The organism is Microcoleus harperi Pol14_C6 (assembly GCF_036701295.1).
In the GTDB taxonomy this organism is placed as follows: domain Bacteria; phylum Cyanobacteriota; class Cyanobacteriia; order Cyanobacteriales; family Microcoleaceae; genus Microcoleus.
In genome coordinates, this window is record NZ_JAUBQN010000002.1 from 1 (window position 1) to 57,671 (window position 57,671).

Annotated in this window: 46 protein-coding genes, 1 tRNA gene, 1 pseudogene and 1 CRISPR repeat array (1 of these 49 running past the window's edge); of the genes and pseudogenes, 20 read left to right on the forward strand and 28 right to left on the reverse strand. The window is 45.2% G+C overall.

All coding sequences use genetic code 11. The features are described from left to right. Positions 1-275: 275 nt before the first annotated feature. Together QUA27_RS01680 and ccmS are read left to right on the forward strand one after the other, a co-directional pair. Positions 276-2,072, forward strand: a complete 1,797-nt coding sequence (locus tag QUA27_RS01680) for an ABC transporter ATP-binding protein (protein WP_333065936.1) — start codon at positions 276-278, stop codon at positions 2,070-2,072. 169 nt (positions 2,073-2,241) lie between these two features. Further along, the gene (ccmS, locus tag QUA27_RS01685; RefSeq protein WP_333065937.1) at positions 2,242-2,673 is read left to right on the forward strand and encodes a beta-carboxysome assembly chaperone CcmS; all 432 of its coding nucleotides are present in this window, start codon (positions 2,242-2,244) and stop codon (positions 2,671-2,673) included. Positions 2,674-2,981: 308 nt separating this feature from the next. Here ccmS and QUA27_RS01690 read toward each other — a convergent pair whose 3' ends face one another. The 3 genes from QUA27_RS01690 to QUA27_RS01700 all read right to left on the reverse strand — a co-directional run bounded on the left by QUA27_RS01690 (position 2,982) and on the right by QUA27_RS01700 (position 5,438). Then, positions 2,982-3,917, reverse strand: a complete 936-nt coding sequence (locus QUA27_RS01690) for a spermidine synthase (RefSeq protein WP_333065938.1) — start codon at positions 3,915-3,917, stop codon at positions 2,982-2,984. 186 nt (positions 3,918-4,103) lie between these two features. Further along, positions 4,104-4,703, reverse strand: a complete 600-nt coding sequence (locus QUA27_RS01695) for an adenylate/guanylate cyclase domain-containing protein (RefSeq protein WP_333065939.1) — start codon at positions 4,701-4,703, stop codon at positions 4,104-4,106. A 6-nt stretch (positions 4,704-4,709) separates the two neighbouring features. After that, complete coding sequence (locus tag QUA27_RS01700) at positions 4,710-5,438, reverse strand: response regulator (protein WP_333065941.1); 729 nt, start codon at positions 5,436-5,438, stop codon at positions 4,710-4,712. Positions 5,439-5,763: 325 nt separating this feature from the next. Here QUA27_RS01700 and QUA27_RS01705 point away from each other — a divergent pair, with 325 nt between their 5' ends. Then, positions 5,764-6,123 (forward strand): hypothetical protein, encoded by a 360-nt coding sequence (locus QUA27_RS01705; protein WP_333065942.1) that lies wholly within the window; start codon positions 5,764-5,766, stop codon positions 6,121-6,123. 33 nt (positions 6,124-6,156) lie between these two features. Here QUA27_RS01705 and QUA27_RS01710 read toward each other — a convergent pair whose 3' ends face one another. The 5 genes from QUA27_RS01710 to QUA27_RS01730 all read right to left on the reverse strand — a co-directional run bounded on the left by QUA27_RS01710 (position 6,157) and on the right by QUA27_RS01730 (position 10,108). Further along, positions 6,157-6,306: a hypothetical protein gene (locus QUA27_RS01710; protein WP_333065944.1), complete on the reverse strand. Its 150-nt coding sequence runs from the start codon at positions 6,304-6,306 to the stop codon at positions 6,157-6,159. 73 nt (positions 6,307-6,379) lie between these two features. Further along, entirely contained in the window at positions 6,380-7,288 is a 909-nt protein-coding gene (locus tag QUA27_RS01715; protein ID WP_333065946.1) for an ABC transporter substrate-binding protein, read from the reverse strand. 319 nt (positions 7,289-7,607) lie between these two features. After that, positions 7,608-8,393 carry an ABC transporter ATP-binding protein gene (locus QUA27_RS01720; RefSeq protein WP_333065947.1) on the reverse strand — a complete coding sequence of 262 codons (786 nt, stop codon included), beginning with the start codon at positions 8,391-8,393 and terminating at the stop codon, positions 7,608-7,610. 119 nt (positions 8,394-8,512) lie between these two features. Beyond that, a complete protein-coding gene (locus QUA27_RS01725) occupies positions 8,513-9,505 on the reverse strand; it encodes a FecCD family ABC transporter permease (protein WP_333065949.1) in 993 nt (330 codons plus the stop codon). A 48-nt stretch (positions 9,506-9,553) separates the two neighbouring features. Continuing rightward, positions 9,554-10,108, reverse strand: coding sequence for a class I SAM-dependent methyltransferase (locus QUA27_RS01730; RefSeq protein ID WP_333065950.1), 555 nt, complete (start codon positions 10,106-10,108; stop codon positions 9,554-9,556). A gap of 155 nt (positions 10,109-10,263) precedes the next feature. On the opposite strand from QUA27_RS01730, the gene QUA27_RS01735 reads away from it, so the two are divergent. The 3 genes from QUA27_RS01735 to QUA27_RS01745 all read left to right on the forward strand — a co-directional run bounded on the left by QUA27_RS01735 (position 10,264) and on the right by QUA27_RS01745 (position 12,655). After that, complete coding sequence (locus QUA27_RS01735) at positions 10,264-10,710, forward strand: SufE family protein (protein ID WP_333065951.1); 447 nt, start codon at positions 10,264-10,266, stop codon at positions 10,708-10,710. A gap of 14 nt (positions 10,711-10,724) precedes the next feature. Then, on the forward strand, positions 10,725-11,630 hold the full coding sequence (locus QUA27_RS01740; RefSeq protein ID WP_333065952.1) for an alpha/beta fold hydrolase: 906 nt from the start codon (positions 10,725-10,727) through the stop codon (positions 11,628-11,630). Between the two features lie 68 nt (positions 11,631-11,698). Beyond that, positions 11,699-12,655: a DUF6282 family protein gene (locus QUA27_RS01745; RefSeq protein WP_333065954.1), complete on the forward strand. Its 957-nt coding sequence runs from the start codon at positions 11,699-11,701 to the stop codon at positions 12,653-12,655. Between the two features lie 85 nt (positions 12,656-12,740). Here QUA27_RS01745 and QUA27_RS01750 read toward each other — a convergent pair whose 3' ends face one another. The 4 genes from QUA27_RS01750 to QUA27_RS01765 all read right to left on the reverse strand — a co-directional run bounded on the left by QUA27_RS01750 (position 12,741) and on the right by QUA27_RS01765 (position 18,689). After that, complete coding sequence (locus tag QUA27_RS01750; protein ID WP_333065956.1) at positions 12,741-15,596, reverse strand: right-handed parallel beta-helix repeat-containing protein; 2,856 nt, start codon at positions 15,594-15,596, stop codon at positions 12,741-12,743. A 190-nt stretch (positions 15,597-15,786) separates the two neighbouring features. Further along, the gene (locus QUA27_RS01755; RefSeq protein WP_333065957.1) at positions 15,787-16,962 is read right to left on the reverse strand and encodes a D-alanine--D-alanine ligase family protein; all 1,176 of its coding nucleotides are present in this window, start codon (positions 16,960-16,962) and stop codon (positions 15,787-15,789) included. Positions 16,963-16,984: 22 nt separating this feature from the next. After that, complete coding sequence (locus QUA27_RS01760) at positions 16,985-18,046, reverse strand: DMT family transporter (protein WP_333065958.1); 1,062 nt, start codon at positions 18,044-18,046, stop codon at positions 16,985-16,987. Positions 18,047-18,188: 142 nt separating this feature from the next. Further along, positions 18,189-18,689 (reverse strand): acyl-CoA thioesterase, encoded by a 501-nt coding sequence (locus tag QUA27_RS01765; protein WP_333065959.1) that lies wholly within the window; start codon positions 18,687-18,689, stop codon positions 18,189-18,191. Between the two features lie 141 nt (positions 18,690-18,830). Between QUA27_RS01765 and QUA27_RS01770 the strand changes: the two genes are divergently transcribed. Next, positions 18,831-19,682, forward strand: a complete 852-nt coding sequence (locus tag QUA27_RS01770) for a universal stress protein (RefSeq protein WP_333065961.1) — start codon at positions 18,831-18,833, stop codon at positions 19,680-19,682. Between the two features lie 120 nt (positions 19,683-19,802). Here the strand turns inward: QUA27_RS01770 and psbM are convergent, their stop codons facing one another. From psbM to QUA27_RS01800, 6 genes are all read right to left on the reverse strand, one after another. Further along, positions 19,803-19,916 carry a photosystem II reaction center protein PsbM gene (psbM, locus tag QUA27_RS01775; RefSeq protein WP_015177760.1) on the reverse strand — a complete coding sequence of 38 codons (114 nt, stop codon included), beginning with the start codon at positions 19,914-19,916 and terminating at the stop codon, positions 19,803-19,805. A 295-nt stretch (positions 19,917-20,211) separates the two neighbouring features. Further along, positions 20,212-20,508, reverse strand: coding sequence for a 2Fe-2S iron-sulfur cluster-binding protein (locus QUA27_RS01780; protein ID WP_333065962.1), 297 nt, complete (start codon positions 20,506-20,508; stop codon positions 20,212-20,214). Between the two features lie 148 nt (positions 20,509-20,656). Then, complete coding sequence (locus QUA27_RS01785) at positions 20,657-22,549, reverse strand: TolC family protein (protein ID WP_333065963.1); 1,893 nt, start codon at positions 22,547-22,549, stop codon at positions 20,657-20,659. A 141-nt stretch (positions 22,550-22,690) separates the two neighbouring features. Continuing rightward, the gene (locus QUA27_RS01790; protein ID WP_333065965.1) at positions 22,691-24,076 is read right to left on the reverse strand and encodes a TIGR03279 family radical SAM protein; all 1,386 of its coding nucleotides are present in this window, start codon (positions 24,074-24,076) and stop codon (positions 22,691-22,693) included. Positions 24,077-24,256: 180 nt separating this feature from the next. Continuing rightward, a complete protein-coding gene (locus QUA27_RS01795) occupies positions 24,257-25,024 on the reverse strand; it encodes a class I SAM-dependent methyltransferase (protein WP_333065967.1) in 768 nt (255 codons plus the stop codon). Positions 25,025-25,089: 65 nt separating this feature from the next. Next, positions 25,090-25,428 (reverse strand): hypothetical protein, encoded by a 339-nt coding sequence (locus QUA27_RS01800; protein ID WP_333065969.1) that lies wholly within the window; start codon positions 25,426-25,428, stop codon positions 25,090-25,092. A 202-nt stretch (positions 25,429-25,630) separates the two neighbouring features. Here QUA27_RS01800 and QUA27_RS01805 point away from each other — a divergent pair, with 202 nt between their 5' ends. Further along, positions 25,631-25,753 carry a hypothetical protein gene (locus QUA27_RS01805; RefSeq protein WP_333065971.1) on the forward strand — a complete coding sequence of 41 codons (123 nt, stop codon included), beginning with the start codon at positions 25,631-25,633 and terminating at the stop codon, positions 25,751-25,753. Positions 25,754-25,794: 41 nt separating this feature from the next. On the opposite strand, the gene QUA27_RS01810 is transcribed toward QUA27_RS01805, so the two are convergent. The 7 genes from QUA27_RS01810 to QUA27_RS01840 form a co-directional block, all read right to left on the reverse strand. After that, complete coding sequence (locus QUA27_RS01810) at positions 25,795-28,353, reverse strand: sigma 54-interacting transcriptional regulator (RefSeq protein WP_333065972.1); 2,559 nt, start codon at positions 28,351-28,353, stop codon at positions 25,795-25,797. Between the two features lie 161 nt (positions 28,354-28,514). Next, complete coding sequence (locus QUA27_RS01815) at positions 28,515-29,162, reverse strand: GNAT family N-acetyltransferase (RefSeq protein WP_333065974.1); 648 nt, start codon at positions 29,160-29,162, stop codon at positions 28,515-28,517. Between the two features lie 129 nt (positions 29,163-29,291). Further along, positions 29,292-30,269: an MBL fold metallo-hydrolase gene (locus tag QUA27_RS01820; RefSeq protein ID WP_333065976.1), complete on the reverse strand. Its 978-nt coding sequence runs from the start codon at positions 30,267-30,269 to the stop codon at positions 29,292-29,294. 89 nt (positions 30,270-30,358) lie between these two features. Further along, entirely contained in the window at positions 30,359-31,522 is a 1,164-nt protein-coding gene (locus QUA27_RS01825) for a leucine-rich repeat domain-containing protein (RefSeq protein ID WP_333065977.1), read from the reverse strand. Positions 31,523-31,525: 3 nt separating this feature from the next. Then, a complete protein-coding gene (locus QUA27_RS01830) occupies positions 31,526-32,935 on the reverse strand; it encodes an SDR family NAD(P)-dependent oxidoreductase (RefSeq protein WP_333065978.1) in 1,410 nt (469 codons plus the stop codon). Positions 32,936-32,958: 23 nt separating this feature from the next. Further along, positions 32,959-33,033 (reverse strand) — tRNA-Ala (locus QUA27_RS01835). Positions 33,034-33,790: 757 nt separating this feature from the next. Beyond that, on the reverse strand, positions 33,791-33,937 hold the full coding sequence (locus QUA27_RS01840) for a P-loop NTPase family protein (RefSeq protein ID WP_333065980.1): 147 nt from the start codon (positions 33,935-33,937) through the stop codon (positions 33,791-33,793). A gap of 223 nt (positions 33,938-34,160) precedes the next feature. Here QUA27_RS01840 and QUA27_RS01845 point away from each other — a divergent pair, with 223 nt between their 5' ends. After that, positions 34,161-34,508 (forward strand): hypothetical protein, encoded by a 348-nt coding sequence (locus QUA27_RS01845; protein ID WP_333065982.1) that lies wholly within the window; start codon positions 34,161-34,163, stop codon positions 34,506-34,508. Here QUA27_RS01845 and QUA27_RS01850 read toward each other — a convergent pair. After that, positions 34,505-35,407 (reverse strand): undecaprenyl-diphosphate phosphatase, encoded by a 903-nt coding sequence (locus QUA27_RS01850; protein ID WP_333065984.1) that lies wholly within the window; start codon positions 35,405-35,407, stop codon positions 34,505-34,507. The genes QUA27_RS01845 and QUA27_RS01850 overlap by 4 nt on opposite strands. Before the next feature lie 321 nt (positions 35,408-35,728). Between QUA27_RS01850 and QUA27_RS01855 the strand changes: the two genes are divergently transcribed. From QUA27_RS01855 to QUA27_RS01865, 3 genes are all read left to right on the forward strand, one after another. Further along, complete coding sequence (locus tag QUA27_RS01855) at positions 35,729-36,340, forward strand: thylakoid membrane photosystem I accumulation factor (RefSeq protein WP_333065985.1); 612 nt, start codon at positions 35,729-35,731, stop codon at positions 36,338-36,340. A gap of 106 nt (positions 36,341-36,446) precedes the next feature. Further along, positions 36,447-37,376 carry a trypsin-like serine protease gene (locus tag QUA27_RS01860; RefSeq protein WP_333065986.1) on the forward strand — a complete coding sequence of 310 codons (930 nt, stop codon included), beginning with the start codon at positions 36,447-36,449 and terminating at the stop codon, positions 37,374-37,376. 232 nt (positions 37,377-37,608) lie between these two features. Continuing rightward, a CRISPR array of direct repeats spans positions 37,609-44,326; the repeat unit is 37 nt; unit sequence GTTTCAATCCCTGATAGGGTTTTAGGCATTTTCCGGC. A 355-nt stretch (positions 44,327-44,681) separates the two neighbouring features. Beyond that, entirely contained in the window at positions 44,682-45,743 is a 1,062-nt protein-coding gene (locus QUA27_RS01865) for a mannose-1-phosphate guanylyltransferase (protein WP_333065987.1), read from the forward strand. Between the two features lie 114 nt (positions 45,744-45,857). Here QUA27_RS01865 and QUA27_RS01870 read toward each other — a convergent pair. Then, a pseudogene (locus tag QUA27_RS01870) lies at positions 45,858-46,442 on the reverse strand (Uma2 family endonuclease). 315 nt (positions 46,443-46,757) lie between these two features. Between QUA27_RS01870 and QUA27_RS01875 the strand changes: the two are divergent. The 5 genes from QUA27_RS01875 (at position 46,758) to QUA27_RS01895 (ending at position 51,660) form a co-directional block, all read left to right on the forward strand. After that, complete coding sequence (locus QUA27_RS01875; protein ID WP_333065988.1) at positions 46,758-48,410, forward strand: ABC1 kinase family protein; 1,653 nt, start codon at positions 46,758-46,760, stop codon at positions 48,408-48,410. A 296-nt stretch (positions 48,411-48,706) separates the two neighbouring features. Continuing rightward, entirely contained in the window at positions 48,707-48,913 is a 207-nt protein-coding gene (locus tag QUA27_RS01880; protein WP_333065990.1) for a hypothetical protein, read from the forward strand. A gap of 242 nt (positions 48,914-49,155) precedes the next feature. After that, positions 49,156-50,091, forward strand: coding sequence for a UV DNA damage repair endonuclease UvsE (gene uvsE, locus QUA27_RS01885; RefSeq protein ID WP_333065991.1), 936 nt, complete (start codon positions 49,156-49,158; stop codon positions 50,089-50,091). Positions 50,092-50,451: 360 nt separating this feature from the next. Further along, positions 50,452-51,123, forward strand: coding sequence for an SOS response-associated peptidase (locus QUA27_RS01890; protein WP_333065992.1), 672 nt, complete (start codon positions 50,452-50,454; stop codon positions 51,121-51,123). A 150-nt stretch (positions 51,124-51,273) separates the two neighbouring features. Further along, the gene (locus QUA27_RS01895; protein WP_333065994.1) at positions 51,274-51,660 is read left to right on the forward strand and encodes a VOC family protein; all 387 of its coding nucleotides are present in this window, start codon (positions 51,274-51,276) and stop codon (positions 51,658-51,660) included. A gap of 113 nt (positions 51,661-51,773) precedes the next feature. On the opposite strand, the gene QUA27_RS01900 is transcribed toward QUA27_RS01895, so the two are convergent. Continuing rightward, positions 51,774-52,391 carry a CP12 domain-containing protein gene (locus QUA27_RS01900; protein WP_333065995.1) on the reverse strand — a complete coding sequence of 206 codons (618 nt, stop codon included), beginning with the start codon at positions 52,389-52,391 and terminating at the stop codon, positions 51,774-51,776. Positions 52,392-52,881: 490 nt separating this feature from the next. Between QUA27_RS01900 and glpX the strand changes: the two genes are divergently transcribed. The 3 genes from glpX to QUA27_RS01915 all read left to right on the forward strand — a co-directional run. Further along, on the forward strand, positions 52,882-53,919 hold the full coding sequence (gene glpX / locus QUA27_RS01905) for a class II fructose-bisphosphatase (protein WP_333065996.1): 1,038 nt from the start codon (positions 52,882-52,884) through the stop codon (positions 53,917-53,919). Positions 53,920-54,064: 145 nt separating this feature from the next. Continuing rightward, positions 54,065-55,357 (forward strand): glutamyl-tRNA reductase, encoded by a 1,293-nt coding sequence (locus QUA27_RS01910; protein WP_333065998.1) that lies wholly within the window; start codon positions 54,065-54,067, stop codon positions 55,355-55,357. Between the two features lie 296 nt (positions 55,358-55,653). Then, positions 55,654-57,671 carry the 5' portion of a UPF0182 family protein gene (locus QUA27_RS01915; RefSeq protein ID WP_333066000.1) on the forward strand. The gene runs 1,006 nt beyond the window's last position, so 2,018 of the gene's 3,024 nt are visible here — the first part of the coding sequence; its start codon is at positions 55,654-55,656; its stop codon lies beyond the right edge, outside the window.

Genomic DNA, 57,671 nt, shown 5'->3' on the forward strand with positions numbered 1-57,671 from the left:
GAACAAATCATTTCGCTATCTTCTTACAATTTCATTCTTGAGGCTTTATTCTATGCAGCTTCATATTAAATTGGTATTACAAGCCAATTTAACCAGTAATTGACGTTCAGGTTGAGACGCAAATAGTTGGTGCAGTCGCTAAAATAAAGCGAGTGTTAACGTTTAAAGCCTAGGAACGGGGCATTTGAGAATTAAAAATTAAACAAGGGTAAGGTGCGCGCCCAGCACCCTACTAATTTCTAATTCTCGGCCCTATTTCCCATCCCCCATGCCCTATGAATGATTCTCAAGCATCACCAAATACATCAAAACCTGTCCATCCCCTAAAGCGGCTGCTGAAGTACGGGCGCCGCTACCGCCTGAAAGCTTGGCTGGCAAGTATCTGTTCGCTGCTGAATAAATTCTTCGATTTAGCGCCGCCAGCATTAATCGGTATTGCCGTTGATGTGGTGGTGAAACAGCAAGATTCTATCCTCGCTCAGTGGGGCATAAAAGATGTCTTTTGGCAACTGGCAATTATCACTCTTTTGAGCGCGATTGTTTGGACGTTGGAATCTCTTTTTGAATATGCCTATGATTATTTGTGGCGCAATTTGGCTCAGGATATTGAACACGATTTGCGTCTGGAAGCTTACAGCCATTTGCAGGAATTAGAATTAGCTTATTTTGAAGAACGCAGCACGGGCGGTTTGATTTCTATTCTCAACGATGATATCAATCAACTCGAACGTTTTTTGGACGACGGCGCTAATGAGGTGATTCAGGTAATGACAACGGTTGTTGTGATTGGTGCGGCTTTTTTTGCTGCTTCTCCTGGTGTTGCTGGGCTGTCCATGCTGCCGATACCTTTTATTATTTGGGGTTCGATCGCCTTTCAAAATCGCCTCGCTCCTCTGTATGCTGATGTGCGGGAAAAGGTGAGTTTTCTGAACGGGCAACTGTCGAATAATTTGATGGGAATTACTACTATTAAAAGTTTTACTTCCGAAGATTATGAAATTGGGCGCATCGAAGCACAAAGCCAAGCTTACCGCGAAAGCAACCGACGGGCGATCGTACTTTCGGCAGCTTTTATTCCGCTGATTCGGGTTGTGATTTTCTTGGGGTTTATTGCAACACTATTTCTGGGCGGTTTGGAGGTTGTGGCGGGCCGGTTGTCTGTGGGAACTTACAGCGTTTTGGTGTTTTTGACCCAGCGATTGCTGTGGCCGCTGACTCGCCTGGGAGATACTCTGGATCAATACCAGCGCGCTATGGCTTCTACTAATCGGGTAATGAATTTGTTGGATACTCCGATCGCAATTCACACGGGTGATATTCGGCGGCCAGTTAGTTCGATTAAGGGTGAGTTGGAATTTAAAAATGTTACTTTTTCTTACAATCAAAGAAAGCCGATTTTGCAGTATTTTTCCTTGACTCTGCCGGCTGGAAAAACTACTGCGATTGTTGGGGCTACTGGTTCGGGAAAAAGTACGCTGGTGAAGCTAATTTTGAGGCTGTACGAGGTACAGTACGGCAATATTTATCTCGACGGTATAGAATTAAATAACCTGAATTTAAAAGATTTGCGGAGAGCGATCGGATTGGTGAGTCAAGATGTGTTTTTGTTTCACGGTACGGTTGCCGAAAATATTGCTTACGGCAGTTTTGAGGCAACTAATCGAGAGATAGTAAATGCTGCTAAAATTGCCGAAGCGCACGAGTTTATCGCCCAATTGCCGGACGGTTACAACACTATTGTAGGGGAGCGCGGTCAAAAATTGTCGGGGGGGCAGCGGCAGCGAATTGCAATTGCACGGGCTGTTTTGAAGAATCCGCCGATTTTGATTCTTGACGAAGCTACTTCAGCGGTGGATAACGAGACTGAGGCGGCCATTCAGCGATCGCTCGAACGAATTACCAAAAATCGCACTACAATTGCGATCGCCCACCGTCTTTCTACTGTCCGCAATGCCGATTGCATTTGTGTCATGGAAGAAGGGCTAGTGGTAGAATCGGGGCAGCACGAACAACTGATCGAACAGGACGGAATTTATGCGGCGCTCTGGCGCGTGCAATCTGGTATAAGATAGAAACGCAGCGGTTTTGGGTAATTGGGAATTGCTAATTGGGAATTGGGGATGGGGCATTGGGCATGGGTAACTAATGACAACAGTCAACTGCCAACTGCCAACTGCCAACTGCCAACTGACTACTGACTGCTGACTGTAAAATATTAGTTTATACAAACAAGAAGAGAAAATGTTTCTATTTGATAGCCCTGAATCCAAACCCAACGAAAATAGCTGGAGCCGCAAATTAGATAAATTTGTGAAAGCTAATCAAAATGAATTGGCTGCTTTGGCTTGGGGGCTATTTCTGGAAAGGGGAGAGGAAAGCGAGGAGATTTTGGCAATTGATGTTGCTGAAAGTGCGCGTTTTGTGTATTGTAAGAAAGAAGCGGTTGAGGAGTTGAACCGTCAAGTGAGAAGTCATATTCAAGAAGTTGTAGGTGTGTTGAATGCTCACAAGCCTGAGACAGAAGTGGCGATTTTGGCAATCGGCGAAGGTCAAATTAAGTTAATTTTTTTTGAACCTAAGCCTGAACCTCCTGTTTGTTTTGAGGAAGCTGCAACCGATGTGGATACATTGTTGGCTAAGCTGGAACAGCAGATGGGTGAATATATGAAATAGGAGTTATATCAAATCCGGTGGTATCGGAATTGATATTACCTACAGTCAGGAGAGGACGCCGTGCGGTTTCCCTACAATTAATCGGGCGATGGTTATATCTCTTATCGAGGAAGATTGATTATGTTGAGGTAGGGACACGGCCTTGCCGTTTCCTCAGTTTTCCTATTGTCGATGGTTATATCCGAGATCGCACTCTGAGGGTAATTTCATTCAACAGTCTCTTTCAATCCCTCGGTGAGATCAACTGCGTATCAGCAACAGGCAAAATGCCTGTTCCACAAAGAGTAAACCCGGACTTATTATAGATATCAGAATAACCAGCAATCAAAATAACCAGCGGGCGGCGAATCATCATGAAAAATTTGAGCTTTGTCTAAAGTAGGTACCGCCTCTGCCAATTCTCTACCTACTTTTACCTCAAGCGCCCTGTCTGTTAATGGAAATGAAAATTGATGGCTATCTTGCAAATATTTTGCCTTAGCCACAATCTCATCTTTATCCAAAATCTGGCTGTTGCTACCAATCAAAATACTATTACTTTCCTGGCAAACACAGACGCACACCTGAGAAAACACACTTTGAAAAGTCGTGATTTTTTCGGCATAAAACTCATCTCTTTGCAGCAGATTTGCTAGTACAACTCCCTCGCTTGACAAGTGTTTTTCGCAGATTTGATAAAATTCTTTGGTGGATAGGCGGTGCGGAAAGTAGCCATTGCCAAAAGCTACGTCGATCATGATGATATCGTACTGAGTATCTGATTTTTGCTGCTCTAAATACTCTCGGCCGTCTTGAATTGTTACAGTTAGCCGCTCGTCGAATTTCACCCCAAAACACTTTTTAGCTGCTTCGATCGCGATCGGATCGACCTCTGCACATTCTATAACAGTTTGCGGCAAATAGTGGTGCAAAACTAAGGGAATTCTGCCGCCGCCAAATCCAGCTATGTAGATTCTTTGAGGTTGGCTTTGCCACACTAAACCCAACATCATCGTCTGAGTGTATTCAGACACTAGATGTAAAGGATTGTTGAAATCCAACACAGATTGCAGTAAATCTGTTTGCTGATTGACTTTTTCTACTAAAGATAGCTTAATGTGCGATCGCTCTTTTGTGACTGCAACATAGTGAACACCAGACTCTTTGCAAAAAATAACTTTGTCTGGCTGTTGCTGCAGCCAAGCCAGCCGCTGTCCAATAGCGGATAAATTGATAGATTGCCAAGTTTTGTATTCCTCAATCATGTGATTTTAAATTTTATTTTAATTCGATATTTTCTTAAAATATAGCCTCATCAACCAGGTTTCTAGCAAAATGGCTGAGTCGCCCGATATCTGCGAAGAAACCGGGTTTCTAGTCAATGCTGGCGCAAGTCATATTCTCATTTTCCAGCATGGCGAAGAACGAGAAGACAACAGAAATTCACCCGATTACAGCCGCTTGTACGCCACCAACTCCAAACCCGAAATCGAAAAATCCACTCTTTGCCAATCTTGCTTATCACCTTCCAATTTTTCAAAGGCTGCTGAGGTGAGCAAAATCTCTCCTCGTTCCGCCAAATCCTCTCCCAGCTTCGATGCTAGATTAAATTCGGAACCGTACATATCCTCTCCTTCCAGCATCAAAACATCGCCACAACCGATACCAATACAGAGGTAAATATCCATTTCCGGCGGCAGTGTCGTGTTGACAGCCGCCGTGTGTTTCAAAGAGTCGATCGCAGCTTCCACCGCTGATTTTACATCGGCAAAAACTGCAAAAATATTGTCGGCTTCCTCCTTAACTACAGTGCCACCATATTCGGAAATTATCGGCTTGACAATTCCGTGCATCCGGTGAATCATTGCCAAAAAATGAATAATTCCGTGGCGGACTGTCGTGCGCGAAAATCCCGACATATCCATTACTAAAATTGCGTAGTTTTTGCGGAAAGTTGAATTAATTTTTTCATCAATTTCAGCCATTCTTTCAGGATATTCGTTTCTTTCTTGCAGCAACGTTTCCAAGTAAGCACGGTTATTTGTTTTCATTTGAGTTTAATTAAATTCCCAATCGCGACACAGTTCTTGAGGGCGGCCAGCAGGATGCACCGCACAATTGATGCCATCCTTACCGTAATAATAATCGCACACTTTGCAAGGTTTAGTTTGCTCTAATTTTTTCATCAAAATTGCCCGGATTGTCTGGACTCGGTTGCGATACTTGTTTGCATTCGAGTGACTCGGTTCAATTGCCAAAGCTTGCTCGAAAGCTGTTAAGCTGGAATCGTACAATTTAATAATTTGGGCGCTGTATTTTGTCCAAGCATCGGCGTGGCTTTGATAAAGTTCGACGGTATTTAAGTTTAAAATTCCGTATTCCGTCCAAGCGTCGGCTGAAGCTCGATCGAACTTAATATGGGCATTGAGCAAAACTTTTTTGATCGTTGCCAAAAGTTCCCTCGGCTGCCAAGGTTTGCTAACATAAGCCTCGGCGCGATCGATCGCCCGGGAAAATAAAGCTAACTGCTGTCCCTTGCCTGTTAAAAATACGATCGGTATGTTCCGAGTTTCGGGATTAGCTTTAATTAAACGACAAACACCGTAACCGTCTAGACGGGGCATTATGACATCTAATAATACTAAATCAGGGCAATTTTTCTCAATTTTATCTAGCGCTTCCACACCGTCAGATGCCTGAATTACATTCAATCCGCTGCATCTCAACTGATGTGAAATGCACTCCCGCTGACTGCGGGAATCTTCCACCACTAAAACTGTACTCATCACTCCCCACCTGGTTTCTGAGGTAAACTTGTTCGCTGCTTCGAGTAACGCTTGCTGAAATCAGTTTACCCGCCTTGGATGAATTTGTTATCACTGGCAAGCTAAACTTACTCAAATTGCAACAAATCTTAAAGTGAGGAGCGAAGGTGATACTTATCAGAAAATGCTAGTTGCTAATACCCGAATAATTGTTGAAGTTTTGGCCGGTAAATATTGGGCTTTTAAGCCTTAATAACGGCAAATCGTACTGATGGGGGACAAAAACCTTGTTGAATTGCAACAGATAATCGGCTAATGTGTACGTTGAAGTTCTTAAGGACGACAAATGAATAGATTGCTCCTCACTTTACTTGTAAGTCCGACGCTGTTTGGATCTCTGATGTCTTTGAGCGCGATCGCAAATCCGGCTCAAATTGGCGAAACACCAAGCCAATCGGCCGATTCGACCCGCTGCGTGCGATCGCCCCACACTCAGCGTTTGACTTGCGTGCGACTCCCCGCCAAAACCGCTGCTTCAGATTCTAAACCGACCATCGCTTGGCAGCGCCCTGCTGACGAACAGACGGCGATGCTGGATTTTTCGGAAGAAGAAAGCGATGCCGCCGTGGCGATGTTTGGCTGCGACTGCCCGGTTTGTATCAATTCCCTGCGCCAGTTGCGCGGTGTGCCGCTTTTACCGGTGTAAGGGCGATCGATCGAACAGCATTGGAAGTCAGGCTCAAAAACCAGGTTTCCGATCGCTGCGCCCTTTCTCACTTTTAGAGAAATGGTAGTCAATCTGTTCCAGCATTTCTATAGATTTTGGATCTATCAAAATCGGGTCTGCTTTTACGGCTTCTACAGCTATTACCCACAGTGTAATTAGCAAGGTTTTTTCAACAGTTCCTAGTTAAACTGGGGTTTTAGTAATGACTTACTTCTGTCAGTTTCTGTAACCCCCTCTATTTTTTAGCTAGAACTTGTTTAAGTTGAGCAGTTGCTTGCTCAATTTTTTCGATACTACCTGGGTTGACCAATCCGTAGTAGTCAAAAACGTAAACTTGATTATTTTTAGTGGCTGTTAGTTGATTCCAAAAGGAATCAGATTTAAATTGGTCTAAAATTCCTTCTCCCCGATCGACAATAATGATAACTTCGGGATTAGCCTCTAAAACTTTTTCCGCTGAAAGCGTCACGTAGCCTCGAACAGGGCTATCTCCTTGCAACTGGGCTGCGACATTTTTCACGTTAAACTTACCCAGCAAATCTCCAGCCCAACTGCTTTGATTCGGCGATAAAATCGGTTGTCTGCTTACCAAAACTAAAGTGGCGGGGGTTTGATTTGGGATGTCGGCTAAAAATGTTTGGTAGCATTTTAACAGAGGTTCGGGATTGGTATTGAGGGATTTAGCTAAACTGGTTGTTAACTCTTCTAAGGATTTCCAACTATCAACTTGAGTGAGTAAAGTTTTTATTCCAAACTGCTGCAATTTTTGCATTGTTTGGTCGTGAAATCCAGATGCACCTACCACCAAGTCCGGTTTCAATGCGATAATTTTTTCCAAATTGGGAGGTGTACGTTCGGCAGTTACGGCGGTAATTCCTGTAAATTTGGGGTTGCTGCTGACTAATTTGCTGCCTGGAATTCCTACAAGTTTGCTTGGGTCTAGTTGATGGATAATATCGGCGGTTAAAGGTGTTAAAGCTACAACTTTGTGTACAGATGCGCTGTTAGTTGTTTGTGGTTGATTTGCTGGTGGCGAAACAGCAGGAGTTGATGGCTGAATTTGGGGTTGAGTGGCGACGGAGCAAGCTGTAAATGCTAAACTCAGCAACAGGATAGCGGTACGAGAAAACAAAGTTTTGTACATAGTTTAGGCGGGAGTGACAGCGGGTTTAGACCAGGTTGAGACAGAATTGACGGGAAGTGCGATCGCACTTGAGCGCTTAATGATTTAAATATCAATAGTTTACTGGATATTTTGTATAACAAGCCGCATTTATTGCCTGAACTCGGATTTTTTAAGTATCTCTTAAGTTTTATTCGAGCCTTTGGAATCAATACTAGGCAATAGTTTAAAGCCTGTGGCACTCAGATAGAACAGCGGATTGCGGGAATAAATTAATTGAAATAACTATGAATAGATTGAGAACTTCGTGCGAGTGTAGTTTTATACTAAGTATAAAACTTTAAGTGTGAAGAGTAGGAGCGATCGCACAAATCTGCAAGCCTACAGAAGTTTCTAAAATGATAGCTTCTACGCCAAAAGTCTTAGCTAAATTATCAGGAGTTAAAACTTGTGCGGGAGTTCCTACACAAAAAAGTTCCCCTTTATTTAACATAGCAATGCGCGAACTGTACCTAGCAGCTAAATTAATTTCATGCAACACCGTAATAATCGTCAATTTGTGATCTATATTTAATTTGTTAAGCAAATCTAACAATTGCAACTGATAGCAAATATCTAAATAAGTAGTAGGTTCATCTAATAGCAAAACTTGCGGATTTTGAGCCAAAGCTAAGGCGAGGAAAGCGCGCTGGCGTTCGCCTCCTGAGAGTTGTTCGACTGGGCGATCGCGAAATTCCTCAATCCCAGTTTGAGCGAGCGCCACCTCCACCTTGTCCGCATCTTCCTTGCTCAATTCCCACTGCCACCAACCCTGATGAGGAGAACGCCCCAAACTAACTAATTGCCTTACCGTCAAACCTTCCGGTACTGTTTGCTGCTGAGGCAAAATCGCTAATTTTTGAGCGACAACAGCCGCAGGTTGAGTATGAATTGCTTTGCCATCAAGCAACACACTTCCTTGCTGCGGAGTTAGGATGCGGCTAACTAACTTCAAGAAAGTAGACTTACCAGAACCGTTGGCACCGATGAGACTCAACCACTCACCAGGTTGTAAAGATAAAGTGATGTTGTGGGCGATCGCAACTTCGCCGTAACCACCAGTTAAATTTTGAATTTCTAAAGACATTATATTTTGTTATTGGTTATTGGTAATCGGTAATCGATAATTAATTTTGCGTCTTCCTTCTTCCCTCTTCCTTCTTCCCTCTTCCTTCTTCCCTCTTCCTTCTTCCTTCTTCCTTATTTTTAAGAACTAGAACGGCGATAAAGCAGCCAGACAAACAGGGGAGAACCCAACAAAGCCGTAACCGTACCCACAGGCAATTCTACCGCACCCAAACGAGCCAAAAAATCAGCAAAAGTCAACACCCAAGCACCGCCGATCGCACTCATCGGCAACACAAACCGATAATCATTACCAACCAACAAACGCACCCCGTGAGGCACAACCAATCCCACAAAACCAATCAATCCGCCGATGCTGACAGCACTCGCAGCTAGCAACGTAGCAACACCCCCAATCAACAAGCGCGATCGTACCAGCGAAACCCCCAAACCAACAGCTAAATCGTCGCCCAAAGCCAGCAAATTTATCGAGCGCCCCAAAAAACATCCTAACAGCAAAGCAGTCAAAATATAAGGTGAAGCAACCTGCAAATCCGACCAACCGCGACCGTTCAAACTACCGATTAACCAATTCAAAGCAGCTTGCAAACGGCTGTCTTCAGCTAACAGCAGCAGTGTAGTTTGTATTGCCCCAAACAGAGAACTCACAGCCACACCAGCTAAAACCAAACGTTCAACAGAAATGCCAGTTTTAGTTTTTCCCAAAAAGTAGACCAACATCGAAGTTAAAATAGCACCTATCCAAGCCGCCAAAGGCACCCAAGTTTGAAATATTCCCAAAGTCAGCATGGTAATCGCAACCAACCCCGCACCCGCCGAAATTCCTAATACAAAAGGATCTGCTAAACCGTTGCGGAGCAAACCTTGCAGCAACGCCCCCGACATTCCTAAAGCCGCACCAACCGTCAGCGCTGCCGCAACTCTGGGCAAACGCAATTCCCATAAAATAGTCTGATTGACAGCATCACCTCGGTGCAGAAATGCTTGCCACAATTGATCGGCACTCATGGATACCGCACCAAAAGAAAGCGAAAGGGCGATGGTTAACAGCAAACCCAATCCTAAGAAGGCAACTGCCGGAAAAATGCGATGTTGTAGCCAGAGTTTTTTCACAATATATTATACCGCTTTGCTTTTCGATAAAATCGCATTTTTGCCTAGTTATTTCTGCGCGATAGCCCAAACTACCAAGGGAAAATCCGGCTCGTTTGCGAGCGAATGAATGGAGGGATTGTAAAGCTCCCACCTGGCAAAGTTTGCCACCACACAAGCTCGGTTTCCCCAGGCTCCTGTTTGAATGCTTTCTAAATTAAAACCGCATTCAGCAAGCAAGTATTTGATGCCAGTTTCTGTCCAGCGAGAGCAATCTGTAGGATAATCGTGAATGCGAATTAAAAAGGGTGTGGTTATTAAAAAGTATCCCTTGCTGTTGAGCATTCTATATATATTTTTTCCAGCGCGGTAAGGCCAAAGTAAATGTTCAAATATCTGCTCGGCAATTATCAAACCAAATGTTTCATCGAGGCAAGACTCGCAAATATCAAAATCGGGATACTTAAGCGATTTATAGCTTTTGAAAGACTCCCAACTACCCCAACTATTGCCGGATATTTCTAATACATTCAAGCCCTCTGGTTGCAAGCTTTTAACAATTCTGCGCGTTTCGCGGTTCATTACGACTCGACACCAATCTTCATTAACAGCACTAAATACCATATTTCCTCCGTTTGGAACGCTCGAACTCGTTAACTACAATAACAATAACCTATTCACCTGAAGACGGCTTCAGTGGGAGCAGATGAGCAGGCGATCGCACCCGCCGGCAAAATTAAATGTATAATATTAACGAAGTAAACCGCTACGAGTGAATCATGTCCGCAAACACCGCGCTACCCGCAGCCCTAGCTAAAATCGTCCAGCGCTTTCAGCGACACTCCGATCCAAAACAGCGCTACGAACAACTGCTGTGGTATGCCAAGCGACTCCCAGCATTTCCCGAAAGCGACAAATTGCCGGAAAACAAAGTTTCAGGCTGCGTGTCGCAAGTTTATATTACTGCAAATTTGGCAGACGGAAAAGTATTGTATCAAGGCGATTCAGACGCTCAGTTAGTCAAAGGATTAGTTGGCTTGCTGGTGGAAGGTTTGAGCGGATTAACGGCTGCTGAAATTGTCACCATTACCCCAGATTTTATTCAAGACACGGGATTGAATGTGAGTCTGACACCTTCCCGCGCTAACGGATTTTACAACATCTTTCAAATGATGAAAAATAAGGCACTTGCTTGTGAATTGAACAAGCAAGCCGAAGCAAATTAAAAGAATAAACAGTTATGACTCAAACTACAAATTTAACAAAATCCGGCTCTGGCAACTATCCCGCCGCAGTTCAAGAATATCTCTGGAATTGGAAAGAAACGCAAATAAAAGTTATTTACGAAACCAGAGGACAGGGGAATCCTGTATTGCTGCTGCCTGCTTTCAGTACGGTTTCGACGCGAGAAGAAATGCGTCCTTTAGCAGAATTGTTAGCTCCTAACTTTCAAGTTGTGAGTTTAGATTGGCCTGGTTTTGGCGAATCGGATCGACCGCGAACCGACTATGAACCGCAATTATACCATCAATTTATCAAGGATTTTGTGGAGGCAATTTTTAATAGTCCGGTTGCTGTAGTTGCGGCAGGTCACGCTGCGGGTTATGTGATGCAGTTAGCGCAATCACAGCCAAATGTTTGGTCAAAGATTGTGTTAGCTGCACCGACTTGGCGCGGGCCTTTGCCGACGATGAGCAAACAGCAAAGCGGGTGGCATGGAATTGTGAGAGAATTAGTACGATCGCCATTACTGGGACAATTCCTCTACAAACTAAACACTGCGCCGTCTTTCCTGAGTTTAATGTATCGGCGTCACGTCTACGTTGATGCAGCTAAAGTCACGCCCGACTTCATTCAAAATAAGTGGAAAATTACGCAAAAACCAGGTGCTCGCTACGGTCCCGCTGCCTTTGTGACTGGTGGTTTAGATACGGCAAAAGTGCGATCGGAATTTACAGATAAATTTCAACAATTAGCCGTGCCGGTGATGGTTGTAATTTCTGAAAATGCGCCGCCCCAATCAAAGGCTGAAATGGAAGCATTAACGGAATTACCGGGTGTTGAATCGCGACTTATTCCTGGTTCTTTGGGTATGCACGAAGAGAATGCAGAAGCTTTAGCAAATGCGGTTAAATCTTTTATTTGAGAGAATTAAGAGAGAATGAACCGCAGAGGGCGCAGAGAACGCAGAGGGGAGAATGGGAGAGGGGATGAATGCAAGCTGTTCTTTTTACATTAGTTTGGATTGTTTGCTATTGGTTTTGTCTGCCAGTTTATGCTGTCGGAGATTCGCCGATGGTCAATTTGCCAAAGAGTACGATCGAAGGTGCGATCGACTTTCACATCCATTCTTCTCCTGATGTGATTCCCCGCAGGTTAGACGATTTTGAGGTAGCGAAATTAGCTGCTAGTGCGAAGATGAAAGCTGTTGTACTGAAAAATCATTATGCCAGCACAGCAGCACGGGCAGTTTTGGTTAATAAAATAGTACCAGAAATCGAAGTTTTCGGAGGAGTTGTTCTCAATCATGCTGTCGGTGGCATTAATCCCGACGCTGTAGATGCAATGCACCGCGTCGGGGGCAAATACGGTAAAGTAGTGTGGCTGCCAACGGTTGATGCTGAGCATCACTTGCAGGTTTTTCACAAATCGGGAATAGGGATTAAAGTTGCGAAAAATGGCAAGGTTTTACCGAAAACAGCAGCGGTGTTGAAGATTGTAGCCAAAGATAATTTGATATTAGAAACTGGTCATATTTCCTCAGAAGAAGTGATGGCAGTTGTAGCTGAAGCTAACCTTCTCAACATTAAGAACATCCTGATTACCCACGCAATGGCAGATGTACCCGGTTTGTCCCTAGAAAATATGCAAACAGCCGCCCAGATGGGAGCTTTTCTAGAACTCGCATTTGTCAACGATTTGATGGGAGAAAATGCCGCTGATGACGGACACAAAAACTGGCATCAAGTTCCTATTAGTAAGATGGCAGCAGCGATTAAACTAATAGGAGCAGAGCATTTTGTTATGAGCACGGATTTAGGAAGGAAACCAGATCCTTTGCCTGCGGAAGGTTACAAATTATTTGTGGAAAAATTAATAAATCAAGGCATTTCTCCGCACGAAATTGATTTAATGATGAAACACAATCCAGCTCGATTGTTAGGCATTTAGATGGGTAATTAGTAATTGGTAATTGGCAATCGGGGATTGGGAATCGCTAATTGGGAATTCTCTGCTCTCTTCCCTTTTCCTTCTTCTATTCTTGATTTCCTTTGCCGCGCAGGTATCCGTTATCTGCAATGCGCCAAGCACCCCCAGGATTTCCCGTTAAATCGCTATCTTCCACGGTAGCAATGCCATCTCTGTAAATGCCGATCGCCTCACCTTCATTACCATTAATCCGACACCGGCGCACGATCAATTTTCCTCCCAATCCGACACCTATTCCCAAACTGCCGTTGTCAAAAATACTGCAATCTTCCACCGTTGCTTTCGCATTATCCGATATAAAAATTCCGTTCCATACCCCATCATGAATTTGACTGCGGCGGAGAATAGAATGTGCATCAGGGCCGCAAATTCCCACCACAGAATAGTCCGCAGAAGTGAGATCGCTGTCTTCTACGATCAACTCGCCTTTGCGAATATCTACAGCGTAATATTTCCCTGTCGCGCTCAGCGTTAACCCCCGCACTAAAGCACGGTCAGTTGCCATTTTAATGCAGTTTGAGTTGATACTTTCAACCACAATGCGATCGACCTCTCCGCTGCCGATAATTTCTACCGATTTGTCGAGAATTAAACTTTCGCGGTAAACGCCTGGATGCACGTCAATCCGCGTGCCCGGTGCTGCATTTTTCAGCGCTTCGCTAATAGTAGTATAATCGCCTTGACCCTGCTGAGAAACAACAAATTTTTGACTGTTCAAAACTTTGGGATTAGAAGTAGATGCTTCAATTTGCTTTGATTGCGAGTCAAAATGCTCAGATTGTCGATCGCCCACTTCGGAAAGTTGCGATGTTAGCAGCAAGCGTTCTTGATAAACTGTCTCTAGTTGGTGTTCTAACTCGGAGACTTGAGATTGAAGTTGAGCTTGATTGTGGTTGGCTCTCTCGATTTGACTTTGAGTTTCCGAGAGTTGAGAATAAAGATGCGATCGTTCTCTGTTAGCAGTTTCTAGCTGAGATTCCAATTCAGAGCGACTTTGACGCACACTTTCTAACTGATTTTCTAATTCAGATACTTGAGATTGAAGTTGAGTTTGATTTTGATTAGCTGTTTCGATTTGACTTTGCAATTGCAAGAGTTGAGAAGTGAGCTGAGATTCCAATTCAGAGCGGCTTTGACGCACACTCTCTAACTGATGTTCTAACTCGGAGATTTGAGATTGAAGTTGATTTTGATTCTGATTGGCAGTCTCGATTTGAGCGGGGAATTCCGAGAGTTGAGAATAAAGGTGGGATCGTTCTGTGTTAGCTGTTTCTAGCTGAACTTCTAATTCAGAGCGAGTTTGATACACACTATTTAGGTGATGTTCTAGCTCGGATACTTGAGATTGAAGCTGAGCTTGATTATGATTGGCAGTCTCGATTTGACTTTGCAATTGCGAGATTTGAGAAGTGAGCTGAGATTCTAATTCAGAGCGACTTTGACGCACAGTTTCTAACTGTTGTTCTAAGTCGGATACTTGAGATTGAAGTTGAGTTTGATTGTGATTAGCTGTCTCGGTTTGACTTTGCAACTGCGAGATTTGAGAAGTGAGTTGAGATTCCAATTCAGAGCGATTGTGACGCACATTTTCTAAGTGGTGCTCTAACTCCGAAATTTGAGATTGAAGTTGATTTTGATTCTGGTTTGCTGTCTCGGCTTGACTTTGAATTTCCGAGAGTTGAGAATAAAGTTGCGAGCGTTCTGTGTTAGCAATTTCTAGCTGAGATTCTAATTCAGAGCGAGTTTGACGCAGGCTATCTAGCTGAGCTTCTAAGTCGGATACTTGAGATTGAAGTTGAGTTTGGCTCTGGTTGGCTGTCTCGATTTGATTTTGGGATTCCGACAATTGAGAATAAAGGTGCGATCGTTCTGTGTTAGCAATTTCTAATTGAGCTTGCAGTTCTGATAACTGAGACTGGAGTTGCGAGCTATCTCCCTCCTTGCTATGTATCTGAGACTCCAATTGTGACAACTCAGCCCGCAGTCTATCTCGCTCTAAAACCACCATTTCGGATTGAAGTTGTACTTCCTGAACTTGAGAGTTTAACTGCGCTTTATCCAGATTAGCAGCTTCTAACTGTCTTTGCAGTTCTAATAATTCAAATGGAGGTTGCTGTGCTTGTTCGCGAGCGGTTTGCAATTGAGAGTTGAGTATTTCGCGTTCTTGTTCTGCACTCTCCAATTGAGCTTGTAGCTCTGACAATTCCGAAGTAAATTGCGCTCGCTCTGCTTCGACTAATTGCAGTTGAGTTTGCAAACCCGACAGTTGAGACTGAAGTTGCTCCCGCTCTTCAATCGAGCGATCGAACTTAATTTGAATTTCCGACAACTGGTACTGTACCTGCAATCGGCTTTGGCTAGCCGTTTCCAACTGAGTCTCAAATTCAGACAGCAGAGCCTGAAATTGAGAACGTTCTGCATCAACCGCCTCTAACTCTGCTTGCTTTTCCAGCAATTGAGCGTTAAGCTGCGATCGCTCCTGCTCCGCAACTTCTAACTGATCTTTAAGTTCGGCCACTTCTGCTAACTGCGACTCAGCTTGTTGAGCATTTTCTAGCTGAAACTGCAAATCAGCAATCAGAGCATCAATTTGCGATCGATCTTGGGCAATTCCTGCCAAAAATTCTTCCATTTCCGACACTTGATTTTTTAAAATATCTTGCTCGCGAGTCACAGCCTCAAAGCGACTTTGCAACTGGGATAATTCAGAATTTAACTTATTTTCATTCTGAACCTTTTGCCGCAATTCCGAATTTCGGGCATCCAACTGAGCCGCCAAATTCGATATAGCCTCCTGCGAACCCTTCATCCGCACCAAATTGCGTGAATTTCGCTTACTCAAAATTAGCCAGCAGACTAATGCCCCGCCTCCAAATCCTATAAATAAAAGTAATGCTTGCATTTGTTTTATCTAATTAATATAAATTGAGTGACTTTGATGCTGACAGAAAAATGGACATCTACAAATCGCTATCTTACTCAAAGCTATCACAACTTGCCAGCCTGTGTTCACTTGGCTCAACAATTTATATTTCTTTACAAAGCCCTTTTGTTTACAGGTAAGGTGCGCCCAGCGCACCCTGCCAGTCCGATTAATGAAGCAAATCCACAATATGAGGAATGATTTGGATATGCTGAGTCAACAAATAATCCAACCTATCCGCCAGTAAACTAAAAATTAAATCGTTATAACTCATCCCGTATTCTGCCAAACCTAAAGCTACCAAACTCGTCACATTTTCCCCTGGGTGTTTGAGATCCGGTTTGGGATTTGCTTCCAAAACATAAAGCGAGCCATCAGCATCACTTCGGACATCGATCCGCACCAAACTGTTCAAACTAAACTCCCAATAAATTTTTCGAGCTAACTCAATTAACTCTTGTTTTAGTTCAGGTTCGTCACCGCCCATCAACCGTCCTCTGTCGGCCGTAATCGCCTTTTGATCCATAGAGGTAAAGATGCGTTCTTCCGGCTCCAGCACCCGCTCTACAGTCGAAAAAGCAAAGGGTTTGGTATTTTTATAAAATCTGCCTTTAGCATAAGTAACATAGCCGCAGACCGCTACACAAAATTCTCGTCCCGGCAAATACTTTTCAATTAAAGCAGTATTGTGAGTGTCTCGATGAACTTCCGAAACTGCCTGAGACAAACTCTCAATCTTGTCTACAAAATGAACGTGCAGCGAAGCGCGACCGGATACTGGTTTAACAACAAACGGCCCTTGATAGTCACCAAAAGCAATCGCAAAACGCTGATGCAAATTAGGATGCAAAATTCCTTGAGAAGGATGCCAAGTCATAAACGGAGCGGTTTTAATTCCGACTGATTGCAGTTCCCGTTTAAAAGCGTGTTTGTTATCTAAAGTTGAACTATTTAAAGGATTGTGACCGACATAAGGCATTCCCAACATTTCCAACAATGCGGGAGTGTGACAAACAGGATTGTAGCCCTGGACTCCGCCAGTATTCAGCCACACTAAATGGATATTTTTTTGTTTGAGTTGTTCCGGCAAATTCATGTCATCAGGTAGGACAAAGACGTGCTTAAAGCCAATTTCTGCTAAGGCTTGAGCAATCTCGCGGGCGACTACTTCGTAACTCTTCCAAGCGCGGGGGTTGTGAGTTTTGTAAATCACAGAATCCGGGCGAGCGCAGTCGCCGCCGAACACCACAGCAATCCGCAATTTAGCAAAGAGTACCTCCAAATATTGAGGAAGCAAACTAAAGTCATAATGCCAGCGATTCCGGCTAATTGATCGGGGAATCATTTAAGTATTTTTCCTTTTTGTTTCATTTTCTAGCGACCGAACCGCTGGATTTTCCCAAATATATTCCAGCCAAAACCACAGAGAAAGCAAACCAATTAAACAAGCTCAAACTTTCCGAAAACAGCACCCAAGCCATAATAGCCGTAATTACGGGTTCTAGCAGCAGGAAAAAAGCAACAAATTCCGAGGACAAACGACCTAGACTGTGGATAAGCAGTCCCTGACCGAAAGCTTGGCAAATCACCGCCAAAGCAATTACAGTCAGCCATCCCTGCCAAGAATAAGGGAAAATTCGATCTCCTGCCAGCAGAACCAGTGGCAAAATCAATATACTGCCCATAAAACAGCGCCACATCAATATAGTTGTTGCCGGAAACTTGGTTCGCAAATGTTCTGAAATGAGCAGATTTCCTGCATAAAACATCGCCGATAAAAGAGCAGCAATGTCGCCGGCAAGATTGTCTCCCGCAGTTTGCAAATCGTCCATGCCGATCGCAATTGCACCAGACAAAGCCACCGCCAGTCCCACCAAAAACCTGTTGTCAAAGCGCCGCCCCAACAGCAGCCATCCCCCCAAAGTAGTAAATAAAGGAGTTAAGTTTCGCAGTACAGTAGAATTGGCGACATTAGTCTGACTCAGTGACCACGCCCAGAAACCCACAGAAGCAGAAGACACCACGCCTACGGCGATTAACAGCATCACATCCTGCAGAGTGTAGTTCGATCGCTCTTCAACTTGTGCCCCAGACATTCGGCGGCGGGCAGCACCCGCACCATTCCACACTCCAAATACTACAGTTGCTATCCACAAACGGTTAAAAACAGTAGCATTCGGGCTGATTTCCCGTTCGCTCAACCTAATAAAAATCGCAGCCAGCGACACCGCTAGCAGCGCCGCCGACAGCGATGCGATCGCCCAAATTTTGCCTTGACTCTCAGCTAACTCACCGTTGTTTAAACTGTCTGGCTTTCCAGAAACAAGAGTTTTGTCTTCAGTTGTTAAGGCAGAGTTTAACTCTGTTTTTTCCAAAATATTGAGCTGAATTTCAATATTTGGCTCTGGCAATTCCAGTTTTTTTGACATTATTAAAAGTTCCAATGAAGGCAGAAGGCAGTTGTGTAGGGTGCGTGACTAAATAAAATTTAGGCTACGAAGAGAGTAACTCAAAAGTCACGCACTCTACTTAATAAGGCTGCATAAACTATTGTTTATAGTTAACAACAGCTTAGGTTGAAGGTTTAACAGAAAGCCTTGTCAAAGCCTCCTTTAGTGCCGGCGGCAATTGCCGGATAATCTTGTTCTTGTCGCGATCGACACCAACCAAAGTTACCTGTGCTGTCACATATAACTCCTGAGTATCAGCCGATCGAATTTCGTAATCCCAAAGCAGCCGCACACCCTCGGTAGCAGCGATCCGCGTTCTGACTGCTACAGATTGACCCATTTGTACAGCCCGGTGGTAGCGCAGCGAAAGTTCCACCACGGGCAATTCCAAACCCTGCGCCACCCAGTCTGCATACTCGATGCCGAGAGAGCGCAAACTTTCCACCCTGGCTTCCTCCATCCAAGCAATATAAGTCCCGTGCCAAACCACACCGCTGTAGTCAGTATGGTGAGGATACACTCGCACCAAATATTCAAACCAGCCCTCAGAGTCCATCCCGCGCCGATTTTGAATAGCACCAGCCGGTGCGAGTTCTGGTTGAGTTCGATCGTTCTCTAACACTTTACAAATCGTTCCAAAACGCTACATTTCTACAAATCATAAGACAAACTTCAGGCTTATGCTTGACAGTAAGAAACTAGAGTACCAACGCCCTAGTTTAACGTCGCACAAGAAAACTCAACTGTTTTTACCGCCAAAACCATGATAGAAAAAATTTTAGTAGCTGTAGCCGGTCGCGGCTTGTGCGAAGAGATGTTTAATATGTTGATGGACATCCCTTCCTTGCAACAAACCTCTGTCACCGTCTTGCACGTCGTGCCGCCGCAAGTAACCTCCGATGGCATGGCCGAGAAGTTGGAAGAAGGAGGAAAGATTTTAGCACAAGCAGTCCAGTCTTTGAAAATAGATCCCAGCAAAGTTAACCCGCGGCTCAAACAGGGAGACCCGAAAACCACCGTTTGCCAAGTCGCAGAAGAAGAACAATCCGACTTAGTAATTATGGGTTCCCGGGGACTCGGACGGCTGCAATCGATTTTGGAAAACTCAGTAAGCCAGTACGTTTTCCAGCTAACATCCCGACCGATGCTGTTAGTCAAAGACGACATTTACGTCAAAAAAATCAAGCGCGTCATGGTAGCGGTAGACAAATCAGAAGCTGCCAAACAGTCATTACAGCTTGCGCTATCTTTGGTCAAAGAAGTCAGTGGCGGAGAGATAATTTTAGTACACGTCACCAAAGATTTGACGGGAAAAGCCAGCGAAGATTTAACAGCAAGTGCTGAAAAAGACCCCGTATTAGCTCCAGCAGTAGCGCTAACCAAACAAATGGGAGTTAGCTACCGCTGCGTCAGTGCTACAGGTAAGCCAGGGGAAGAAATTTGTCGGATTGCAGACGACTTGAATGCCGACTTATTGGTAATCGGTTCCCCGGATCGGCGACCCAACGTTGCCAAAAACTTTGTGGATATCGATCGACTCCTAGGAAATTCGCTATCAGACTACGTGCGAGTTTATGCCAACTGTCCCGTATTGCTAGCCCGCACAGTCGGCTAGAATCGGATCGTTAAGACTGAGCAGCTAACACTCAACAGTTAACAAAAAAAGCGCCTCAGCAAAAAGCTGTTGGCGCTTTTTTTTGCAAGCAGCAAAGCCAGACAGAAATAGCAGCAGTTGCTAATCTTTTCTACCTTGACGGCTAGCTGTTTGAATGTACAGAATGATTAGAAAAACACTGGGAACCAATACAAACAGAATGGTTGCCACAAACCCTAAATCGTTAACTTCCATGAAGACGCTCGCCTCTATCGGAAAATAGAAAAACACACACAACTAGGATATCACTCAAAGGCAAAAGGCAAACTCGAAGACAGAAGAAGAGCTTACCGACAAGCGTCGAAACCTTCTTTCTGGCTGGATGCCTTGCTGCCCAATCTCTTATTTGTCCTAGAAACCAAGTTTCTTTTCCTAGATCGGCAAAATGCGTGATTATACAGTGAAATAGGAAAAAAAACAAAATTATTGCATTCTGCATTTTTCTTTGCTTCTGCATCTCTAGCATCTCTAGCCTTCTGCCCTCTGAAAGTCACGGTTTAGTCTTCACGCTCACCTCGCCATTGACCATAGCTTGACAAGCCAACCGATAGTTTTCGGGCTTTTTCTTGAGCTTGCGGTTCTCAAAGTCTGTGCGGGGCGACAGATTTTCACTGCCCTCTACAATTTCCACAATGCAGGTGCCGCATTGACCGTAGCCCCCGCAATTCATCATCTTTCCCGAAAATGTGTACAAATCGATGCGGTTTTCTAGAGCTTTGAGCCTCAAATTGGCTCCGTCTGCTGCGATGACTTCCTGATTTTCCTTCACAAACTTGATATTGGCCATTGCCGATTCCTTAACGCAGTTGACATGGAACTCTATTACAAAATATTAACTAATGTGTCGGACGTTTAATACCCGATGTCTAATTGCCTTTGTGATTAAAGGTGCGCGCGAGCGTAGCTATCCCGTAAGGAATCGCCCCAACTCAATCTCAAGGAGCATCCGAGAGGTTATTAGTCGGAAGATTGCTCACAGCCCGCTGGAGAGACGAAAGCCCGAGGTTATAGGTGACAATGGCCGACAATCGGTTTCTCTCAGCCCTAGTCAAATCAGTTTCCGCCTGAATCACATCCGTCTGAGTACCCACACCAGCTTGAAAGCGCAGTCTGGCCAAACGCAGAGCTTCCCTCGACTGCAAAACTCCCGCCTCTGAAGTTTCGATATTCTCAAAACTCGATTCCAAGCCAAAATAAGCTTGTTCCACTTCCCGACGCACTTGGTTGCGGAGTTGGTCAAATCGACTTTCAGCGATCGTAATATCAGCATCCCGCTGTCTCACCCTCGCGTTCGCCGCACCCCCGTCGAAGATACTCCAAGTCAGACTCGCCCGGATCGAATACCCGTCCGCCCACCCGCGAGTAGCATACGGGCTCGGGTTATCAGGGTCTTGTCCCAGTACGTTGTAACTACCCCCAACGCTCAGTTGAGGCAAACGCCCCGCCTGAATCGATCGCCTCTGCTGCTTGCTGATATCCCTCTGCACCAACTGCTGTTCCAACTCGGGGCGATTTTTAAAAGCCTGCACGATACTCTCTTCCAAAGACAGCCTCCAAGAGCCCGCTTGCTCTACGGGATCGGCCGCTGTCAAGTTCGCCGACTGGCTGACATTCAAAATTTCAGCCAGACGCCGCTGGGCAACTCGCTGATCGCGACGGGCCACTGACAGTTGTTGCTGTTCGTTAGCCAAATTTGCCTGAGCCTGTAACACAGCAAACCGGGTTCCCACCCCTGCCCGTTCCAGGGCTTCGGCATCCCGCAAACTTTGCTGGGCATTTCTCACCGAAGCTTGGCGGATGGCAACTTGTCCGTCCGCGTTTTGCAAGTTGTAGTAAGCCTCAGCAGTGTCGAAGCGGAGTTCCTCGGCTTGGCGTTCCACATCCAGTTCCCGAAGGCGCAACTGTTCCTCAGCAGCGCGGATGTTAGCGCGCCGTCTTCCGAACAAATCGATGTCATAGTTCAACTGCAAAGTGCTGTTGAGACTGTTGCTGCCGAAATTTGGGCCGGCTTGAAGGGCGGGCAGCCCGGTTCCGTTAGCCCTCTGGTTGAACTGGCGCTGCTGAGCCCGGACTCCGAGTTCTCCGCCGGCACTCACAGAACGGCTGGCGTCCATTTGAAAATTCAGGTCCGGATAAAGAGCAGCTTGCTGTTCGCGCAAAGCTGCTCTGCTTTGTTCCACTTGCTGTCCGGCGATTTGCAAAACTTGGCTGTTGCGGCGCGCGAGGTCGATCGCCTGCTGCAAGGTAATTGACTCAGTTTGCTCGATCCTGACATCCTCCGGGCTTGTCGGAAACAGCAGTGGATTAGGGTTGGGTTCCAGGGAAGCCGGAGGCTTGGTGTCTAGAATGCCCCTCGGAGGCACAGGGGGGAAACTTTCGTTGGGAGTGCCCCGGAGAATAGGTACCGGGGAACTGGGCACAAGAATATTGTTGGCAGGGTTCGGGGAAGGCTGCTGAACTTGTGTCGGTTCCAAACCTCTTAGTGGTGTGGAACCGCCCTGAGACAGAGTTGATGGGGAAGCCGGAGCAGCCTGTTGAGGCTTTGATGCTTGCTCGGGCTGGGTTCGAGTTGATGCGATATTCGCTCCCCCTTGCTGCTGAGACTCGGAGGTTTGAGGGTTAAGGGCGATCGACTGTTCGGCCTCTGATGCTGATTCTGCCGCTGTGTTCGAGGTCGATCGAACATTCTGCCCTAATTCGAGCTGATTGCTAAGGGCCAAACTGTCTTGAGATTGAGCCGGAGGCTGTGCTGAAGCACTCTGTGCGGCGTTGCCCAAAGTAATTGCAGCGCCCACTCCGACTACGATGATTTGACGAAAAACACGCATAATTTTTTAATTACTCTGCAATCCTAGAGACAATTTTAGAGGAAGATTGAGGTCTCAAGTTTCTAGTCTGTAGCCTGAACTCGACGGTTACAAGTCACAATTACCATACTCATCTTAACTTTTGAATGTTCGATTCAAAATTTAGAATTTAACTTCAGCATTTGCCAGACCGATCGCCGCCGAGATTAGTTCCTCTACTCCGCTAACCGGCAAAATCCGGGTTTTCAGCGAGCTGGCGAGCTGTTCGAGGGTCATGTCGTCTAGAAAACGCGGTTCCCCCTGTTTTAGCATCACCGACGGCAGCAGGATACCATCTCCCAAGTCTCGCCCCTGCAAAGCTTCGAGTAAATCTTGCCCGGTGAGCAAACCCGTGACAGTGATAGTTTGTCCCCAGTAGCGGCTGCACAGTGCTGCCATGTTGACGGACAAGCCGGGAATTTGATTTAGTTGTTGTACGATCGGCTCAAAAGCCTTTTCGACAGCATTCCCCACCACCCAAACTAACTTTCGCGCAGGCTCGACTTGCATCGGTTGCAGCTTCTCAAAAGCCGTTTCAAACTGCTGAATAAACTGGCGAATCGAACCCACACCGTTACCAATTTGGGGATAATCCTCATAATCAGCAGCCGACGGCAAATCCAAACCAGCGATTAAGAACCACTCATCAGCCAACCAAATGCAGCGCGATTTTGAATTCTTTTTCTTAGTTTTTCCGCCACCTTTTCCCTGACTCAAAACAGCTTGAATTTTCTGCACTTGCTCGATTACTTCCCGCGCTTTTTGGGCAGTTACAGCAATCAATTCATCTTCCTCTGGGCGAAAGCGAGTTAAACCAACCGGCACCACAGCTACCGATGCCACAGCCGGGATATTTCCGGTATGAAACTTTGCCAAATCCAACAAAGTGCGTTCCAAATGTTCGCCATCATTAATACCGGGACAAACAACAACTTGAGCGTGAATTTGCAACCGGCGCTCTTGAAACCATTTAATTTGTTCGATAATCTTCCCAGCCCGGAGATTTTTAAGCAACCGAATTCGCACGTCAGGTTCCGTAGCGTGTACCGAAACGTAAAGAGGAGAAAGCCGCATTTGTTCGATTCTGTCCCACTCTTTTTGAGTCAGATTGGTGAGAGTGAGATAGCTGCCGTAAAGAAAGCTGAGGCGGTAGTCATCATCTTTGAGATACAGAGTTTCGCGCTTTCCCGGAGGCTGCTGGTCGATAAAGCAAAAAGGGCAGCGGTTGTTGCACTGAATTAGTCCGTCGAAGAGGGCGCTTTCAAATTCCACTCCCAAGTCTTCGTCATACTCTTTTTCTATTTCTAACTTGTGAGTTTTGCCTTTGGCATCTAAAACTTCTAGTTCGAGAAATTCATCGGCGCACAGGAATTGATAGTCAATTAAATCGCGGGGTTTTTGGCCGTTGACAGCAATGATGGCGTCGCCGGCTTCAAATCCGATTTCGGCGGCGATGCTGTCGGGTAAGATCTTGGTAATTATGGCCGGACGTGTAGACAATTCGCTCATGATTATTAGTTATTTGTATGCTGAACGCTAACAAATAAATTTGCAATAGTTTGAACTAGGACTGACTGACCTCGTTGAGTGCTTCAATGATTTCATAATGTTTTACCGCAGGGAATGGGTCAGAGAAATGATGCAGCAGACAACGCCAGTCTTCCTAATCGGGTTTTGAGTTTCTAAAACTTAGGCTATTTTCTCGCCAACGATCGCAGCGATCGGCACCGCATAATGAATTTCATCGCCTCGAAAATGCGCGCCAATCCCCAGACTGTCAACACCAATATCTTCTCTAAAAAAATCTCGGATCTTATCCTCATCGCCGGGGTTTGGGAAAGAAGCAGCTAACTGCTGTTCCATCTCTAATTCTACCTTGTAAAAGGCTAAATGGATATTTTGAAGATTGGCATCGGCGGCTAATTTAGAAAACTCTTCCAAAGTCAAGGCGCGAGTATGAGACGGATCGCGAAGCTTCTCAATACAGTTGTAAGCATCAACTTTTTCCGGGGGCATCGCCACATCAGCAATCAAAATTCTACCGCCCCGACGGCACACGCGAACCATCTCCGAGAGCACGACATCCGGCTGTAAAAAATGATGGAAAGCGTAGCGACTCAAAACAATAGAAAAACTCTCATCGGGAAACGGTAGCGTCTCTATATCGCCTTGGTGCCACGAGAGATTAGTTAAGTTTTTTTGCTGTGCTAAACTCCGGGCTCGATCGAGCATTGCAGGTGTTAAATCGATGCCGGTAACGTGACTGGAAACCGCAGCAAAAGCACAAGCAACAATACCCGGGCCGCAAGCAACATCTAAAACTGTGTCGCTTTTGGATACCCTTGCCATCTTCATCAGTAAATCCAGAGACTCTTGATTGGTGTGGCCGTACAATTTGGAGAATGGCACAGCCTGACGGGTGAACTGGTCGATGATGGATTCCTGATGTGCGGTCATTTTTCTTGTTCCTTTTGATTGTTAAAGTTTTCGTCCTTCAGCATAGCCGATCGACTCTTCCCAATCTAATATATTTTTTCTGCACGCTGCCCTGCAATCTGCACCTCAAAAGTTATTCCAGAGCGGTGAGGCTGCCATCCGAGTTGCAGTGCTTGACGTATCCATTGCGCTACATCAGAGGGTATTACTGGAATTACTTTGTTAATTGAACCCCAACATTGAGGATGGGGGCAATCGGTGATAATAACTAATACCGAACCTGAATTTTCAGCGTGTTCGACAGCAACATGAAGCTTTCCGCAACCGTAATCTGCTTGCATATTACTAGCTTGTCTTCGGATGACCCAGATGAAATGCTCCCCATCAACTATGATTTTTCTTGTTCCTTTTTTCGGTATTGACATAGTTTGTTTCAACTGAAATATTTAAGCATTTTTAATAAGCCTTGATAAACAGGATTTTTGACTAACAAATATAGGTTTTGTTGCAGAGATTTTGCTCCTAACCCGGTTTGTGTGACTGGCGCAAAATCTCAGTTTCAAGCAACCTTAATCATGATATTAAACTGTGCTTTCTCAATCTTCCCGGTCAAATGAAAAAGCGGTAATGTTTGTCCGGTCATTGATTGCTGCCAAGATTGGTGAAAACTTGCTGCTCAACGTCATACTGCTTTGCATGGGCATATCATATCATGTCCGGTCGATTACCAGCGATCGAGACGGTTCGTAGTGCGGACTTTAGTCCGCACTACGAACTTGATGATGGTTATTTTAGTTTCCCACGATCGCATACCACAAACTCACCATCAGGCACAAACTCGCTAAATGCTGTGGCATCAAAGATTTAATCGATCGCTTGGCAATTTTTTGAGTCACAAATATTGTCACCAACAATGATACAATTAAAGTCAAGCCTTGCAAAAAACTAATCACCGCCGGATCGCCGACAAAACTCGGCAAATCATCTCTAATTTGTCCAAAAGTTGCAAAAGCTACCGGAATTACTCGCCCGCCTTCCTGCAAACCCAACCGCCAATAGTGAGCCAAACTACCGCCCCAAACTAGGGGTAAATAACCGTAAGCTAGGAAGACAAATGATAGGGGTTTGTAGGTGGTAAGTTGCACGGTTTCTGCTTGTCCCAATCGATAAATTGCCTGCATGATTCCATAGGCAATTAGGGGAATTAGCGGCGGGATAATTAACACTGCGAGCGACAGTCCTAAATGAGGTAAAAATTGCTCTAAATTGATGCCCAGTCCTAACAAATGATTTATTTCCGGTAAGCGATGGAGATAGATACCGCCTAATAATAGAAATAACAGGGCAACTTCATAGCTATGGGGAACGTGGGTTGTCCACAATTCGATGCCGGGGGGGCGCAAATTTAATTCTACCGATCGATGGGGACAAGCTTTCAAGCAAGTCATGCACAACACGCAATCTTTATTATCGGTTAATTGGGCTGGATGGGAATAAACCGGACATCCATTAGTAGTTAATCCTTCCCCCAAGCCGGGGCCGCCTTTGTAACATTGGTAGGTGCTGCATTGCGCCGCGCAGGTTCCTTGTTGGGCGCGAAGTTCGATAATTGAGAGTTTAGCAAATAATCCATTCATTCCCCCGATCGGGCATAAATAACGACACCAAAACCGCCTCTCGAAGATTAGGGAAAAAATTACCGCTCCGGCGGTGATGAGCAACAACAAACAACTGGATAAATAGGCGGTATTTTCTAAATTCCACAACTCTTCCCACAGAAATATCAGAGTAAATAGTCCAAATAGAAGCCAGCCACCCCATTTTTCTGCTTGTTGGCGCGGCCATTTATTGAGAGTTCGAGGGAAAAATTTCAGCGATAGTTTTTGGACGATTTCCCCATAAATCATAAAAGGGCAAAAAGCACACCACAATCGCCCGATGATGGGGAATAATAATAAAATTAACGGCCACCACCACGCCCAAAAGATATTTAGGGCAAAATTATGTTGTCGATCTTGGGGAGCAACAAACAGGATAATTACCACCAATGCAAAAACCCAGGTGGTAAACCAATAATTCACGCGATCGGGATACCAATCGCTCCGTAAAAATTGCCGAAATTTTGGATAAATATTTAATAAATTCAGCCGAAACTTTTGTTTCTTAGCTGCCTGGGCCCAAAACACTTCTTCCGTTAATACCTGACTCCCCTGTGCTTGAACTAAGGCGCGATCGACCATTCCCTGCAATTCCTGCAAGTTCCCTGGAAAATCGTAGGCTTGCAAGCGGCGAATTGCTTCCGGCGTGACTTGGGGCTTGACTAATTTCTTTTTGCGACCAATGATATTGAGATAATAGTTAACCTGTGCTTCTAAATCTGTTTTTCGCACCCGCAAGGAGGGGACTTTAATCTTGTGTTGTGTCAGCTTATCTAGCTTGGGCTGCACAGTTTCTGAGATTAAAATTATCCGGGCCTTACTAGGACGCGGTGGTCGCGGTATTTGTCCTTCCTTGACAACTGGCGTATAGGTTCCCTCGGTTAATAATTGCTGAATTTGGGGGCATAATTGAGCGGGTAATTCTTGCACGTCATTTAAAATTAACGTCCCTTCTCCCAACCATTCCAACAGCCCCGGTTTGCCGCCCAACCGCCCGAATAATTCTGCTCCATTGCTCTGAATTAAAGCACTTTTAATCTGAATAATTGGCTCGTTGCGGCGATGGGAACCGAAATGAATTAAAGCAGCTAAATTATCCTTTTCTAAACCAGGTTCGCCAGAGATTAATACCGATCGGCTGTCACTCGATGCCGTGCGAATTTGTTGGCGCAATTTCACTGCATAACGACTATTGCCAATAACTCCCCGTCTCGCCCTAGGTACTAGATAGCTGCGGAGGGCATTTTGACGCTCTCGTTCGTAGGCAATTTCTGCTTCTAGCTGCTCTAATTTCGCCGCCAAACGTTGAGCGTAGGCTTCGGCGATCCGTGGATATCTTTCTAGCAAACCACGCCAGCGATCGGCACTAATGACCCAAAATTGACATTCTGTCCGAGTTATAATTCGACTATCGGCAGGTTGCGATCGCTGCAGGGCAGATAAATTCACGATCGCCCCCGGTAACAAACTACTCGCCCACATTAATCCCGGTTGTTTGCGGCGGTAGCGATCTGCTTGTCCCCGTTCTAAAATATAGAGATTAGTGACAGGCGTATCTTCAATTACCACTCGAAATCCAGCGGGAAAAGTGGCCATTTCCATTTCACGCGCGATCGCCTCTAAAATCTCGCGGGATAATATGCCTAATTCGGTACTCTCTTCGAGCCAGTTAACTAATGTTTCGGTAGACATCGCTTAGCGTCGGCGAAAGCCGAATCGTGGTAGTTGGTGTAGAATATAACAGATTCCAAGTTTATGAAGCACACCCCAGAAACCCGGTTTCTCTGTACCAATAGCTGAAAACTGCTGTATATTATAGTGCCAGAAATCCTCATCATAATTCCAAGTTAACCTCAGCCATTGTTGAGTTCCATCAACGAGAGTTTTTCGTTTGAGTAGATCCACTTTTCAAAATTCACTTTACAGCGTCCCCACTCCTTATCTGTCATTGCAAACCAATCAGTATCCCTATTTCTGCCACGCACAATCATATGTTGTCGGAAACGCCCTTCATAGAGAAATCCCATTCTGGCGGCTGTAGTTCGGCTAGCATGATTAAGTGCATCGCATTTCCACTCAACTCTACGGTATGAATGACCGTCGAAAAGATGCTGAAGTAATAAAAACTGTGACTCTGTATTAACTTTACTTTTATGTACTGCAGGGCTAAACCACACATGACCGATTTCTGCTCGACTGTGATTGGGAACGATCGCTTGTAATGCGACAATCCCCACTTGAGTATTACTGGAGTTTTCAAAGACGGTCCAAGTCAAAGGCTCGGACTTACCAATCATTTCTGTTTCCATCCAGTATTGCATGGCAGAGGGACTTTCAAACGGACCATAGAACAGATAGTGCCACACCGCTTGCTTTTCAGGAGTGCCATGCGAGATCGAATAGAGTTCACCTACATCTCTTGTGGGAACGAGGGGCTTCAGCGTGACCAATTGACCCTTGAGTTGGATATATTCTGGTCGTTGCCAATTCTGTTGCTGCATAATTTTTTATCGTCGATTTACAGCATTTCTTAGCAAGAATTTACTGCTCAATTATAGAGTACAATGAAACTGTCTAAACGCAAAGGTTAGTAGTTGCCAATAACCTACGCATGACTTCCGCAAGCAGAATTAACTTTCAAGTTGCCAATTGACAGGTTGCCAATCAAATCCACCCCGATCGCGCGCGCGCAAATGTCCGATACCCGGATAGGGAAAATGATAGGCAAACATTAACGTGCGATCGCCTGCAATTTTTTCCAGTACGGCTTGGCGGGTAGTTGCAGCCATCTCTCGATCGGCATCAAAAATCGGTTTCCAGCTTGGATTCCACAGGTTAATTGTATGAATGTGAACCGTATCGGCCGTATGCACCATGACGGCATTTCCCGATGCAATTCTAATCGCAACGTGACCGGGCGTGTGACCGTAGGCAGGAATGGCTGTAAATCCCGGCAAAAACTCTTGGTTAACATCGAATTGAGTGACGCGATCGCGAATCAAACCTAACTGGGTTTTAGCAATCTCAATCATCTGCTGTTTCATCTCGGCAGGCCCCCCAAAATTGGGTAAATCCACCGAATTACCCGTCCAAAAATTCCACTCTTGTTTGCTGATGAAATAGCGGGCATTGGGAAACGTCAACCCGCTTTTCCCATTCAAACCACCCACATGATCTCCGTGCGCGTGAGTCAAAATCACCGCAGTAATATCGCTCGGTTTAATCTGTGCCTGCTGCAAGTTTTCTATCAGCTTGCCAACAGTTGCTCCATTTAACAAGCCGCTGCCTGTATCGATTAAGACTTTGTTCGCCCCGGTATCCACCAATAAAACATTACAATCTGCTGACAGCGTTTCCCCTTGAAAACCCTGTTTTAAAACCTCTTGCAACTCTTCTGGTTTGGCATTGCCGGCAAAGAGTGCTGCCGGGACGCTCAACGTTCCGTCGCTAATCGAAATCAGGTTGAAGTTTCCCAACTTAAATCGATAGATGCCAGCATTGCCGGGCATCGCGCGCGGAGGGGTTTGTGCCAGCAAACGGCCGGCGGTGGGTAGGGCGAAGGAAGTGGCGATCGCCCCTGTCAGAAAGGTTCTACGAGAAATAGGCATTGTTCCAAATACTCTTGAATATTAATCACAGATTGTCGTGCATCAGGTATTTTACGATCTGCCAGATTGACAGTCAATACGGCTTAAGCTCAACGATATATACTTTGGATCGAAACAACGCTACGAGGCTTGTGTAATTCGTCACCCAAATTCAGCATCCGGTTGCGCTCTAACAAAACCTCAATTCGTCGATCGGGTGGCCCATCTAAAATCAGATAACGTAATTTTCGATGGATTTCTAAAGCACTAATTAATGCTAGTTTTCCCCCCTCATTAATTCCATTTTTTGCCAGATTTAGCTTAAATAAAGTTTGGTTGTCTCTCAGGAAATTCGCGATCGCGCTTGCACCGATATCTCCAATCTGATTGGGCAGTGCCTTTAACACTTGTGTAGAAGGACTGTAACCTAAATCCAGATTGCCGATCGCGGGGTGAGTTTGCAGTGCTGCTAATAATTCCTCACAACCCTCTACCCCAATGCCATTGCTAGCCAATCCTAAATCAATCGCTGTTTTATTTTCTGCCAATCCACCTGCTAAAACTGTAACACCTCGATCGCCCAAATGATTGACATTAAGAAATAAGCCAGTAATTACAGGATTCTCAGCTAAAAGAGCGGCCAGTAAAGCAGCCTGGTTTGCTTGAATTTGATTGCCGCCCAAGTATAGCCGTTCAACAGTACGATTGGTGTAAGTCAAAATCTCTAAAATGGCGGCCAATCCCTCATCTCCTATTTGGGTATTGACCAAATCCAGCGTGCGGATGCTTGTATTGTGACGCAACATTTCCGCTAGATAATATCCACCTGCTACGCCGATCGGATTGCGTTTTAACCACAACCCAGTTACAGATTGATTCTGCGCCAGCGCTGTGGCAAGTGCCGCAATACCTGTGGATGAAATCGCATTGCAACCTAAATAGACAATCTCTAAACGGTTGTTGCGTTGAATCAATCGCGCCACATCTTTAGCACCACGATCGCCAATACCATTAGTTCCCAGTAATAAGCTAGCGATCGCATTATTGTTTGCCAATACTTCAGTTACTAAATGACATCCCATTGCACCTAAACCTTGCTTGCACAAATCGAGTCGTCCATCGGGCATGACTGTGCCGCGCGGGAAGACTATTTTTTGAGCTATCGACCCATCGGTTTGCAGGTAATCAATTAAGGATTTTAGCTCGATTACCACCTCGGGAGAAGACTCTATAGGATTGGGTAACGGACAGTGAAGATCGGTATTTACCATCATTTGCTACCAGGGAGAGGGGGCATAGTCTTTAAGAAAATGACCGTAAATGGGAGGATCGGGGTTTTCAATACCTTGAACGATTGGATCGTAAATTCTTGCCATCCCATCGATCGCATCTAATGGCGTGTAAAATCCTTGTTCTTCTTGAATTCGTATTTTCTTAGGATAAGGATTTTCATTGGTAATCCAACCCGTATCGACACTGTTCATGAAAATATTAGATCGGGCACAATCAACCGCCGAGGTTCGCGTCATCATATTCAAAGCTGCTTTTGCCATATTGGTATGGGGATGATAAGGTGTTTTACTGGATCGGTTGAATTGTCCTTCCATTGCCGAAACGTTGATGATAAAGCGTCTGGTAAAGGATGAACGAAGTAGTAATGGTTTGAGTTGGCTGTTGAGAATGAAGGGTGCGATCGCGTTTACCAAATGTACTTCAAGTAACTCGATCGTGTTTACCTCATCGAGTTTTAGCAACCAGCTATTTTCCGGGCGAAGATCCAGTTGTTGTCCGTCAGCATCGAAGCGATCGCGCGGGAAGTAATCCGCGATCGCACCCGGTACACTATCTTTGTAATTGAGTTGACTTTCGAGTAAAAAAGATTGCTGTCGGGGAGATTTTCCCTTTAATGTATTGCCATCGAGCGAGATTAATGCTTGCGCGTTTTTGCTGAGTATTTGTGATGCTTCTCGTTCTCGATCTAAGAGATGCTGATAAAATGCCAACGGACGCTTGATAGTTTGAGCAGCATTGTTGATGATAATATCCAGAGCGGATTCAGTATCGAGTAAATCCCGGACAAATGTTTCCACTGCTGGAATATTTCGCAGATCGAGTCCGCGAATTTGCAGGCGATCGCGCCATTGCTCGAAATCGGGTTCTCGACTGTAGCGATCGGCACAGTCATGGGGGAATCTTGTGGTGAGAATCACCTTAGCACCATCTCGCAACAGCCGCAATACCATCTGATAGCCAATCTTGATCCGTCCGCCTGTCACTAATGCAGTTCGCCCAACTAAATCGGTTCGCTGTTGTCGTTTTTGGTAATTGAATTGGGCGCATTTTGGGCAGAGTAAATGATAAAAAAAATGAATTTGCGTGTAGGGTGTTTTGCAAATGTAACAAAGGATCGGCTTGTGCAAATGCTGCGATCGAGTTGTTGATTCTGGTAACGCAGGGAATGGCTGTTGTTGGTGCTGGTGCTGCACCATGACGGTTGATGCTTTGACTTGGCGATCTTCAATTTGTCGTTGTTGTTGTTGAGTTTGACGCCAACCTTTGCGTCCCTGTTTGTAGATTTTGGCAATCAAACTTTTGAAGCGATCGTGTTTGGCAATGACCGCTGGATCTTCGGAAATTTGTTGCAGAACATTGAGGCAGATTTCTAATTGGTCTGGTGGGATATTCATCTGAATTATATGCCCCAAAAAGGTGGGACTGAGGGAGACTCGAACTCCCAACCTCTGCGATGCAGTCGCAGCGCTCTTCCAATTGAGCTACCAATCCCAAAGCTTAGAAATCGATTATATTTTATCATACTACATTATGGACGATAGCTGTCTAACGGCAAAGGTTAGTAGCGGCAGATAACCTTTGCATGACTTCCACAAGCAGGATTAACTTTCAAATTGCCAGTTGACGGGTTGCCAATCAAATCCGCCCCGATCGCGCGATCGCAAATGTCCGATACCCGGATACGCAAAATGATAGGCAAACATTAATGTGCGATCGCCTGCAATTTTTTCTAATACGGCTTGGCGGTAGTTGCAGCCATCTCTCGATCGGCATCACAACTTAGCTTCCAGTGTGGGTTCCATAAATTAATCGTATTAATGCGAACCGTAACTGAGTCATTAAGTTGATTAGATCAGTTCACCATCTTTAATCTTGCTCTCATTTTCAATAGACTCAAAAAATTGCGAAATCTGTTCAGTATATCTGATGTGATAAACACTTTTGCTACTTCGCGCCCGATCGATACATTCGCGATATCTTGGAGTCAAATATTATTTGTGACACAACCAAAGCACGCAGTAACCGATCGTGGAACCCTTGAATATTGGACTATTTTCTGGCCAGCCTTCGGGCGGATTAAAGTAACCCGAGTTCATTCGTTTAGTCATCAACCAGAAATGGACGTATAGCGGTAGATCGACATAAACCAGAGTATCCGCCTTATCAAGTCGCAGCCAGACGGTTTCCATGCAACCAAACCCGTCAAAACTCCATCTGTCAGTCTGCCAAATTTTCTGATGGGCGCGCTTCTAGTCTTCCTGTGACACCTCAACGCCGCCCGATCGATATTTAATCTTGTCCAAGACGTAAAGCGGCAACCCAGTGATGTCTGATAATCTCTTGCTGAGAGTTGATTTACCGCCTCCAGCGTTGCCAAATACTGCTACTTTTTTCACAGCCACTCTCCTTTTAGCGTTACCGAAATTAATAGGATACAAGCCCCATCCTTAGTTGACGGCTTTTCTATACTACAATAATTACTTCAGTTGACAGTTGACAGTTGATAGCGACATCTAGCAGGAAGGAAGAGGATTGGAGTAATGAATAGTCTTCTTTTAATTTCTCCCGATCGGGGAGAGGCTTTAAACCAATTCTTTCTGGTAAAGTTTTTCCACGTCAATGATAGTTTTAGAGTTTAAGGCTAAGGCAAAAACAACTCAATACGCTGCAGACGAAGCGATTAAAACCGCTCAGTTTGTCCGCCACAAATGTGTCCGTTTTTGGATGGGCAACCGAGGTGTGGAACAAAAAGATATGTATCGTCACAATACAGCGTTGAGAGCCGAATATCCCTTTGTCAAAGCCTTAAACTCTCATGCTTCTCAAGTGGCAGATCGGAGGGCATATATAGGGCAAAAAAGTGTGAGTAAGGTGCTAGGGCGAGCGATTGCTTTCTTACCCATTACCGGACATACTTCACTGCCCTTGAGAAGGGCTATAATTAGGTTCAAGTTAGTCGTGTTTTAGATATTTCTCAGCCCCCCACCTGCGATCGCCGTTAAAATGGCCACGCCAAATGCCAGCCGATACCACACAAACACCCAAGTGTTTTGAGTTTGCAGGAACTTGAGCAGCCACGCGATCGACAAATAAGAAAACACAAATGCCGAAATTGTTCCCACTATCAAAGCTGCAACTCCAGCATCGCTGATTCCTTCTCCTAAAGCACCCTTCAATTCCACTAATCCAGCCAGAGTAATTGCCGGAATTCCCAATAAAAAAGAAAATCGCGCGGCGGCGGATCTTTCCAATCCCATGAACAATCCTGCAGTGAGAGTGGAACCCGATCGCGAACACCCCGGAATCAAGGCTATTGCTTGAGCTAATCCCATAAAAATGCCGTCTGACACAGTTAACTTTTCATAAGTGCGATTGCGCTTGCCAGTTTTTTCTGCTATTGCTAACAGCAGCGACATGACGATCGAAGCAATGGCGATGCTGGCCAAACTCCTGAGCGGCGAGTGATCGAAGTCGGGAAGCAATGCCTTGATTAGCAGCCCAAAAAAGAGTATAGGTATTGTTCCCAAAACAATTCCCAGGGCTATTTGAAACTCTTGCGATTTGTAGTCGCGTTGCATCACGGCATCTGCAGCACCCAAAGTTATAGTTGTCAAGTCTTTCCAGAAATACCAAAGCACTGCCACAATGCTGCCCAACTGAATTACAGCAGTATAAGCAACCCCCGGATCGCCCCATCCTAGGGCGATCGGCACTACCTTTAAATGAGCGGTACTGCTGATGGGCAAAAACTCGGTTAATCCTTGTACAATTCCTAAAACAATCGCCTGCAACAGATTGATTTGAGCGGGCCCGGAAACATCAGCAGCGGGCGTTTGGGCGAGGAGTGTGTCAAGCAAAGCTATCATTAGTGATTAGTTCCCAGTTGTCAGTTTCTAATTATCAATTGGATTTAACATCTTGCATCATTCTCAGAAGCTAGAAGCTCAGCGTGCAACAAATAAATTTTATTGTGGCGCGGACACTTTCACCCCACTCCTGAAAAGCCGATCGCAAATAGTGTTCTTGGATCAGTAGAATCACCGTGCCGAGCGCTACAACAAGCAAATTATCATAGTCTATCCGAAACTACGTTAACCTACTCAGGAACATTTGCATACAGTTGCTGATACAATTAGGAAAGTTTTTGCATTTGATTTCGCTTTCCTTACAGCAACTGCCAACAACCTATGATATTTCCTGAGAACAAAAATTCACTTGTTACTCCTGCTTCTGGCCTGGGCTTGCTGAAGCGAATCTTGTCAGCCTGTGTTTTAACAGTGGCGATCGCACTTAGCTTGATACTGCTAACCGGCACGCCACCAGCCTTCGCAACTCTCACAGACGATCGCTTCGACGGCACTATTTATGCCCTCTACGCCGGTAACGGTTCCCTAGTTCCTCCTAAAGTCAAGCTTGCAGATTCTTTCAAACGCCATAAACCCGTATTATTAGTGTTTTACACTGACGACAGCAGCGACTCCAAGCAATATGCGATCGTCGTCTCTCAACTTCAGGAATTTTACGGCCGCGAAGCGGATTTTATGCCGATAACAGTTGACTCTTTGCCTCCCCAACCCTCACCGGAACTCACCGAACCGAGCCATTATTACGAAGGTTTCGTACCTCAAACTCTCATCCTGGATCAATCCGGAAAAGTTGTTTTTAATGAGAAAGGACAAATACCATTTGAACAGGTAGATGATGCTTTTCGGAAAGTATTTGATTTGCTGCCCCGTGAAAAATCAATCCCGCTAAAACGCCGCGTTGTCAACGAACTTAATGTCGAATTATCGAAGTAAAATGTTGCAATAAGTAAGCTAATCTCAACAAACGAAATAGTCGCGAGACCCGACTTATTGAACAAGTCAGGTCTCGATTAGCTCTCCAACCAATTTACTATCAAAAATGAAGTCAGGAATCAAAATATTATTAATCGCGGTTGTGACGGTATTTTTAGTTTTAGAAACTGCCGGAGTTGGGCGATCGATAATTAGCGCTTTTCCTGACAGCAGTTCCCGCAAACCTTTAGCTTTAAATAAATATACAGGCGTCGCCTATCTCGATTCGGCCTCCTGTACTGGTTCGCTGCTAACGGGAGGGTTGTACGTTCTCACGGCGGCCCACTGTCTGAATGAAGGCGGAGTTAAGGTTCCTGCTGAAACGGCAATTAAAGCAATTTTTAAATGGCCTAGGGGTGAAGTTAGCATCCCCGTTAGCAAATATTATATCCATCCGGGCTGGACTGGTTACGAAGCGGAAGTTGGCAACGATATTGCTATTTTAAAGCTGAAAAGGATCGCGCCGCCAAGGATCGAACAGTACGAGATAAATAGAAACAAAAATGAAGTGGGTAAAGTATTGACAAAAGTTGGATACGGGTATATAGGTTTAGGTGTAAAGGGACAAGATGAAAATTCTAATTCTGAGGCGAAAAGATATAGCGGACAGAATCGGTATGATGCTTTAATTGATGTTTTGAAAGATGCTACAGAATCAGATATGTCGGAATTGGTTTTGGGAAGTCAATTAATCTTTGATTTTGACGCGGGAACTAGCGAACACGATGCTTTGGGGAGGCATTTTCCGAGATTGCGCGATCGCGGTTTGGGGAAAAATGAGATAGCTACGGCTAGCGGAGATTCCGGCGGGCCTTCGTTTGTTGACGGAAAGATTGCGGGGATTAGTTCTTGGGGTTATAGCGATCGAGGATTTTTCAAAACAAACATCAGCGATTTTGATAAAATTGACGATAATGGCAGTTTTGGAGAAATTTCCGGCGACACGCGGGTATCATTTTATGCAAGTTGGATCGATCGGGTGACAAAAAATCCTTGATAGGGTTTTGGGTTAATTGTGGCTGACTTTTGAGGATATTAAGAGGAATAGGCATCAAAATCAAAGAAGGCAGGTTTTTTGCTGTTTGTGGGGGTTCGGAAGTATGCTCGCAAAACAACCGGCTTTCTGAGTGCGATCGTTGATCTTCCCATCCCGCTTCTGTTTCAAGCCCTAGATAGGAATTTAGGCATTTTCCGGCAAAGTGGTCTGTTTACAAAATAGCTCGCGAAACGTTTCAATCCCTGATAGGGTTTTAGGCATTTTCCGGCTCTTTTGGGATATTCCAGGCATACTTAATGCCTCGGTTTCAATCCCTGATAGGGTTTTAGGCATTTTCCGGCGTCACCGTTGCGTTTGTAGATTGGATATCGGTTTGTTTCAATCCCTGATAGGGTTTTAGGCATTTTCCGGCTTGATTACGCCGCCCAAACTCTTAATTTGCTGTTTCAATCCCTGATAGGGTTTTAGGCATTTTCCGGCATTCAATCGAGTTTTTACTTCGGAGTGCATCGACGCGTTTCAATCCCTGATAGGGTTTTAGGCATTTTCCGGCCTTCTTGCTATATTGGATTCGCACTAGACAGAAAGTTTCAATCCCTGATAGGGTTTTAGGCATTTTCCGGCCTGTTGCGAACAGCATTGCCCCAAATCCGATCGCCACTTGTTTCAATCCCTGATAGGGTTTTAGGCATTTTCCGGCGTCGGCCAGTGGAGTAGTAGTCAATCCGCCTTAGCCGGTTTCAATCCCTGATAGGGTTTTAGGCATTTTCCGGCTCACCAGGGCCCACAGCCTAGTAGCTCGGTCAACTAGTTTCAATCCCTGATAGGGTTTTAGGCATTTTCCGGCTTACGGATACATCGAGATTCCCTGGTGGCTCCCGTTTCAATCCCTGATAGGGTTTTAGGCATTTTCCGGCATAGCACTCAATGGGTAGACGTGAAGGCTATGCGTTTCAATCCCTTATAGGGTTTTAGGCATTTTCCGGCTGATTTGGGAATTTATGACTTGCATAAAGGTGAGGAAGTTTCAATCCCTGATAGGGTTTTAGGCATTTTCCGGCTGGAGCTACAAAGAAGGAGTCGTAGAGCCGGGTAAAGTTTCAATCCCTGATAGGGTTTTAGGCATTTTCCGGCCAGCAGTCAAAGGCCGCCGCAGTAATGAAACGTCCGGGTTTCAATCCCTGATAGGGTTTTAGGCATTTTCCGGCCCGAAGGGAAAAGGTATTCAAGTCTTTTGAGAGCTTCAGTTTCAATCCCTGATAGGGTTTTAGGCATTTTCCGGCTAAATGAATAATAGTAGTATAAACAATCAAGCCAAAGTTTCAATCCCTGATAGGGTTTTAGGCATTTTCCGGCTTTAAATCAACAAAAAGCAGCATTGGCTCATCAGGTTTCAATCCCTGATAGGGTTTTAGGCATTTTCCGGCTTAAAGTCTGAATAAGTCTTAAGAGTCTTAGAGTTTTGCGTTTCAATCCCTGATAGGGTTTTAGGCATTTTCCGGCCTGTTCCTCCACGTACCCAGATTTTTGTACCGTCATCGTTTCAATCCCTGATAGGGTTTTAGGCATTTTCCGGCTTACAGGGCGGATGTTGTCGGCTGCTGTTTCGCCGTTTCAATCCCTGATAGGGTTTTAGGCATTTTCCGGCGCAATTGGCGCGGGTTTTGCAGCAAAAGATATTTTGTTTCAATCCCTGATAGGGTTTTAGGCATTTTCCGGCGATTGGGAACAGGTGAAGACGAAGATGGCGACGAGTTTCAATCCCTGATAGGGTTTTAGGCATTTTCCGGCTGCGGCTTCGACCGTACTTGTGTCGGAAAGCAATATGTTTCAATCCCTGATAGGGTTTTAGGCATTTTCCGGCGGCAGCGTACTGCAAGGCGGCGCGGCTACCCTCAAGTTTCAATCCCTGATAGGGTTTTAGGCATTTTCCGGCCGGTGAAATATCCGGGCGGTGCTCCCGCTTCGAGTTTCAATCCCTGATAGGGTTTTAGGCATTTTCCGGCAGTGCTTCCGCTTAGGGAAGAGAAAGTCTAAGCCGTTTCAATCCCTGATAGGGTTTTAGGCATTTTCCGGCTGAATTAAATGGCACTTAATCAAAGTACAGCGTTGTTTCAATCCCTGATAGGGTTTTAGGCATTTTCCGGCTAATTTGTCCGGTCTTTTAGGTGGGGTTTGCGTTTCAATCCCTGATAGGGTTTTAGGCATTTTCCGGCACGATATAAGCAAGTCTTAAACGGTACAGTCTCGTTTCAATCCCTGATAGGGTTTTAGGCATTTTCCGGCACGACGATTGGCATTTGGGATTTACTGATTCTAGCAATCGTTTCAATCCCTGATAGGGTTTTAGGCATTTTCCGGCCAACGATTAACATTACAGCGGCCGGAAACATTACGTTTCAATCCCTGATAGGGTTTTAGGCATTTTCCGGCTGGACGCGCACAGATTATGAATTAGAACACTCTGTGGTTTCAATCCCTGATAGGGTTTTAGGCATTTTCCGGCGCCCAACAGTGAATCGCAATCACAAATTATAATGCGTTTCAATCCCTGATAGGGTTTTAGGCATTTTCCGGCTACAGGCATGGTAAAAACCCTTACCTGCAACTTAGCGTTTCAATCCCTGATAGGGTTTTAGGCATTTTCCGGCGTTCGGCACGAACCTAGAAAACTAAATAGTATGGGCGTTTCAATCCCTGATAGGGTTTTAGGCATTTTCCGGCTACAGCTTGCCGTGTTTGGGATATTCATGGTAGATTGGTTTCAATCCCTGATAGGGTTTTAGGCATTTTCCGGCTGGGTTTGTGGGAAAAAGGAAAACCCGCTAGCTCGTTTCAATCCCTGATAGGGTTTTAGGCATTTTCCGGCGTGGTGGCTCCCCAGCCACTTACGGCCTTTCCCAGTTTCAATCCCTGATAGGGTTTTAGGCATTTTCCGGCGTAGTTTGACTATTCACGGAAGCGACGGCAGTTTGTTTCAATCCCTGATAGGGTTTTAGGCATTTTCCGGCTTGTCTGAGTGGTGCACCGCTTAGGTTGTGGTTGTTTCAATCCCTGATAGGGTTTTAGGCATTTTCCGGCCCTCACTTCGACTTCGGACGCGCCCTCACCTTCGATGTTTCAATCCCTGATAGGGTTTTAGGCATTTTCCGGCTTACAGAAGCGTGTATACGCTTGGGCTTAGGCGATGTTTCAATCCCTGATAGGGTTTTAGGCATTTTCCGGCCCACAGTTCGATCGCTTCTACAATTGCAGCGCTTCTAGTTTCAATCCCTGATAGGGTTTTAGGCATTTTCCGGCAATTATTCTACCGGGGTGGTGTCCGTAGCTCGGGTTTCAATCCCTGATAGGGTTTTAGGCATTTTCCGGCCAAATTCGCATATCAGAACCGAAAGAGGGCGAAGTTTCAATCCCTGATAGGGTTTTAGGCATTTTCCGGCCCGTCATAATTTTTTATGGGTAGTTTGTCCACTAGTTTCAATCCCTGATAGGGTTTTAGGCATTTTCCGGCATGATTTGGAGGAGCATATTCTTCGTAGAGAAAAGTTTCAATCCCTGATAGGGTTTTAGGCATTTTCCGGCCAGTAATAAGAGAATTCATCAGCCAATTAAACGGGTTTCAATCCCTGATAGGGTTTTAGGCATTTTCCGGCGAAACCGCGCGGAGACAAGGCGATGATTCAAAAAATAGTTTCAATCCCTGATAGGGTTTTAGGCATTTTCCGGCAAAACAGTTTTGCCTACAATCAGTCGTATACCACTAGTTTCAATCCCTGATAGGGTTTTAGGCATTTTCCGGCCCGGGAGAGACCGGCAGCTATTTACTCAATCAAAGTTTCAATCCCTGATAGGGTTTTAGGCATTTTCCGGCTAAATTATGAAGAAACCCAACGATTTGATTTTCGTTTCAATCCCTGATAGGGTTTTAGGCATTTTCCGGCTGCGTTTCGGTTTCGTTTTCAATCTCGTAAAGCCCGTGTTTCAATCCCTGATAGGGTTTTAGGCATTTTCCGGCAATATTAGAAATAATGCAAAATCCCCCCTATTTAGGTTTCAATCCCTGATAGGGTTTTAGGCATTTTCCGGCCAACTTATGATATAGTCTCGAATTTCAAAAATTTGGTTTCAATCCCTGATAGGGTTTTAGGCATTTTCCGGCATCCGCAGCTTTTTGAAGATAATATGCGGAATTCGTTTCAATCCCTGATAGGGTTTTAGGCATTTTCCGGCTTGGTCAGTTCTATTGGTTCTCAATCCACTGCTGTTTCAATCCCTGATAGGGTTTTAGGCATTTTCCGGCGCAATGTCGCAGAATTTAGGTTCACCCTCAACATAAAGTTTCAATCCCTGATAGGGTTTTAGGCATTTTCCGGCAATCGGGGTGATTGATGATGGTAAAAATCTTGTCTCGTTTCAATCCCTGATAGGGTTTTAGGCATTTTCCGGCTCATCTTTAAGCTGTTTAAATTTTGTGCCAGAGACGTTTCAATCCCTGATAGGGTTTTAGGCATTTTCCGGCCGCCGCATCTATTCCACCACCACTAGGATTTTCGCCCCGGTTTCAATCCCTGATAGGGTTTTAGGCATTTTCCGGCTTTAATGAATGCTGGATGATTGGCGATCGATCTGAAGTTTCAATCCCTGATAGGGTTTTAGGCATTTTCCGGCAAATCCGACTTAAGAATGGTTGGACTTTGAAAGAGTTTCAATCCCTGATAGGGTTTTAGGCATTTTCCGGCAGAAGGCACGAGAGGAAGAGGCAGAAGGCAGCAGTTTCAATCCCTGATAGGGTTTTAGGCATTTTCCGGCCAATTATCAAAAAGCAGTTGCTAGAAAAATTGCCACGTTTCAATCCCTGATAGGGTTTTAGGCATTTTCCGGCTCTACCGCTACCTATGCTGATATTGATTTTGTGATTGTTTCAATCCCTGATAGGGTTTTAGGCATTTTCCGGCTCAGTTCTTCGTAATATGGATTGAATAGCAATGTGAGTTTCAATCCCTGATAGGGTTTTAGGCATTTTCCGGCTAGTTAAAGGAAGAAGCGGAGCAGGTATTTTATGTTTCAATCCCTGATAGGGTTTTAGGCATTTTCCGGCTGGCAAAGTCTAGGGCTACCTGAGTGCGCGCTTCGTTTCAATCCCTGATAGGGTTTTAGGCATTTTCCGGCGATAATCCCAGAACGTGTGCCAAATTTGATTTGTTTCAATCCCTGATAGGGTTTTAGGCATTTTCCGGCCGAGCGTGGGCTGCATTGGAATGGAGCATAAGTTTCAATCCCTGATAGGGTTTTAGGCATTTTCCGGCTCAATGCCGGCTGCGGTATCTAAGCAAGAAAAGTTTCAATCCCTGATAGGGTTTTAGGCATTTTCCGGCAGGTAAGGTTTTGCTCGATAGGGGGATAAGGGGGGGTTTCAATCCCTGATAGGGTTTTAGGCATTTTCCGGCCTGTGCTTTTGGAATCGCCCTCCGTATGAGGTCTTGTTTCAATCCCTGATAGGGTTTTAGGCATTTTCCGGCTTGGCTTACACTTGGCTTACACCGTCTTACACTGGTTTCAATCCCTGATAGGGTTTTAGGCATTTTCCGGCTCTGGCAAAGACCATCTAAATCAGTACCTAAAGGGTTTCAATCCCTGATAGGGTTTTAGGCATTTTCCGGCCATATCGTCACTTCCCACAAGTTGATGAGTACCTTGTTTCAATCCCTGATAGGGTTTTAGGCATTTTCCGGCTCAGTAAATTTGAAAGGAAAATTGCCGAAGAAGTAGTTTCAATCCCTGATAGGGTTTTAGGCATTTTCCGGCGTTACACTCTAACCGCCTTATCAGAAGCGTCTTGTTTCAATCCCTGATAGGGTTTTAGGCATTTTCCGGCCCAAACCGGAATCCACAAATTTGGGTTGTTGAGATTGTTTCAATCCCTGATAGGGTTTTAGGCATTTTCCGGCGTCGGCGTGGAGATTGTCTACTTTTATGTGTAGATGTTTCAATCCCTGATAGGGTTTTAGGCATTTTCCGGCCAAGTTGTTACTACTTAATATTATCACAGGTGCGTTTCAATCCCTGATAGGGTTTTAGGCATTTTCCGGCAATATCATGCAAAACTCGTGCAGTACGCCCCAATGTTTCAATCCCTGATAGGGTTTTAGGCATTTTCCGGCGTTTAGCTGTTGACTAAGAGCTGCTATAGCAGTCGTTTCAATCCCTGATAGGGTTTTAGGCATTTTCCGGCCTATTTTTTGTTTAGTGATAGCAAAAGTGATAGCAAGTTTCAATCCCTGATAGGGTTTTAGGCATTTTCCGGCTTAAATTAATCCCTAGTAGGGTTTTACATAACATGTTTCAATCCCTGATAGGGTTTTAGGCATTTTCCGGCGATCTGGTTTGCGATCGGCAAAATCATCGGGCTTGTTTCAATCCCTGATAGGGTTTTAGGCATTTTCCGGCCTGTAACCACTTAAGCTTAAAAGGGTCATCAGGGTGAGGTTTCAATCCCTGATAGGGTTTTAGGCATTTTCCGGCACGTTTGCCCTGACTGTGATATCTCTATGACTTTGTTTCAATCCCTGATAGGGTTTTAGGCATTTTCCGGCGCGTTCGATTAATCTGGCTTGCAATTCAGTCCACGTGTTTCAATCCCTGATAGGGTTTTAGGCATTTTCCGGCCCAGAACAGGTAGCGGTACCGCTTCATTCCAAGTTTCAATCCCTGATAGGGTTTTAGGCATTTTCCGGCCTTGCTCCTACTGCGCGACCTACACGATCGACCTTGTTTCAATCCCTGATAGGGTTTTAGGCATTTTCCGCGGAATTCGCAGAGCTCAGGTAGGTCAAGGAATTGTCGGTTTCAATCCCTGATAGGGTTTTAGGCATTTTCCGGCAAAGGTGTTTTTAGATTCTCTCCCGGCTGGCTCGTTTCAATCCCTGATAGGGTTTTAGGCATTTTCCGGCCGCCCGTTCCAGAAGCCTTGCTGTATTTGGTTTTCAACGTTCATTCGCGTCTGTACTAGCAAAAATACCATTTCAGCCTCCGGCCTGTCAATAGCCTGTTTAGACTTTCCCCCTCAAACCCTTATCATACAAAGGCTTCAGCAATTGCGTCTGCCGTTTCCCCCAGGAATCGGCATCAAACCCTTACAGAAATTGGATTACAGCCGACAAAATTAACCCCTCGAATTTTACACCCAGCAACAGACGCAATTTTCCCAAAAATATAGCTCGCTCCCAAAACCCGCAGACATCCACAATTCTCTCCATAATTATAAGCTGTCGAGCAAAATAGATCAGAACCCTTAAACTTCAAACCATGACCAAAACCTTAATTCCCGTAATACTCGCCGGCGGTAAAGGTGAACGCTTCTGGCCTCTCAGCCGCAAGCAGCGCCCTAAGCAGTTTTTGAGTCTCGACGGTAGCGGTAAGAGTTTGCTGCAAGCTACAGCAGAAAGACTATTAACATTAGGTAACGGCTGGGACGATTTGTGGGTAGTAACATCGGAAATGTTGGCTGCGGGAGTCCGCGAACAGTTGCCTCTTTTACCTCCTGAGAATTTGCTAGCGGAACCGGAGGGCCGGGATACTGCGCCGGCGGTCGCCTGGACTGCTATAGAAACTGCGAAACGTTACGGTGAGGATGCGGTTGTTGGTTTTTTCCCGGCGGATCACTGGATTGGAGAACCCGATGAGTTTGTCAAGACTTTGGAGGCGGCGGCCGAGTTGGCGAGAAATCAGGATGCGATCGCCACTTTGGGAGTAAAACCGAGTTATGCTTCCACCGGCTACGGCTACATCGAACAAGGTCAGGAAATTGGCAGTTTTGCCGGTTTTCCGGCCTATCGGGTGGCCAGGTTTACCGAAAAGCCCGATCGTACAACTGCTGAAGAATTTGTAGCCAGCGGCAAGTTTAGTTGGAACGGCGGAATTTTTGTCTTTCGAGTTGGAACAGTCTTGACAGAATTGCGAAATCATGTACCGGAAATGATGGCAGCTTTGGAAGCAAAAGGCCCACAGGCTTACTCGGAATTACCTAAAATAAGCATCGATTACGCCCTGATGGAGAAGACGCAAAAAGCCTGTGTTCTGCCCGTAGGCTTTAGCTGGGACGATTTGGGAGATTGGAATGCGATCGGTCGTTTGCTGCAAGGAGACAAGCCAAATGTCGAGTTAGCAAAACACGTCGGAATTGATACCAAGGGCGGCATTTTTTATGCTGCAGATGAGAATGAAGTCATCGTAACCATTGGTTTAGAAGATGTGGTAGTTGTCAGAGATGGCAATGTGACCTTGATTGTGAAAAAGGACAGGACGCAGGAGATTAAACAGGTAATTAAAGTGTTGGGAGAAGATGAGAAATTGAAAGATTTGCTGTGAAGGTGAGATGAGGGAGCACGACACGGATTCTGCCGGCGGATACATTAACTATTCATCACTGTTTATCCAGGCATTCGTTTTGGAATCTGTGTTGTGCATTACTCTTTAATTTATTTACATAATTTCTTCTAAATTCAACACAAAACCAGGCAGTACATCTTCCCCTAATAGAGTCGCAGGATTTTCGATAATTTCAACATCTTGACCGGGTAGATAAAATTCTACCCGCCGATTTTGCCTGTCAATTAACCAACCCAATTTAGCACCGTTATCTATATATTATTGCATTTTATCTTGAAGTTTGTTCAACCCATCAGTCCGAGAACGCAACTCAACAACAAAATCAGGACACAAAGGAGCAAAACAGTCTTTTTGTTCGGGTGTTAAAGCATCCCAGCGTTGTTTTTTGACCCAAGAGGCATCAGGAGAGAGATCGACACCGTTGGGGAGCCTAAAGCCTCCAGAAGAGTCGAAGGCAACTCCTAGATTATTTTGCCGGCTCCAGGCTCGAAGTTGATACGATAGATCCATATTGCGCTTGCTAGTTTCACTGCCTGTCGGTGGCCTAATAATTAATTCCCCTGATGCTGTAGGTTCAAATTGATAATCGCGGTTGTGATGACAAAGCTGAAAAAATTGCTCGTCAGTTAAGTTGATGGATAATTCGAACGATTTGGTAGGGAATTGGATGGCAATCATGTCTCTTATACGTTATTAAACACATTGAGAATCGGGTTTGTAATAACTTACTCATTCAAGTCTCTGACACATCTTTTCAAGTCAATAAATTTAATTATAAAAATATCATGTCTGCTTTGACTGTATCTTACTATGAAGAACAATGCCACGGCCAAAGACCGATCGCCCCCACACCCCAAAATTCGTGAAGCAAAGCTATCCCGTAGGGAATCGCACCCTTTCGCCCAAGTTATTCCCCAAGACACTGGTCAGCCCGGTCAACAGCGCTATCCTAGTAGTTAGATAGCCCTTAAACCCGATCGACCCGGAGGCCCCTTGTTTAGCCTAGTTCAAAACACTTCTCGCAAAGGAGAAATTCTAGAGGTCGTCTTCCGCAACGGTTGGGACTACATGAAAAGCCTCCTAACCGGCCGCAAAACCGACGCACCCAGTCTCCCAACTCCAGCAGTTCTCCGCAATATCCTCGTCGAATTAGGCCCAGTATTTGTCAAATTGGGTCAATTGCTGAGCACCCGTCCCGACCTTTTACCCGCCACCTACATCGAAACCCTCTCCACGCTACAAGCGGAAGTACCACCCGTACCGTGGTCGGAAGTAGAAGCCATCGTCCGAATGGAACTCACAAAATCTCTCGAAGATACCTTCGCTAAATTTAACACTCAGGCGATCGCCGCAGGTTCCATCGCCCAAACCCACAAAGCTACTTTGAAAGACGGCCGCGAAGTCGCCCTCAAAGTTCAGCGTCCCGGTATTGAGATTGTCATCGAACAAGACATCGCCGTACTCCGAGGTTTAGCAGAACTTGTCATGCTCACAGACTTCGGCCAACAATACGATATTGTCGCCTTAGCAGAAGAATTTGCGATCGCCCTGCGTGCAGAATTAGATTTCATTCAAGAAGCCAACTACACCGACGAACTGCGCCGCAATTTATCTAAAAGTAAATGGTTTGACCCCACACAAGTTGTCCTACCAGAAATTAACTGGGAGTTAACCACAAAAAAACTCTTAGTAATGGAGTGGCTGAACGGAGTCCCGATTTTGTTAGGCGATTTGCAAGGAATTCGCCACAAAGGAGATATAAATGCCGAACGCGAAGAAATTACAACCCTGCTTTGCCGCGTTTTCTTCCAGCAGTTGTACATCGACGGATTCTTTCACGCAGACCCGCATCCCGGCAATTTATTTTATCTCAAAGACGGCCGGATAGCTTTGCTGGACTGCGGTATGGTCGGCAGGTTAGACCCGCGCACTCAGCAAAATTTGACCGAAATGTTGCTGTCAATTGTCGATTTAGACGCTCAGCGCTGCGCTCAATTAACTTTGGAAATGGCTGAATTTGCTCAGCCGAAAAGTTTAGCAAATCTCGAGAACGATTTGGCTCGAATGCTCCGCAAGTATTACAATGTGAGCTTGTCGCAAATGAACTTGTCGGAAATTTTTTATGAAGTCCTGGAAATTACCCGCAAAAATAAAATTCGGCTGCCCAGCAATCTCGGTTTGTATGCAAAAACTCTAGCGAATTTGGAAGGACTAGCGCGCTCTTTTAATCCCCGATTTAATATTGTAGAGCAGGTCAAACCGCTGATGACCGATATGTTTCGGCGTCAGTTATTAGGAGATGACCCAATCCAAGCTCTTTTAAGAACGGCCCTGGATCTGAAAAGCTTATCTTTGCAATCTCCGCGACAGGTGGAAGTGCTTTTAGACCGGGTTACTTCGGAAACTTTGAAGTGGAACTTGACATTAAAAGAACTCGACCCGCTACGCCGCACTCTAGGGGATTCTGCGAACCGACTTTCTTTTAGTATTGTCGTGGGTTCGCTGATTATAGGGGCAGCAATTATTTCTTCTAACGCACAAACGTCTCAGCTATCTTTTCTGAGCACGGGTTTGTTTGGGGCGGCGAGTTTTTTGGGTTTTTGGTTAATTATTAGTATTATGCGATCCGGGCGTTTGCGGAGTTAATTGTCAAGTAGAAATGGGGAAAATCAGGAGATATATAGCCTTGCTCAATTTTCGTCAGGTACACGGGCGACAAATTCCAAATCCAATCGCCATTCGCAGAAAGACATAGAAATTATCTGCGTTAATCTGTATTTATCTGCCTTAATCTGCGGTTTTCCTATCTACCGCACCGTTGCCGAGAAAGGCTATAGCATCCTCAACTGTTAACCAATATCTCTGACTTCAGATAGGCGATCGCCCGCAGCAGCTAAGTCTAAGCTAGAAATTGTTCCATAAACCTAATTGAGGGAAAAAAGATGAGTAGCGGTCACGCCAGCCATAAAGGTTCTTCCACAAAACCCAATACCAACACTAACGGTCAAATTACATCCCCTGATGACCAACCCGCTGACCCGCTAAATCAAGAAACATCCGGTTATCCGTTCCATAACGAAGCAAAGGAAAATCCTGTAGCCACCGCGCGGCCACACGAAGAGGCTGATTCTCGCGAAGAACAGCAATAGTTATATCGATTAAATTGTCATCGATATGCTATCTGCGAGGCGGTTCGTTAGATGTTTGATAAAAATCCGGTTTGTACTAATTACACCTTGCACTTCCAGAGTCCGCCAGCGATTTCAATCTCTGCCGGGCTCTTTAGGCAGGTTCAGTAGCACCTAAAAACTTCAAGACTAAAAACTCAAGCCCTTACGAAAAACCTATTTAACATAAAATTAAAGTTAGGGATGATTGCTAAATGAGCGGGATGAACCAAGTAGTGGAACAGGAAAAATTGCCGGAATTGGGATTAGTCTGTATTACAACATCCGATGCAGTGCGCTTTCGCACTGTCACCCGGAAGCGACTTTTACAGCTTTCGGAAACTGAACAAGAAAGAGTATTGCGCGAACTTTATGCAGACAACTTAAAACGGCTTGACAAAGCGATCGACTTCTGTTCTGCTAATCAGATTAAGCTCTACCGCATGACTTCTGCACTGTTCCCTTTTGCAGATACAGATTTGGGGGAAGCAGTGCTACACTGCATGACTGAGGAATTGCGGAATACCGGCGATCGCGCTCTTTCTTTGGGCATCCGTTTGGTACTCCACCCCGATCAATTTGTCGTCCTTAGTTCCGACAAGGTTTCTGTGGTTGAAAACAGCATTAAAATTCTCGCCACTCATGCTTTAATTTTAGATATGTTGGGACAGCCCCGATCGCCCCAGGCACTGATGAACATTCACGGCGGCAAGAGCGATCGCACTTCGCAGCTCAAATCAGTCATCCGCGATTTACCCGAATCAATTCGATCGCGCTTAACCTTTGAAAATGACGAATACGCTTACAGTTCCTCGGAAATTTTAGAAGTTTGTCTCGATACCGGCGTACCAATGGTTTTTGACGCGCACCACCACGTCATTCACGAACATTTAGAAACTTACGACGATCCGAGTGTGGCCGAAATGCTCGCAGCAGCCCGCACAACTTGGTCTGTTCCTGAATGGCAATTAGTACACATATCAAATGGCAGAGAATTTTTTGCCGACCCGCGCCACAGCGATGTAATTACAGAAATGCCTAATTGTTATTATCAAGCTCCTTGGATTGAAGTAGAAGCTAAATTCAAAGAATTAGCTATTGAAAAGTTGCGCGCCGAATGGTTGTCTGTGAATGTTCCACAATTTAGCAATGTCTCGTAGCGTGGGGTTTTACCAACAATAATTCCCTAAAACCAATCATCTCGAAAAGCCGCCCCCACCCAACTGTAAATCCACAGAACAGGCAAGATGCCTGTTCCACAAAGAAGGAATTTTCTTGTGGAGTGTCCCGCCCGCCCGGTTGAGTCCGACAATCCGATAGGGGTTAAAAACCCCTGTCTCATAGCTAAGGTCCTCTAAAAGAGGGCTAAAATAGATAGATATTGAGATCGTATTTGCAGTCGGTTTTAACCGAATTGAGCTTTGAGGCAGGGGTTTAAACCCCTGCCTGACTGTCGATAACCAGACCAATACTGGACTGCAGGAATTAATAGAAAACCGCGTTAATACCAACTATAAATTATGTGCGGACGATACACTTTAACTACTTCAGGTCAAATCATCGCCGAATTCTTCAAACTGTCGGAAGTTCCCGACATCAAACCGCGATACAATATCGCCCCAACTCAATCAGTTGCCACAGTAACAGTTTCTCAAAAGCAAATGCAGCGACAGTTTCAATTTATGCGCTGGGGTTTGATTCCAAGTTGGGCAAAAGACATGAAAATGGGCAGCAAGATGATCAATGCGCGATCGGAAACAGTAGCCGAAAAACCTGCTTTTCGCAGCGCCATCAAGCACAGGCGATGTTTGATAGTCGCTGACGGTTTCTACGAATGGCAACAGCAGGGAAAGAACAAACAGCCTTACTATTTTCAAAAGGCAGACGGCGAACCTTTTGCTTTTGCCGGTTTGTGGGAAAATTGGGAATCTCCTGAAAAAGAAAACATTGTATCTTGCAGTATAATTACTACCGAGGCTAACGAAACAGTGCAGCCGATGCACGATCGAATGCCCGTGATTCTCCCCGACAGCGATTGGGAACAGTGGCTAGATCCTGCTGTTAAAAATGCTCAGGAAGTTTTGCCCCTGTTAAAGCCGTATGCTTCCGAAGCCATGAAAGCAAAGGCGGTAAGTGCGATCGTCAACAGTCCAAGTAGAGACACTCCCGAATGTATTAGCGATCGGGAATAAATCATTGGATCGGACAAAACCGAGATAGTTTGAGTTATGATCTAAAATGATGTTTGAGCTGTAGCTTTAGTTGGCTAAGGATCAGTTTAACTCAGTTGTTATTGGCTCAAGCATTTTTTTAATCTTAACATCAGTTAGAAGACAAAAAATATGATCGGATACGTTACACTCGGTACCAACGATATTGAAAGTGCAGCCAAGTTTTATGATGCTTTGCTTGCTGAAATTGGCGCTCGACGATTCATGGAATTCGACGGATTTATCGCATGGAGCGTTTCTCCAGATCGACCAGCACTTGCTATTACAAAACCCTTTGATGGTAACACAGCAACTGTTGGCAATGGAGTAATGATAGCTCTTCAAGCTGACACTCCAGAAAAAGTCAACTTAGTTTATAACAAAGCGATCGAACTTGGGGCTAAGGATGAAGGAGCGGCGGGGCCAAGAGGCGTGTTGCCGGGGTTTTATGCGGGATATTTTCGCGATCTTGACGGGAATAAGCTGAACGTGTTTTGTATGACTGAGCCAAACACTTAAGATTTTTATTTTTCGTGAGGCTCCCATAAAAAAAGCTCTTTCCGATCGTTAGTTATTAGTTATCAATCCATAAATAAGAGTTGATAACTAATAACTAATAACTAAGGACTAAATTAACTGTCGTATATCCGCGCTTCAGCCGCCTCGGGATTTTCCTCGCAATACTCGTCAAAAGCCGTTTTTTCAAGCTTCATCGATCGCTGGTGAGAAGCCTCAGCCTGCATTTCCTCTACAATATCCCACGCTACCGCGCACTCTCTAGAAGTAGCGCCTTTCTCGGCACAGATAGTTCTGGCATCCGCGATTGCCTGTTCGATTTGTTCCTCAAATAAAATACTCTTGGGCTTTTCAAGAAAATCGCTTTTTGTCAAGATATCCGTGACCGAAATAATGCCTACTAGCTCGTCCTTAATCACCGGCGCCCGACGGATGCGGGTATTCGCGAACAATCTAGCCACATATTCCACGCCCAAGTCAGGATTCACCGTGATGCACGGTTTGGTCATAATCTCGAAGACGCGGACTTTTTTCGGGTCTACTCCGTAGGCTGCTACTTTATAGACAATATCCGTTTCCGTGACAATGCCATATGCGTCTTGTTCGTGGCGACGTTCCACAATTAAAGCGCGCAAACACAAATCATTCATCATCGCCACTGCTTCAGCTACAGTTGCTGAACCGCGAATGGTAACAACTTCTGTGGTCATAATATCTTGGGCTTTCATCATCATTTTTTATTGCTTCCTGCTTATAAAGTCTAGTGCGTCCCGATTGGCGGCTGTCCATGTGATTCGTCATCATTAGGACTTACCCTCAGAAACCCGGTTTGTACCAAAATATTGGGTTTAGTAACGATAAATCCGGTTAGCAACCGGGTTTCTGAGAAATCGTGCGATCGCAAACTAATCATAAAACCTTTAACGGCATTCGGGATGACAAGTTGCCTGAAATAACCGCTCGCTGCCCCGGAACCTCTGGAGTCCGGGATTTAGGGATCAGACGGGGCTAGCGTGCGATCCTCCAAACAAGAGTGAAGTATTGGGGCGATCGATCTTTGAGCTTGTTGGGATCAGATTTTCCAGCCGCAGTCTCAAAGAAGCAAAAGTTAACACAAACTAAGCCACTGCTTGCGCTCGCACAGATCCCCGCCTCTGATAAACTTGATTGCTGGGAGTGCAAAAGAGCACAAGGCACGCATCAGCAGTTGAGAGGATCTAGTTCGTGGACAATGTAATCGGTTTAGAGATTATCGAAGTAGTTGAGCAGGCAGCCATCGCCTCCGCTCGCTTGATGGGCAAAGGCGAGAAAGACGAAGCCGACAGAGTGGCTGTAGAAGCCATGCGGGAGCGCATGAACAAAATTCATATGCGCGGTCGCATCGTGATCGGCGAAGGCGAGCGCGATGACGCACCAATGCTTTACATCGGTGAACAAGTAGGTATTTGTACCCGCGAAGATGCCAAAGATGTCTGCAACATAGATGAATTGATCGAAATTGACATCGCTGTTGACCCCTGCGAAGGTACTAACCTGGTCGCTTACGGTCAAAACGGTTCCATGGCAGTTTTGGCAATCTCTGAAAAAGGTGGTTTGTTTGCGGCACCGGATTTCTACATGAACAAATTGGCTGCTCCTGCGGCTGCTAAGAATCATGTAGATATTCGCAAAACGCCGACTCAAAACCTCAAAATTATCTCTGATTGTCTCGGCCGCAGTATTGAAGATTTGGTGGTGGTGGTCATGGATCGCCCCCGACACAAAGATTTAATTAATGAAATTCGGCAAGCGGGTGCAAGAGTTCGGTTGATCAGCGACGGCGACGTTTCGGCAGCGATTTCTTGCGCGTTTTCTGGTTCCAACATCCACGCACTTATGGGTATTGGCGCAGCACCGGAAGGTGTGATTTCCGCAGCAGCAATGCGCTGCTTGGGCGGTCACTTCCAAGGGCAGTTAATTTACGATCCCGCAGTTGTAAAAACTGGTTTGATCGGTGAAAGCAAAGAGAGCAATATCGCTCGACTTAAAGAGATGGGCATCACAGACCCAGACAAGATTTACAATGCTGAAGAGTTGGCATCTGGAGAAACAGTTCTGTTTGCAGCTTGCGGGATTACTCCCGGAACGCTGATGGATGGAGTTCGCTTCTTTGGCGGTGGCGCTCGCACTGAAAGTTTGGTAATTTCTTCTCAGTCGAAAACTGCTCGGTTTGTGGATACAATCCATATGTTTGACCAGCCGAAATCTTTGCAATTGAATTAGTGATTAGTTAGTGGTTAACAGTTAAATGTTAACAATTAACAGTTAACTGTTAACAGTCACCTATGATTAGCAATTAGCGATAAACTAAGAACTAATAACAGGTGACTGTTAACAACTAAGAAAGAAATAGTGACAAATCACAGATATGAATATTGCAGTCGTAGGTCTCAGCCACAAAACAGCGCCGGTAGAAGTTCGCGAAAAACTAAGCATTCCAGAACAGAAAGTTGAAGCGGCGATCGCCCAATTGCGCGGCTACCCGCACATTCAAGAGGTTGCCATCCTCAGCACTTGCAACCGCTTAGAGATTTATATTGTTACCAGCGAGTCGGAGCCTGGTGTACGAGAGGTTATTCAGTTCCTTTCAGAATGCAGTAAAGTTCCTTTGCAGTCTTTGCGTCCTCACCTGTTTATTTTGCTGCACGAAGATGCGGTGATGCACTTGATGCGAGTGGCTTCTGGTCTCGACAGTTTGGTGCTCGGAGAAGGACAAATTTTGGCTCAGGTGAAACAAACTCACAAACTCGCCCAGCAGTACAAAGGTGTAGGCAGAATTTTAGAGCGCTTGTTCAAGCAAGCTCTCACAGCAGGGAAACGAGTTCGCACCGAAACTAGCATCGGTACCGGTGCAGTTTCGATTAGTTCGGCGGCAGCAGAATTGGCTCACATGAAGGGTCAGCATTTAGCAAGCAGCAAAATTGCGATTATCGGTGCTGGCAAAATGTCGCGGCTTTTGGTACAGCATTTGCTCTCAAAAGGAGCTAGCCATATTTCGATCGTTAATCGCTCTGTGCGGGGCGCCTTGGAGTTGGCCAGTCAGTTTAAAGATGCTGAATTGCACCTGTATCAGCTCTCGGAAATGATGCAAATAATTGCCAGTTCTGACTTGGTTTTTACCAGTACCGCAGCTACGGAGCCACTGTTAAATAAAGCTAAATTGGAATCGGTTTTAGACCCGAATCGCCCTTTGATGTTGGTGGATATTTCTGTGCCGCGCAACATTGACTCGGATGCGAATGAACTCGCTAATGTGCGATCGTTTAATGTGGACGACTTGAAAGCAGTGGTAGCTCAAAATCACGAAAGCCGCCGCAAAATGGCAATGGAAGCTCAGGGCTTGCTCGAACAGGAAGTAGAGGCTTTCGATCTCTGGTGGCGCAGTCTGGAAACTGTTCCTACTATTAGCTGTTTGCGGGATAAGATAGAATTGATTCGGGAACAAGAGTTAGAAAAAGCTTTATCGCGTCTGGGTTCGGAATTTTCGGAGAAACATCAAGATGTGATTGAATCTTTAACAAGGGGGATTGTGAATAAGATTTTGCACGATCCGATGGTACAGTTACGCGCTCAGCAGGATATTGAGGCGCGGCGGCAAGCGATGCAAACTTTGCAAACACTGTTTAATTTGGATGTGGATGTCAATCAGCAGTACAGCTAGCTGGAGTTTTTTCGATTCAATTTTCGATTCACATTCGGTTAATTAGACGTTATATGTGTAGGGACTTAGGCATTTGTCCATTGCTGTCAACTTAGCACTCAACTCTCAGTCAGACAGGGTTTCAATCGCTGATTCCAAGCTCAAGTCCTATTGGATAGGATTGAAGAACTGATTAGTTAATTACTCTTCATGCCGAGGACTTTAGCTATTAGCCGAGGACTTACGTCTAAGAGTGATATTTCGGGTTAAGTTGACAGCTATGGGCAATGCACTGTCCCTACTTCTAGCTCATTGTTATGACTTTAAGAAGGCGAATTTATCAATTAATTTTATGGATTGTAGGATTGTGCCTGGTTTTTGAATTGGCATCCCGCATGGCGGCAGAAATTCTGTGGTTTCAAGAAGTTGGATATCTTCAGGTTTTTTTGTTAAAGCTGAAAACTCAAGGGTTGCTGGGGACGATCGCAATTGCTGTTTCTTCTGTCTTTTTGCTCGGAAATTTGGCTTTAGCCCGCCGCCTGCAACATCCCGCAGCAGAAATGAAATCGCCTGTTGGGGGGGCGCTATTCGCTTCACAGAAGGCGAACAACACGGGGAAGAATACCGGGAAGAATTACAAATTACCTGTTGCTAAATCCCAAATTACTTTTTCCTGGCTGCTGTTGACGGTATTGGGATTGAGTTCGATCGCAACTTTGACAGTAATTCACTGCGGGCTGTTAGCTGCAAGCAGTATCGCCTATTTCGGTATAGCTGACAATTTACCTATACCGCCCGTGCACTTGGGAATTGAGTCAATGCAGCATGGGGCGGTGCAGCTATTTTCTCATTGGTGGCAGTTGGGCTTGCTGCTGGGGACAATTTTAGCTGTAGCAATTAAGCCTGATTTTTGCCTGCGGGCGATCGCCCTTTTTCTTAGTTTGGTGATCGGATTTATTGCGGTCAGTTACTGGACAAATGTTTTGCAATATTTTAACCCTACTAATTTTAACACAACCGACCCTATTTTTAATCAAAATATTGGTTTTTATGTATTTATTTTGCCAATCTTAGATTTGCTAGGATTCGGGCTGATAGTTGTATGTTTGTACAGTTTAGTATCTTGTGCTTTAACATATTTGCTGTCAGGAAATAGCCTGAGTCAAGGGATATTTTTGGGGTTTTCTCGATCGCAGCAGCGGCACTTGTACGGGTTGGGTGCAGCTTTAATGCTAGCTGTCGCATTCCGCTACTGGCTGGGGCGCTACGCATTGCTGTATGCGCGGGGAGACGTTAGTTACGGGGCGAATTATGCTGACGTGACTGTGCGGCTGCCCTGTTATGAATTTTTGAGTATTTTAGCGGGGGCGATCGCACTTTTGATGCTGTGCCAGGTTTACCCCTTCAAAACAAAAAATGAACTCATAAAAAAAATTATTTTAGCGTGGATAACTTTAAGTTTCTTGGGAACTTTCCTGCTGCCAACAATTGTGCAGCAACTCCTAGTTAAACCCAACGAACTAGCACGAGAAAAGCCCTACATCCAGCGCAGCATTGCCTTTAGTCAAGAAGCCTTTGACCTCAAAGAAATCGAAATAAAAACCTTCGATCCCGCCGGCAAACTCACTTATGCCGACTTAGAAAAAAATAAACTTACTATTAGCAACATCCGGTTGTGGGACAAGCTGCCGCTGCTGCAAACCAATCGACAGTTACAGCAAATCAGGCCCTATTATACCTTTCCTGATGCAGATATCGAGCGCTACACAATCAAAAATGAAAAAGCAAAAAAGGGAGATTCTGAAAGCCAACAAGTGTTTCTAGCAGCGCGGGAATTAGATTACACAGCAGTTGCTCCCGAAGCTCAAACTTGGGTGAACAAGCACTTGGTGTACACTCACGGTTATGGCTTTACTCTTTCTCCGGTAAATACAGTCGGTGTCGGCGGTTTACCCGATTATTTTGTCAAAGATATTGGAGTTGCAGCCCAGCAAGGAGAGACTGCTTTGGAAATAACCAGCGATCGAATTCGGGCCAGTATTCCGATCGGCTACCCGCGAATTTACTACGGCGAAATAACCGATACAGACGCCATGACGCCCACAAAAGTCAAAGAGTTTGATTATCCTAGCGGCGAAGAAAATGTTTACAATACTTACAACGGTAGGGGCGGAATTGCGATCGGTTCTATGTGGCGGCGCTGGATTTTTGCTAATTATCTCAAAAATTGGCAAATGGCGCTGACGAGCAATTTTACGCCAGAGACTAAATTGCTATACCGAAGAAATATTAATAAAAGAGTCCGGGCGATCGCTCCTTTTTTGCGCTACGATTC

Coding starts and splice junctions, on each gene's coding strand:
- QUA27_RS01680 (WP_333065936.1), top strand. CDS start 276: ATGAATGATTCTCAAGCATCACCAAATACATCAAAACCTGTCCATCCC.
- ccmS (WP_333065937.1), top strand. CDS start 2,242: ATGTTTCTATTTGATAGCCCTGAATCCAAACCCAACGAAAATAGCTGG.
- QUA27_RS01690 (WP_333065938.1), bottom strand. CDS start 3,917: ATGATTGAGGAATACAAAACTTGGCAATCTATCAATTTATCCGCTATT.
- QUA27_RS01695 (WP_333065939.1), bottom strand. CDS start 4,703: ATGAAAACAAATAACCGTGCTTACTTGGAAACGTTGCTGCAAGAAAGA.
- QUA27_RS01700 (WP_333065941.1), bottom strand. CDS start 5,438: ATGAGTACAGTTTTAGTGGTGGAAGATTCCCGCAGTCAGCGGGAGTGC.
- QUA27_RS01705 (WP_333065942.1), top strand. CDS start 5,764: ATGAATAGATTGCTCCTCACTTTACTTGTAAGTCCGACGCTGTTTGGA.
- QUA27_RS01715 (WP_333065946.1), bottom strand. CDS start 7,288: ATGTACAAAACTTTGTTTTCTCGTACCGCTATCCTGTTGCTGAGTTTA.
- QUA27_RS01720 (WP_333065947.1), bottom strand. CDS start 8,393: ATGTCTTTAGAAATTCAAAATTTAACTGGTGGTTACGGCGAAGTTGCG.
- QUA27_RS01730 (WP_333065950.1), bottom strand. CDS start 10,108: ATGGTATTTAGTGCTGTTAATGAAGATTGGTGTCGAGTCGTAATGAAC.
- QUA27_RS01735 (WP_333065951.1), top strand. CDS start 10,264: ATGTCCGCAAACACCGCGCTACCCGCAGCCCTAGCTAAAATCGTCCAG.
- QUA27_RS01740 (WP_333065952.1), top strand. CDS start 10,725: ATGACTCAAACTACAAATTTAACAAAATCCGGCTCTGGCAACTATCCC.
- QUA27_RS01745 (WP_333065954.1), top strand. CDS start 11,699: ATGCAAGCTGTTCTTTTTACATTAGTTTGGATTGTTTGCTATTGGTTT.
- QUA27_RS01750 (WP_333065956.1), bottom strand. CDS start 15,596: ATGCAAGCATTACTTTTATTTATAGGATTTGGAGGCGGGGCATTAGTC.
- QUA27_RS01755 (WP_333065957.1), bottom strand. CDS start 16,962: ATGATTCCCCGATCAATTAGCCGGAATCGCTGGCATTATGACTTTAGT.
- QUA27_RS01760 (WP_333065958.1), bottom strand. CDS start 18,046: ATGTCAAAAAAACTGGAATTGCCAGAGCCAAATATTGAAATTCAGCTC.
- QUA27_RS01770 (WP_333065961.1), top strand. CDS start 18,831: ATGATAGAAAAAATTTTAGTAGCTGTAGCCGGTCGCGGCTTGTGCGAA.
- psbM (WP_015177760.1), bottom strand. CDS start 19,916: ATGGAAGTTAACGATTTAGGGTTTGTGGCAACCATTCTGTTTGTATTG.
- QUA27_RS01780 (WP_333065962.1), bottom strand. CDS start 20,508: ATGGCCAATATCAAGTTTGTGAAGGAAAATCAGGAAGTCATCGCAGCA.
- QUA27_RS01785 (WP_333065963.1), bottom strand. CDS start 22,549: ATGCGTGTTTTTCGTCAAATCATCGTAGTCGGAGTGGGCGCTGCAATT.
- QUA27_RS01790 (WP_333065965.1), bottom strand. CDS start 24,076: ATGAGCGAATTGTCTACACGTCCGGCCATAATTACCAAGATCTTACCC.
- QUA27_RS01795 (WP_333065967.1), bottom strand. CDS start 25,024: ATGACCGCACATCAGGAATCCATCATCGACCAGTTCACCCGTCAGGCT.
- QUA27_RS01800 (WP_333065969.1), bottom strand. CDS start 25,428: ATGTCAATACCGAAAAAAGGAACAAGAAAAATCATAGTTGATGGGGAG.
- QUA27_RS01805 (WP_333065971.1), top strand. CDS start 25,631: ATGTTTGTCCGGTCATTGATTGCTGCCAAGATTGGTGAAAACTTGCTG.
- QUA27_RS01810 (WP_333065972.1), bottom strand. CDS start 28,353: ATGTCTACCGAAACATTAGTTAACTGGCTCGAAGAGAGTACCGAATTA.
- QUA27_RS01815 (WP_333065974.1), bottom strand. CDS start 29,162: ATGCAGCAACAGAATTGGCAACGACCAGAATATATCCAACTCAAGGGT.
- QUA27_RS01820 (WP_333065976.1), bottom strand. CDS start 30,269: ATGCCTATTTCTCGTAGAACCTTTCTGACAGGGGCGATCGCCACTTCC.
- QUA27_RS01825 (WP_333065977.1), bottom strand. CDS start 31,522: ATGATGGTAAATACCGATCTTCACTGTCCGTTACCCAATCCTATAGAG.
- QUA27_RS01830 (WP_333065978.1), bottom strand. CDS start 32,935: ATGAATATCCCACCAGACCAATTAGAAATCTGCCTCAATGTTCTGCAA.
- QUA27_RS01845 (WP_333065982.1), top strand. CDS start 34,161: ATGATAGTTTTAGAGTTTAAGGCTAAGGCAAAAACAACTCAATACGCT.
- QUA27_RS01850 (WP_333065984.1), bottom strand. CDS start 35,407: ATGATAGCTTTGCTTGACACACTCCTCGCCCAAACGCCCGCTGCTGAT.
- QUA27_RS01855 (WP_333065985.1), top strand. CDS start 35,729: ATGATATTTCCTGAGAACAAAAATTCACTTGTTACTCCTGCTTCTGGC.
- QUA27_RS01860 (WP_333065986.1), top strand. CDS start 36,447: ATGAAGTCAGGAATCAAAATATTATTAATCGCGGTTGTGACGGTATTT.
- QUA27_RS01865 (WP_333065987.1), top strand. CDS start 44,682: ATGACCAAAACCTTAATTCCCGTAATACTCGCCGGCGGTAAAGGTGAA.
- QUA27_RS01880 (WP_333065990.1), top strand. CDS start 48,707: ATGAGTAGCGGTCACGCCAGCCATAAAGGTTCTTCCACAAAACCCAAT.
- uvsE (WP_333065991.1), top strand. CDS start 49,156: ATGAACCAAGTAGTGGAACAGGAAAAATTGCCGGAATTGGGATTAGTC.
- QUA27_RS01890 (WP_333065992.1), top strand. CDS start 50,452: ATGTGCGGACGATACACTTTAACTACTTCAGGTCAAATCATCGCCGAA.
- QUA27_RS01895 (WP_333065994.1), top strand. CDS start 51,274: ATGATCGGATACGTTACACTCGGTACCAACGATATTGAAAGTGCAGCC.
- QUA27_RS01900 (WP_333065995.1), bottom strand. CDS start 52,391: ATGATGATGAAAGCCCAAGATATTATGACCACAGAAGTTGTTACCATT.
- QUA27_RS01910 (WP_333065998.1), top strand. CDS start 54,065: ATGAATATTGCAGTCGTAGGTCTCAGCCACAAAACAGCGCCGGTAGAA.